The organism is Salinicoccus albus DSM 19776, assembly GCF_000385175.1.
Taxonomy (GTDB): domain Bacteria; phylum Bacillota; class Bacilli; order Staphylococcales; family Salinicoccaceae; genus Salinicoccus; species Salinicoccus albus.
On the sequence record NZ_ARQJ01000030.1, the window covers coordinates 1 to 57,671 of the forward strand.

Below are 57,671 nucleotides of genomic sequence, written 5' to 3' on the forward strand. Positions count from 1 at the left end.
ATCGACGAGGCCGAGAAAAGGGCGAGTCTCGGGCTTGAGAAATCGACGAGGCCGAGAAAAGGGCAAGTCTCGGGATTGAGAAACCGACGAGGCCGAGAAAAGGGCAAGTCTCGGGCTTGAGAAATCGACGAGACCGGGAAAAGGAGAAACCCCAGGCTTGAGAAACCGATGAAACTTTCATATGACGAAAAGAAACACTTCCAATATTTTTGAGCATATCACTCAAAGCTGGAAGTGTTTCTTTGTGGAGACTAAAGTCCTGTCCATTTTTGTGAGCCTATTGTTTTTGGCTGTCTTTTCTTGGTAACGGGTAGAATCCCTTATTGAGCTGCTGCCATAGCGGGTCAGGAAGTTCGTGTTTATCCGTCCTGTCTGGATCGAATGTGTTGATGATTTCATCTGTTTTTCCGTCTTTGATCTTATTGATGAAATTATGGTCCAGCAGCAGCGCCCGCCCCAGCGCCAGCAGTTCGATATTTCCGGATTCGATTCCTTCGAGTGCCTCGTCGGGGGTGAATATCGAGCCGATGCCGACAAGCGGCATACGGCCGTCAATCCATTTGTGCAGCAATTCGATGCGTTCAATGCCCTGATATTTTCCGATACGTGTCTCAGAGTGCAGTTGTCCTAAAGAGGCGTGTAAATAATCGAGCGGATGCTCGGTTAATTTACCGAGAAATTCTTCAGTGATTTCCATGTTAATTCCTGGGTTCTGCGGCTCATCGGGTGAAAAACGATAACCGATGATAAAATTCTCATCAGCATAATGTGCAGCTGTCCGAACCACTTCATCAACGATTTCCATTGCGAAAAGATAGCGGTCTTCGCCCCATTGATCCGTTCGCTGGTTGAAATGCGGGGAGACGAACTGGTGGATAATATAATGGTTGGCGCCATGAATTTCAACGCCGTCAAATCCTGCTTCAATCGCCCGTCGCGTTGCTTCGCCGAAGGCTTTGATCGTTTCCTGGATTTCATCTTCGGAAATTTCGCGTGCATTATGTGCTTCTGTTTCATCGAAACTTTGAATGGTCATCGGGCTTGGTCCCGCAGAATCTCCATTGGGTGTCAGCCGCGGCAACGCCTGGACACCGCCATGATGAATCTGGAGTATGGCCTTCGCACCGTTTTTCTTAAGGGCATGAGCCACTCTTCTCTGACTTTCAATATCTGACTCATGGGCGATGGACGGCTGTCCGGGAAAAGATTTACCCAAGTCTGTGACATTCGTTGCTGCGGATAACGCCAGTCCGGCATCTTGCGCGCGCTTTTCCAAATATTCAACTTCTGCATCTGAAGCTGTGCCGTCATCGTTAGAAGTCACATGCGTCAAAGGGGCCAGTACAAATCTATTTCTTAATTCAGCGCCGTTCGGCAGTGGAACGGTTTCAAACAATGGTTCGTATTCCTTATCCATGATAAAGGTCCTCCTTGGCTTGTCTGATTGATTCAGCAATACATACTATAACAGTCGAATTTCCCAGTTTTCAATTTTATGGCTTGTACCATACGTGAATAATATGACAGACAAAATGAAATTGCCGGGCTGCTCTTCACATTCAGCCCGGCAATTTCGGAGACTCAGTCTATTTTTTGTTATCAGAACAATCGATACAGATTATCACTGGCCTTCGCCCCGGCAATGTCTTTTTCAGTCAGGTCTTTCTTGGAAAATGTCGTCCAGGACACAGTAACCGTTGTATGATCAATCTTAATCCCCGGGTGATGCTGGACACTTTCAGCGTAGACACCGACTTTTTCTACGAAATTAATGCCGTCCAGATACCTATCAAATTTAAATTTCTTGCTGATTGTTTCACCTTCCTGTGTCCAATCTTCCAATTTTCCCAGCTGTTCTTGTATATCTGCCATTATGAAACCTCCTTACAGTTTTATATATATTTATTCTACCCTGTATTGACAGATGCAAATCAGTGTCACGGTATTCAATCGTTGTTATTATTAAAGGGAACAGATATTCAGAGTCAGGAGATTATAAATGGAAACAGAAGTGCTTATAGAAAATGAATGGTATGAGATACCTGCTGTGCTCAATTGAACAGAAAAAGCTATGAAAACAGTGATGAATTGCTTCCCTTGATTGCTTATATGGAGAAAAGAATACTGGAAGGTATGTCCCATCGATAAAATCCCCCTCAAAAGCCGATCCGCTCTTGAGGGGGGATTGATTTCAATCGTTTCTATTTGGTTTCCTGACTGATCTCATTAACAGCGAGAATGGCTGTGGCTACACCTTCCGGTGTGATCTTGTCATCCAGATTGGAGAAGGTGTCGCCGGGATCTGTGGCCAGTTCGCCGACTTTCACCAGATCCTCATAACTCGTATCTTCCAGATGCATATCTTTTAGAGTGGTCGGCATGCCAATTTTTTGGTAGAAATCAATATATTTGTGCATGGTGTCGTCTGCGGAGTTTTCGAGTACCAGCTGCACGAGTGTGCCGTAAGCCACTTTTTCACCGTGTGAAAGGTGATGGATATCTCCGGACAGGGAGGTGAAACCATTGTGGATGGCATGGGCAGCGGCCAGGCCGCCGTTCTCGAAACCAAGCCCGGATAACAGGGTGTTCGCTTCTATCACAGAATCGACCTGAGGGGTAACGAATCCTTTGGCTGCTGCTTTATACGCTGCCTCCCCATGGTTGAACAGTGTTTCCTCACATTTTTCAGCGATTGCGACCGATGCCAGCGTTGGCTGGCCGTCCACCATATTTTCACCTTTTCTTTTGAGTGTGGCTCTGGCTTCAACGAGTGTGGCCATGGCATCACTCATGCCGGCAGCGAAAAGTTTAAGGGGTGCGTTAACGACGATGCCGGAATCGATAAGAATCAGGTCCGGGTTTCTGTTGTAAAACCTGTATCCGGTAAATTCACCTTCATCAGAATAGATGACTGACAGCGAACTGGTCGGCGCATCCGTAGATGCTGTAGTCGGTACGATGATGGCCCTTGTCTTCAGGTTATCCGCGATGGCTTTGGCAGTATCCAGTGTCTTACCGCCGCCGACACCGATGATGATATCAACATCGTTATCCTGACCTGATGTGGTTAATCTGTCAATTTCATTTTCAGAAGCTTCGCCGTTGAATTCTTCATATACGAAATCTATGTCCGTATTTTCGAAGCTGTCCGTGACCGTTTCCCCAGTGATTGACCATACCATTTCATCGGAGATGACCAGAGGATTATGCGCCAGTTTTTCTGTTTCTTCACCCAGGCGCTTAAGCGTTCCTGTCCCTTGGATGTATCTGCCAGGTGACTGGAAAACATATTGTGCCAATATAAAAACCTCCAACGTTAAATTTCTTTCATCCATTGTCTATCCGAATTTCTGCTTTTCAAACATTACATATTGCCTGTATTCCATAAAAGGTGCGCCTCGAAGCGGGCTGAAAATGGTATGATATGAATAACGCAGACACCTTACGCTGCTGTCGATATATTTTAAACTTTAAGGCGGAGGGATACATATGAAAATAAACTATCGATTTGCCACGGTAATTTTAGCCAGCACAGTTTTTCTCGGTGCATGCAGCAATCCGCTTGATACACTGGCTGACGATATCAATAATTTCTTTACTGATGATGCGTCTTCGTCTGAAGAACAATCGATGGAAGAAACGGAAGCGGATACAGCGGAAGAGGCAGGTACGTCGGAATCATCTGCCACTGAAACAGGCGGTGATGAAGCAGAACCTGTAGATTACAGCCCGCTGATGGGCGAGGGTGAGGAAACGACGCTGAGTGAAGGAACGCATGAAGCGGGGCAGGATATCCCGACGGGCCGGTACGAACTTACAGCTGAAAACGGCTCTGGTAACGTAGCCATCTATGATGGAGAAGAACGTCTGCTCTTCAACGATGTGCTGAACGGAGACCCGGAGATGTCTGATTATGGCAGTGACAGGGCAGTGACTTTCCTGGATGAGGGATACAGCATTGAGATATCAAGCTTGGAAAACGTCCAGTTTACTCCGTATGAAACAACAGAAGTGACTGAACTGTTTCCCGGTCAGTGGATCGCGGGCGAAGACTTCCCCGCCGGAGTGTATGATGTGAGTCTGGAGGAGACCGAAGCATTCGGCAGTCTGGAAGTCTATGCCCACCCGGAGTATCCGAAAACCCGCCACACACTCGGCAGTGAATCATATGGCGGCATGACATCGTTCGCCACATCGTTTGAAGAAGGGGACATCGTCGAGCTGACCCGGATTCCAACCGTCACGCTGACGGAAAGATAGGGTTGTCGTCTAGCGGGTGCTGTTATTTACTGAGAAACGCATGCAGCTGTTCGAACTGTGCCTGTGCATCATGCCAGCCCAGCTCGTAAAGGTCTTCCAGCCGTTTTTTGCTGCGTTCGGCACGGCCGATCTGCAGCGTTTTGCTGGGTGCCATTATGAATGTGTTGCCCTGTTTCTCCTGGTTATATAGATATTCCAGCGTTTGATTGTAATGCCTGTAACGGACGGTTAATTTTTTGTTGATCATCGGATGTTGTTTGTACTTGATGATTTTGGAAATTCGACCGGGCTTTTTAAAATAGCCTCTCGGTTTTGTCAGGATGACCACATTCTTTTCCATCCCGTCATTCTGCGCCTTTTTGATGGGGATTGGATCTGAAATGCCGCCGTCCATCAATCTGTGGTTTTCGTATTCGACGCTGGAGGCGACAAAGGGCAGGGAACTGGATGCCCGCAGCAGTTCAGCGATGCTGTCCTGATTATCGCTCTTCTCATAGTAACGCGGTTCCCCGGTATCACAGTCCGTGGCAGTGATCAGGAATTGCTCCGGGCTGTTGATCAGTGTATCCAGGTCAAATGGCACGAGTCTGTTCGGGATTTCATCGAATATGAAGTCCATACCGAACAGCTCACGTTTCTTTATATAATTCGACAGCGAGAGATAGCGTTTATCTTCAACAAAATCCAGATTCACTTTTCGGTTTCTGCCCGGCTGCCTGGAAAGATACGACGCACCCATGCAGGCCCCCGCAGAGACGCCGATGACATATGGGAAATATAAATCCTGGCTCATGAAATACTCCAGCACTCCAGCCGTATATAATCCGCGCATGCCGCCGCCTTCCAGTACCAATCCTGTGTCTGTCATTTTCTGCACCTTCAATTCCGTTTAAGTTTGAACTGTTCAATTAATTCACCATTTTAACAGAAGCATATGAAATGTTTAAGCGTTACAATTGGTGATGCAACGCGAGTGCAGTGTATTTCGTATAATAAATAGTGCAATCAGGCGGATAAGGAGTGAACTGCAATGGATCACCAGCAAACAGGCGGCGTCATTATTTTGTTTGGCGCGACGGGAGATCTCGCTAATAGAGAATTATTTCCTGCATTGCATCAAATCTATCGAAGGGAGTTATTATCCGAAAATTTTGCAATCATTGGTGCGGGAACCACTCAGCTTTCTGACAAACAATTTAGAGATCAGGTTCAGAGATCAGTGAAAGATGGATATCATTTTTCGGACTTTGAACCGGAATTTTTAAACCACTGTTTCTATCAGCAGATGGATAATACGAAAAGGGGTGACTATGATCAACTGCTTGGGAAGATAAATGAGGTGAAAGATGCGATAGCGGTCGATTCTAATTATGTTTATTACTATTCAATCTCACCAAGTCTATTCGGCGTCACGACATCCAACCTGGAAACCGCCGGAGTGACTGGTTTGGCAGGGAACCATCGTGTCTTAGTTGAAAAACCATTTGGTAATGATTCTAAATCCGCCACTGATTATTACCAATTACTGACCGATGTTTTCAATGAAGAAGTTTATTTTATCGATCATTTTAATGCGATGGAATATGTGCAGAATATTTTAACCGCAAGATACACGAACCCAGTCATCGAGAAAATGATTCATAAAGACCATGTTGAAAACATACAAATTTCTTTGCCTGAACATTTATCAGTGGGGGACCGCGGCGCTTTCTATGACGAAAATGGCGCCTTGCTGGATATGTTCCAAAACCACCTATTACAAATGTTAACCATGATCGCTATGGAGCTGCCTGAAACATTAGATGCTGAAAGTATTCATTATAAAAAATTTGAAGTGCTTGAGAGTATTCCAGCGTTCACCGGAGACAAAGCGCTTGAAAATATTGTTCGCGGTCAATACATCGAGGATCCTGAAGGACAGTTTGCAAATTACCGGGACGAGCCGGGGGTCAGGAAAAATAGTTTGACGGAGACTTACGTGGCTTTGGAATTATCAGTCAATCTGCCTCATTTAAGCGGTGTGCCGATTTATATGCGCACAGGGAAAGCGTTGATTGAGAATCACTATGCCGTGGATGTTGTGTTCAAAGGCGGCAATCGCTTAACGTTTTATATTGAACCGGGAGCGGGTATGCAATTTGTGTTGAATCAAAAGAATACTGAAAAGGACGCCGCAAGTATCGAAACAGCACTGGGACCAGACATGGAAAGCATGGATAGGACATACACCTCCGAACCTTATGAGAATGTGTTTTATGGCGGGTTAAGCGGAGATAAAACACACTTTGTCACCTTTGATCAGATCAGAGAAGAGTGGCGGATTACAGACAGTATCGTCAGCGCATGGGAGAAATCATCAGATTCATATCTCTCAAATTATACAGCGAACACATTCGGACCCGGTGAAGCGGATGACTTACTTGAGAAAAATGGCCATCAATGGATCAAGCGGCCGACTTAGTCACACAAGTAAAAATAACTCAGCTGGATAACCAGCTGAGGTGTCTGTATCAAGCATGAGAATTCAAACTTTCTCTGTTCGATGACACATTTATCTATAGTATAATGGAATCAACTTCCAATAATGCAAAATAGTACTCATTTGCGGATTTTGTGTAGAGCAGAATCATTATAATATTTGTAAGAGGTGGACGTATGGAAGGTTTAGAAGTTAAAAATCTCCCTTTTAATAAAAAGAATATCGATCAGATCAAAGGGATGGATTATAATAACTTTCCAATAGTATATATATTACATAATGCAGGAAAAAGAAATGCGTATATCGGCCAGTCGGTTCAGATGAAAAACAGGATGAAATCTCACTTGAAGGACCCTGCAAAGACAGGGTTGGACAGGATGCTCATTATCGGGCATGAAATGTTCAACCAATCGGCTACATATAATATTGAGACAAATCTCATCAATTATTTCATCGCAGATAATAAATATAAACTTAAGAATATCAGTCAGACTACTCAATCGATGTCCCATAATTATTACAATAAATATAGATATGATAATGAAATTTTTCATGAATTATGGGAAAAATTGAGAGCTGATGATTTGGCGGACAGCTCCATTGAACACTTGCAGAATAAAGATGTGTTCAAGTTATCTCCTTATAAAGAACTTTCAGAATCCCAAATAGAATTGAAAGAAGAGATGATAAAATTTTGCGAGACGCATATCAACACAGATGAAAGGGCTGTTTTCATAGTTAAAGGAGATGCCGGGACTGGCAAAAGTGTAGTGCTCAGTTCCACCTTTAATGCGATACAGGATCTGTCGAAGGAAACCGGTTCTTCATTAGATCGCACTGATAATTATCTATTGGTAAACCATAACGAAATGATTAAGACATATGAATCCATTTCAGAAAGTCTTCCCAATCTCAAAAAGAAAAATTTTAAAAAGCCGACCACCTTCATTAATCAAATGGATAAACAGGAAAAAGTTGCTGATATCACATTAGTGGATGAGGCGCATTTATTATTATCCAGACCGGATAAATACAATGATTATTCAGGTGACAATCAACTGAGGGATATCAGTTTACGCAGCAAGGTAACAATTGTTGTATTTGATGAAAAGCAATTTCTGAAACTGAAAAGTCACTGGTCAGACAGTATGTTGGAAGAGATGACCACAGGCGCTGTCACTGAAACTTTTGAACTGACTGATCAGTTCAGGATTCAGGCAGACGAGCAAATCGTTGATTGGATTGACGCATTCATAGATAAGGAAGTAAAACCGATACCGAAGACAACACAGAATTATGAATTGAAAATATTTGACCACGCATCAGATATGTATGAAGCGATCAGGAGAAAAAATGAAGATCATAAGTTATCAAGAGTAGTGGCTACTTTTGACTATGAACATAAGAAAAATGGGGAAGCGTATTACGTCGAAGAACCAGGGTTCAAAGGCATTTGGAATAAAACAGATTACAAAGAAACATGGGCGGAGCATCCGGAAACAATCCGGGAAGTAGGCTCTATATATACAATCCAGGGGTTTGACCTCAATTATGTGGGGGTGATTCTAGGCCCCTCAGTCTCTTATGACGAAGAAAAACAGGAACTCAAGATATTACCCAAATACTATCAGGATACAGAAGCATTCAGAACATCAAGAGAAGAAAAAGTTGAGTATAATGTAGAGGATAAACAGGAACAGATTATACTTAACTCTCTAAACGTACTGATGAAGCGCGGCGTTAAAGGACTTTATATTTACGCCAGTGATGAAAAACTCAAAAAAGTACTAAACGAAAAATACCTGGAGGGATGCCAAAATGGATGAGCTAGTAAATGAAATTAATAAATTCAGAGATGAAAGAAATTGGAGACAATACCATAACGCCAAAGACCTGTCACTTTCCTTGTCTCTCGAAGCATCCGAACTGCTTGAAAATTTCCAGTGGATTTCAGCAGAAGAAGGGCTGGAGAAGAACCGGAAAAATATAGAAGAAGAACTGGCTGATGTGTTCATCTATGGGTTGATGCTTGCTGATGATACAGGTATAGATATGCAAGAAGCGGTACTGAATAAGCTGGAGAAGAATAGGAGAAAGTATCCAGATTGAAAAGATTAATAACTCAGGCATATCTTTTGAGCATGACAAACCATCATATAAAAAAATAAATAGCCGTTGACAATTTTCAAATAACTGATTCAATTATGAAGTCAAAAACAAAACACAAACTATAATATAAATATAAATGAATAAATAGAAAGGATTTATTATACAAACTTAATTGAATCATCCAATGTAATAATCAAATGGTACAATAAGTATAAAGAATGGTTTCCGAACAAAGCGCCGCTTGTTCACTTTCTTTTCACTCAATTTGAAACATACAACCAGCAGTTTGAGACACGGCAGCACATTGGTTTTGACCAGGTCAGTGCCATATCAGCTTAAATGATTAGCGAGTAATGCAAGCTGCAAGAAAAGGTATACATTCATTTATACATAATTATTGACACTTCCAAAAATTGAGTTGAAAATATTATTCTAGTAGAAAAGTTACAAAATTTTAGGAGAAGAAAATATGAAGTCAAGCCAAAAAGGTAGCCATAACCTCGTAAAACAAATGAATAAAACGACTGTATTTGAAACAATAAGAAACAAAGGTCCCATATCTCGAGCACAAATTTCGAAAACATCTGGTTTAAATAAAGCGACTGTCTCAACCATGGTTTCTGAGCTTATAAATACTTTCTTTGTTTATGAAATTGGAGAAGCAAAATCCAGCGGGGGCAGAAAACCCGTTATGCTTCATTTCAATCATCATGCGGGCTATTCAATTGGTATAGATTTAGGGGTCAATTATATTTTCGGAATCCTAACTGATTTATCTGGAAATATCATAGAAAGTACATTGATAAATCTTCCTTCAACTGAGTTCAATAGAGTCATAGACCAACTAAACGACATTATTCACTCTTTGATTGATAAAGCTCCGAAGAGCCCGTACGGTATTGTTGGCATTGGGATTGGCGTGCCTGGCCAAATCGATCAAGATGGTGTCATTCTTTTTGCACCAAATTTGAATTGGTCAAAAACTAACTTGAAAAAAATTGTTGAAGATAAATTTCACATCCCCACTAAAATCGAAAATGAAGCAAATGCCGGTGCACATGGCGAACAGCTTCATGGTGTCGGAAAAGATATTTCTGATCAGATTTACCTTAGTATAGGTATAGGTATCGGAACAGGTATTATTATTAATCATCAGCTTTATAAAGGTGCTTCGGGTATCGCCGGTGAAATGGGACATATAACAATTGATGCAAACGGTCGTAAATGTTCTTGTGGAAGTCGTGGATGCTGGGAACTATATGCATCAGAAGGTGCATTATTACAGGCTGCTGCAAATGAATCAATTATACAAAAAAATCAAGCTGCTGATTTTGATTTCTTGCTCGAGCAGGCAAAAGAAGGAAATCCTGTCGTTTTGCAACTATTAAATACTCTAGGTGAAAATATAGGTATCGGCATTGTTACGATAATTAATACGTTTAACCCGGGAGTCGTCATTATAGGAAATCGAATGGCACAATTTGAAAATTGGATTACGAATCCAATAGAGCGCATACTTGAGGAGCGTCTTTCCGATAATCATAAGAGAAATACGGAACTTCGTTTTTCCATGCTGGGAAATCACTCAATCAGTTTGGGAGCCAATTCCTTTGTGATAACTGACTTTTTGGCTAGACATAAGATACAGAACGGTAATTACCATTGATATTTATTTGATATTAAGTATTTCAAAATCCTTTGTTTGTTTAAACATTAAACAAACAAAGGGTTTTTTTGGATGATAAAACATGTAATATTATTTAAATTAACAAAAAATACTGTCAATATTATTGACAACGCTTACATTAGAAACTAAACTTAGTTTAAGTAATAAATAAAGATAATGATTACTTTTATATTCTAAATTGAAGGGAGCTAGAATAATTGAATTATTTTCCTAACATCCAAAAAATTAATTATGAAGGTCCGAAATCAGCCAATCCTTACGCTTTTAAATACTATAATCCAGACGAGAAAATTGGCGGTAAACGCATGGAAGACTACTTACGTTTTGCGGTAGCGTATTGGCATACATTTACGGAAGATTTGTCAGATCCGTTTGGGGCGGGCACTGCTGTACGTCCTTGGGATAAGTTTTCTGGCATGGATTTAGCAAAAGCGCGGGTAGAGGCAGCTTTTGAATTCTTTGAAAAACTTGGTGTTCCATACTTCTGTTTTCATGATGTTGATATTGCACCAGAAGGCAACACCTTAAGGGAAACCAACCAAAACTTAGATACCATTGTTTCTATGATTAAAGATTATATGAAAGACAGCAAGACAAAATTGCTTTGGAATACAGCTAACAATTTTACGCATCCGCGTTTTATCCACGGGGCAGCATCTTCTAACAATGCAGATGTATTCGCTTATGCTGCAGCAAAAGTGAAAAAAGGTCTGGAAATAGGAAAAGAGCTGGGTGGAGAAAATTATGTCTTTTGGGGCGGTCGTGAAGGCTACGAAACACTGCTCAACACAGACATGAAATTTGAACTGGATAACCTGGGACGGTTCTTCCAGATGGCAGTGGATTACGCTAGAGAAATTGATTTTGATGGTCAATTTTTAATTGAGCCCAAACCGAAAGAACCCACAACACATCAGTATGACTTTGACGTTGCCAGTGGATATGCATTCTTACAGAATTACAATCTTCAAGACTACTTTAAATTTAACATCGAAGCCAATCATGCAACGCTTGCTGGTCACACATTTGAGCACGAACTGCATTATGCGCGTGTCAATAATATTTTAGGATCAGTTGATGCCAACCAGGGCCATCCGCTTTTAGGCTGGGATACGGATGAGTTTCCAACAGATTTGTATTCTACAACGCTTGCTATGTATGAAATTATCAAAAATGGCGGTCTTGGCCGAGGCGGGCTGAATTTTGATGCAAAAGTGCGGAGAGGTTCATTTGAAACCGAAGATCTGTTTCACGCCCATATCGCTGGCATGGATAGTTTTGCAGTCGGCTTAAAGGTTGCCCAGAAAATGTTAGATGATCAAGTGTTGGAAAATATCATCAGCGATCGTTATCAAAGTTATACAAAAGGTATTGGTTTAGAAATAGCAGAAGGAAAAACGGATCTCGGCCAACTGGAAGATCATGCACTCGATTTAACAGACATAAAACATCAATCAGGCAAATTAGAAAGAATCAAAGCAACGATCAATCAGTATTTGCTAACCGCTTATTCTGACCGTTAAAAGATGGACAACTGGAGGTTTCCGGATGAAATACGTTATTGGAGTTGATTTGGGGACGAGTGCTGTAAAGCTTTTGCTGGTTAATCAGGACGGCAAGGTTGTTACAGAAGTCTCCAAAGACCTTCATTTAATACAAGAAAAAACAGGCTATAGCGAGCAAAATCCTCAAAATTGGGTGGATCAAACGATATCAGGACTTTATGAGCTGTATAACCAATTTGAGGGGGAAGCGGAGGATATAGAAGGAATCAGTTTCTCCGGGCAAATGCACGGATTAGTATTGCTCGATAAAAATCAGGAGGTCCTTCGCAATGCAATCCTATGGAATGACACCCGTACTACAGCAGAGTGTCAGCAAATAAACGATACAGTAGGTAAAGAGAGGGTTCTTCGCATAACGAAGAATCAAGCGCTGGAAGGGTTTACCCTGCCTAAGTTATTGTGGGTAAAAAATCATGAGCCTGAGATTTATCGTAAAGCTGAAACTTTTTTGTTACCAAAGGATTACGTTCGATTTGCGTTAACGGGAAAATTGAACATGGACTATTCAGATGCTTCTGGTACATTACTGATGGATGTCAGGAAGAAAGCGTGGAGCAAAAAAATCTGTGATTTACTAGGTATAGATATCGGTTTATGTCCGCCTTTAGCAGAGTCTTACGAAGAAGTCGGAACATTGTCTTCAGAAATGGCCGATAAAACAGGCTTAAGCAAATCCACACGCATTTTTGCGGGTGGGGCGGATAATGCTTGTGGTGCAATTGGATCAGGTATCTTAACAGAAGGTAAGACTTTGGTCAGTACCGGTACATCCGGTGTGGTGTTAGCTCATGAAAACCGTGGGGATCGTAACTTTCAGGGGAAAGTTCATTATTTTAATCATGGGGCACCGGACGCTTATTATACCATGGGTGTAACACTGGCAGCTGGGCACAGTCTCACATGGTTTAAAAATATCGTTGGGAAAGAAGAAACCTTTGATCAATTTCTCGAAAATATTGATACCGTACCACCGGGGGCAAATGGCTTATTATTTACCCCATTTATTGCTGGTGAAAGAACACCATATTATGATTCATCTATTCGCGCCAGCTTTATTGGAATGGATAGTTCACATGAAAAGAAAGAATTTGTACGCGCTGTTTTGGAAGGGGTTACATTTTCATTAAATGAGTCTGTTCGTCTATTTAGAGATCAAGGTAAGAGAATTGACACCATTATTTCTATCGGCGGCGGGGCCAAAAATGAAACATGGTTACAAATGCAAGCTGATATTTTTAACGCTAAAGTTATTAAATTATCAAGTGAACAAGGGCCGGGCATGGGGGCTGCGATGTTAGCTGCCTACGGTTGCGATTGGTTTGGAACGATTCAGGAATGCTCAAATGAATTTTTGCAGGAAGAAAAATCGTATGAACCTATAGAGGAAAACGTGGCTATTTATGAAGAATTATTTAAATTATATCAGCAAATATACTCTTCGACAGCATCTCTAAACAAGAAAATAATGCAATATCGACAGTAAATTAAAAAGGTCAATTAAATTTCTATTTGAGATAGCTCTTAACTGAGTTAACCCAGTTTCAAAACGAAGGAGGGTAGGATTGGGCATCACAATAAGTGATTTATTTTAGCCCTTTACATCATATGAAAACTAAAAGTAATAATTCATATGCCGTTTCAATTGCCTTAATTGCAGCTTTAGGGGGATTGTTATTTGGCTACGATACAGCAGTAATATCTGGTGCAGAACAATCAGTAGAGAATTATTTAATTGATAGTTTAGATTTAGGTTCGCTAGTACATGGATTAACGGTTTCAAGTGCATTAATTGGCTGTATTATAGGTGGATTGATCTCAGGATTCTTTTCCAATAATTTAGGGAGAAAAAAATCCTTACTATTAGCTGCTTGTTTATTTTTAATCTCTGCTTTAGGATCAGCATATCCAGAGTTCCTATTTTTTGAATTCAACGAGCCATCAATAGAATTATTAATCATGTTTAATTTTTATAGAGTTATAGGAGGGATAGGTGTTGGTATTGCATCTGCAACTTCTCCAACTTACATTGGAGAGATTGCCCCTCAAGGAATCCGTGGGACGTTAGTTGCATGGTATCAATTCGCTGTGATTTTTGGACAATTAGTTGTTTATTTTGTTAATTGGGGGATTGCAAGCGGACAAACAACAGCATGGGTCAATGAGGTTGGATGGAGACTGATGTTTGCTTCGGAAGTTATTCCAGCATTATTATTTTTTGGTTTGTTATTTTATGTGCCAGAGACACCTAGGTATTTAGCATCTAAAAACAAGGAAGATCAAGCATTAAATATTTTATCAAAGGTAAATGGCTCTAGAGAAAAAGCTAAAGAGATTTTAAACGATATTCGCGAGTCCTTAAATTCAAAAAAATCTACCGGGAAAATATTTTCTTTTGGAAAAACAGTTATTATTGTTGGAGTCATGCTTTCTATTTTTCAACAGTTTGTTGGCATAAACGTTGCTCTTTACTATGCACCACGTATTTTTGAAAGTATGGGAGCAGGAGAGAATGCCTCAATGCTCCAAACAGTTATCATGGGAGTTGTTAACGTCGCATTTACAATTATAGCTATTCGTACCGTTGATAGATGGGGGAGAAAACCTTTACTGTTGATTGGTTCGATTGGCATGGCTTTCGGTATGTTTGGTGTTGCTTTATTAGCAGCAAATAATGTTTTTGGTATAGGGACGTTGATATTTATCATAATATACACAGCTTCCTTCATGATGTCGTGGGGGCCAATTTGCTGGGTATTACTTTCAGAAATATTTCCTAACAAAGTTCGGGGACAAGCGATGGCTATAGCAGTTGCTGCTCAATGGGCTGCCAACTTTCTTATCTCATCAACCTACCCAGCTATGATTGATATTAGTGGTGGAATGACATATGGATTTTACGGTTTAATGAGTGTTCTATCTGCTGTTTTTGTATGGAAAATGGTCCCTGAAACTAAAGGCAAATCATTAGAAGAATTAGAAAACGTATGGAAAAAAGATTTGGACGAACAGGAATCTTAGGAAAAGTAAACAAAGATACCATTAATTACAAATAATTACAAAGAAAAATAGGAAAATTTTTATCTCTTTTATTACAGATTGGAGCTGTAATAGTGCATGTTGAAAAAATAAATTTTACAGATGATTGGTCACTTTTTATTCTTAAAAATGACGGTGGGATGGAAGTGCATGTTTTAAATTTTGGAGGAATTATCACAAAAATAGTGACTGAGGATCGCTATGGTAAATTTGAAAATGTCGTTCTCGGATACCAAAATTATGAAGACTATGCGACGGATTCTAATTTTTTGGGTGCCATTATCGGACGCGTTGCCGGGCGAATTAAAGATGCTCAGTTTTCATTGAATAATGAGTCGTATGGACTGGAGTCAAATGATGGCAAAAATCATTTACACGGCGGGTCTCTTGGATTGCATAATGCTTTATGGGAAGGAAACACCTTTCAATTAAATGACAAAGTCGGTGTGGCACTCCATTATGTCAGCCAGGATGGTGAAAGTGGCTATCCTGGAAATGTGACGATTACAGTTACCTACAGTTTAACTAATGATAATGAATTAATATTAGACTACTGTGCAGATACGGATAAAACTACACCGCTTGCATTAACGAATCACTCATATTTTAATTTAACAGGCGATTTGCATGATACGATACACAATCATCACATTACAATGGCTTGCGATCGATTCGCAGAGCTCGGTGCACAATTGATGCCGACTGGAAAATTCCTTGATGTGATTGATACCCCATTTGACTTCAAGGGAGGGCGTAAACTTAAGGATGGTATTTTCTCCGGCTATAGTCAAAATAAAATTGCGGGAAACGGTTATGATCACTATTTCGAATTTAATAAAAATAAGGATGAAAAAGTTATTGTAAAAGATGATACAAGTGGACGTGTGCTCAAGGTTAGGACAAATCAGCCTGGTATGGTGATGTATACAGCTAATAATCTGGAGCCTGGGTTACCCTTATTGGAAAAAGATTCACAGAAATATTTAGGGGTCTGTTTTGAAACTCAAGCCTTACCGGCCCCTTTATATGGTAAAGAGCTCCCGGCCGAGGTGATTGTAAAAGCCGGGGAAGAGTATCAGTATTTCACCGTGTTTCGTTTTGAGGTGGAAGATTAGATTAATGGTTTACTTTGATGGGAACTTTTTGATATAGGATTTCGGGTGTTTTCCACATCCTAAATCTTTTTTTTATGAGTCAAAACAGCGCTTTTAGAAAAGGTAATGAAGTGCGAAGTCATTTATCATGGAACCAACAATATTTTACGCGGAGCATTACTTGATTATGGACAGTTTACCTTTCGAGAATGAATGGCATTAGTTTGGAAATTAATTCCTGATTTGCAATAGTAAAATTACCATTTAGTAATTTGTCAATTATTATAAAGTGTCGTATATGGTACCATATTATTAAATGAAGAAGAGAGGTGAAAAATGGCTGGAGTGGATAAGTTGGTTGGCAAAATGAAACGTCAGCCGAATAACATAAAGTTCTCTGAGGCTGAAAAAGTATTGAAAGCTTATGGTTATGAACTGAGCAGGGTGAAAGGCAGCACTATATTTTCAAGAACTCAGTGACAGGAGACAGATGGCCTTTACCTTTTCAGAAACCATTAAAATCTTATTTGATCCGAGAACTGCTCAAGCGGATAGAGGAGAACTAGTCCCCTTATTTGCTGATTTTATGCCACTTATCAGTCATGAAAATATATGAGTATAGCAGAAAAGAACGATTTAAATTACTATTTGGAACAGCCTTACAATGTTGTTATCAAACCTGTTCAGGATGAATCTGGGAGTTACTATGCTGCCAAGGTATTGGAATTCGACGGCTGCATCGCAGCCGGAGGATCCTGGGAAGAAGCACGTAACGCAATATACGAAGTGTTGGAAGGTTTCATCGAAGACATGCTGGCTGAGGGTGAAGCTATACCGGAACCAATCGGGGATGAACAATTCAGTGGGAATTTAAGGGTCCGGATGCCAAAAAGTCTGCATAGGGATCTGAGTCAGGCAGCCAAGTTGGAAGGCGTTTCGTTGAATCAGTATTTGATCAATAAGCTCAGTAAATAATTAAAATTTTGCATATTAAAACCGCCCCATCCTTCATCAGGGTGGGGCGGTTTGCTGAACTTCAGTATAATTTTAGAAATCTATCTCATCCGGATCCATGCCGGAGTAGCCGATGTTTTCCATTGCATCAATTGCCTTCATGTCTTCATCTGTGATTTCAAAATCGAATAGGTGAGTATTTTCTTCAATCCTCTCAGGTGTGACGGATTTTGGCAGCGGCAGTATATCGTTTTGTAATACATATCTGATGCACAGCTGGGCGACTGTTTTGTCGTATTTTTGTGCAATTTCTTTAAGTGACTCGTTTTCAAGGAGGCGGCCGGAGCCGATCGGACTCCACGCTTCAACCAGGATGTCATGATTTTTGGAGTAATCGACGACTTCGTCCTGGGTAAATCCGGCATGATATTCAATCTGATTCACCATCGGTTTGACTTCTGTCTGAACGAGTGATTCCAGATGATGGATTTTGAAGTTTGAGACACCGATGGCTTTAATCTTGCCTGCCTGGTACAGCTCGGTCATCGCTTTCCATGTTTCGAGATTGATCTCGTTCCAGTTGTCGTACTGGGCCGCATTTGCTGGGAAATGAATGAGATAGAGGTCCAGGTAATCGGTCCCCAGTTTTTTCACTGTCTCTTCAAATGCTGCTTTTGTCTCCTCATACCCGCGGTCTGTATTCCACAGCTTGCTGGTCAGAAACAGATCTTCCCGGTTTACGCCGGACTCTTTGATCGCCTGACCGACACTGCCTTCGTTTCCATAGTCGGCAGCTGTATCAATATGACGATAGCCGGCTTCGATTGCTTTCTTCACAGAGTTGACGGTCGTTTCGCCGCTGGGTATCTGCCATGTACCAAACCCGACACCCGGGATGCGGGCACCATTATACAATTTGAAAGTATCTGTCAATTGATTCATTATTAAACCCTCGCGTTTCTTTAATCTGGAATATACCATTCATTTTAATGGTCCTTAATGTTTGAGATCATTGATGTATACATAATTACTTGAAATTACGATGATAAATGTCAGCAGCATAGAGAAGCAGGGGATGTTACTTAACAACCATCACCGGCTTGTTCACGCGCTTGGCTATTTTATGGGTTACGTGCCCGAGCACATGTTTGATATCCCGTTTTGAACGTCTGTTACTCATGAGAACGAGGTCATAATCGTTGTCGTTGATCTCCTCAAGCAGCTCATGGATAACGCGGCCTGTCTTGAACCGTGTCGTATAGTTCAACCCCAGTTCTTCCAGCTGGCTTGTGAATGGTTTCATATCATTAATCTTATCCTGTTCAATATCAGAGAAAGATGCACCAAGATATTTTTCGGTATCTGCCTGCTCTGCCTCTGTAATCACATTAAAAATGACGATTTCGTAATCTTCGCTGGCATCTGTCAGTTTTGACAGCTGATCAGGCACATTGGTGAAAGAATTTCCAAAATCATAAGGGACTAAAATTTTCTTATACATCTTCACACATCCTTTTGCTTGTTCTGTAATTTTGCATTTGCCGCTTACGGACAGTGCCTCTTATTATCTGTCTACCCTATTTGTATAGTAACAAACTATCTATAGAATATCTTATTCATTGATTCGTATTTTTCTACATAGAATATTATATTTGATATAAAATATAAATATAAATAAGTAATGGAGAGTGGGATGATTATGGCAAGGGATTCAAAGAAAATGCTGATGCTGGAAGCGGCAGCGAATATTGTGAATGAACAGGGCAGTGATTCTCTGACACTTGATGCGGTCGCAGAACGTGCAGGGGTGAGCAAAGGCGGCCTGATCTATCATTTCAAGAATAAGGATGCACTGATCAGGGGGCTGGTTGATCATGCGAACCAGCTGTACCGTGATAATGTCGACAGCTATATCAAGCATGATGATGCTGACGGCAGATGGCTGCGGGCGTTCATAGAAGCCACGCGGCATAATCGTGTGGTCAATGGGGACATCACCTCAGGCATGATGGCCGCCCAAGGCATTAACCGTGAATTGCTGACGCCGCTGCAGGAAACATACACCGAATGGCAGGAGAACATTGTAGCCGAGGACATCGATAATGTGGATGCCACAATCATCCGCCTGGCAGTGGATGGGCTGTGGCTGTCTGAAATATTCGGCTTGGATGCGATTGATGATGAGATGCGGGAGAAGATATTGAACCGATTAAGCCAGTATACACAAAGATAAAAAAGAGAAAACTTAAGCATTGAAAAAATACCGACTAGTTGGTATACTAATTAACGTGTTAAAAATCAGTACCAGTGGAGGTCGGTCATAATGACAAAGAAAGTAATGCTTACAGCAGCCATCACAGGCGCTGGAGATACGATAGAAAAGAACGAAAATGTACCGGTAACCCCGCAGCAAATCGCGGATTCTGCCATCGCAGCCGCGAAAGCGGGAGCGACGGTCGCCCACCTGCATGTTCGTGACCCAGAAACAGGCGGTATCAGCCACGATACGGAACTCTTCCGCGAAGCGGTCAGGCTGATCCGTGATTCCGATCAGGATGTTGTGATCAATCTGACATCAGGCGGCGGCGGGGACTTTATCCCCGATTTAAGTACGCCTTACCAGGCCGGAGAAGGCTCTGATATGCAGACGCCGCAAGAACGCCATGAAGCCATCGGCACGCTGCTGCCTGAAATGTGCACCCTCGACTGCGGCACTTACAACATGGGGGACGCAGTTTACCTCAGTCCGACCGACTGGCTGCGCGAACAGGCGAAGCTCGTCAAAGATGCTGGTGTCAAGCCGGAACTTGAATGCTTTGACACTGGTCACATCAGCTTTGCCAAGCAGCTGATCAAAGAAGACCTGATTGAAGGCGACCCTCTGTTCCAGTTCTGCCTGGGGATTCCGTGGGGCGCAGAAAATGATCCAGAAACGATTGAATACCTGAAAACGCGCATACCGGAAAATGCCCGCTGGTCCGCATTCGGCATCGGCCGCATGCAGCTGCCGACGGTTGAAGAAGCGGCCAAACGCGGCGGCAATGTCCGCGTCGGACTGGAAGATAACTTGTATGTATCCAAAGGCGTAAAAGCAACAAACGAAGCATTGGTTGATAAGGCGGTGGAGATGCTTAAGGCACAGGACATCGAACCGATGACCCCTCAGGAAGCCCGCGAATTCTACAACCTCAGAAATCCAGGAGGAGGCCAATAATGAAATTTGCAATTGTGGGTACCGGCGTGATTGGTTCCGGCTGGATCACACGCATACTGGCACACGGTCATGATGTCATCGCTACTGATATGGCTGAAGGCGCCTATGAAGCCATGCTTCAGCAGGTGGGGCAGAACTGGACATATGCGGAACAGCTGGGCACAGCACCCGGCGCTTCGATCGACCGGCTGACCTTCGTGCCGGAACTGCATGAAGCAGTGAAGGATGCAGATGTCATCCAGGAAAACGTACCGGAAGTGGAATCCATCAAAGATCAGGTGCTCCGGGAGATTGACACCTATGCGCAGCCGGATGCCCTGGTCGGTTCCAGCACTTCCGGCATCATGCCGTCAGAGCTGCAGCAAAATTTAAAGCATCCGGAACGGTTTGTCGTTGCCCATCCATTCCATCCGGTGTATATCCTGCCACTGGTTGAGATCGTCCCTGGGCAGTCAACCAGTGAAGAAAATGTAAAAAGGGCGGAAGCTGTTTACGAAAGCATCGGCATGGATGTGCTGCATGTGCGTAAAGAGGTCGAAGGGCACATTGCCGACCGGCTGATGGAAGCGTTGTGGAGAGAAGCGCTGCACATCGTCAATGACGGCATCGCTACGACCGAGGAAGTGGATAAGGCATTCACCCACGGCGCCGGGCTGCGCTATGCCCAGCACGGTCCGTTCATGACCTTCCACCTTGCCGGCGGAGAAGGCGGCATGCGCCACATGCTGAAACAATTCGGCCCGGCACTCAAAAAACCATGGACGAAACTGGAAGCACCGGAACTCACCCAGGACCTGTATGACAGCGTCGTCACTGGCTGTGAGTCCGCTTCAGACGCTTATACCATGTCAGAACTTGACCAGAACCGCAACGAATTTCTCGTGAAAGTTAAACAGCTGGCCGAAGAATACTGGCCGGCAGAAACCGAAGCCATGCGTAAAAACAGAAAGGTGGCCAGTCATGACTGAAAAATCATACGAATACCAAGTTCATGTGCCAGAATCCTGGGTGGACCATAACGGCCATATGAATGATGCAGAGTACAACCGTGCTTTCAGTGATGCAGGGGCGGCCTGGATCGATCATCTGGGGCTGACCGAGACGGAAATCAAGTCTTCGTCCTATACGATATTCACACTGGAAAGCCATATTGTTTATCTGAAAGAAGTGTTTGCCGGGGAAAATATAACGATTCAGGTGTACTTATACGATTATGATGCCAAACGAGTGCACATTTTCATGAACCTGTTTAATGAAGCCGGTGACCGTTGTGCGGCAAATGAAGTCATGCTGATGGGCATGAGTACCGATTCCGGGCGTCCGGCACCGTTCCCCGAATTTTTGGCTGAAGCAGTCCAGACCTATTATGACACTCAGGATAATGAAGTTGAGCTGAAAGAGCTGGGGCGTACCATCGGCATACGGAGATAGTGAATCATCAGTCCCTCAGAGCGGAAATGAACCAGCTTAAGGCATTACCGCCATAACGTTTCGAAAATAAATCATAATAAAATGTTAGGAGTTATAAAGTGAAGAAAATACTTTTTATGCTAGGAATCTTTGTTATGTCAGTCGTCATGTACGCCTGTTCATCAAATGATGAATCAGAAAATACAGCTGAGGGGAACAATGAGGACAAACCAACATTAAATTTGGGTGTCACCAATTGGACAAGCACCGTTCCGCCAACGAAAATAGCTGGGAAAATCCTAGAAGATATGGGTTATAACATCGAAGAAACAAATGCCGATGCCGGCAGTATTTATACAGGGATGTCAGAAGGCGATGTCGATGTATTTATGGATTCATGGTTTCCGGCACAAAGGCAATATATCGAGGAGTATTCTGATTCAATAGAAAGTATTTCTGTCAGTTACGATAATGCAAATTCCGGAATGGTTGTTCCAGCGTATATGGAAGATATCAACGATGTTGAAGATTTACAAGGCAACGAAGATTTAGTCAATAATGAAATGTTTGCAATTGGTGAAGGCGATCCGGCAATGCAGGACATGGAACAAGTGATCGATTTTTATGATCTGGACATTGAAATGGTCAATTCCTCAGAAGGTGCGATGCTGGCAGCTGCTGAAGCAGAAATGGAAGAGGAAAATCCAGTGTTGTTTTACGGATGGCGCCCGCATTCAATGTTTGAGAATTACGATTTAAAAATACTGTCAAATGAAGCAGCTACAGAAGCAGAAGGACTGTTTGATTCCAGTTCGATTAATGTGATAGCCAACAAGGGATTGGAAGAAAAGGCACCCGAAGCATTCCAGTTTTTAAGCAACTGGAGTATATCCGTGGAAGAGATGGAAAAAATGATAGCAGAAATTGACGGTGGCGCAGATCCTGATGAAATTGCAGAAGAATGGATTGCTAACAACCAGGATAAGATTGAGGAAATGAAAAATTAGGTGACTGTCACCCCGTGAATAAAGCATATTTTATCGATCATCCCATCATTAAACGTTTCAGTTCAGACCGAGAGGCAGAGAGGACCATGAAATTATGAAAATAGCTGACCACCAAGTCCTGTGGAGAGAACTTACCGAGGGGACGGCAGCCAAAGGCTTAACAGCGAATGATCAATTCGCTGCCCCCGAGAACGCTCAAGCACCTTCAACAGGATTTGAGGGTACGTTGAATCTTGAGGGTACACAAATGGGTATGAACCCAAAACCCGATACGACCAGCGTACATGGTAAAGATATCACCTTTTTCCCAGACGTGGCTTTAGAGTTTTTCACGGTAGATGACAAATATCTCGTTCCTGCCACTCAGGAAGTCATTCCAAATGGCACGTTGAAGGATACACGGAGCTATTGGGATATCATTGTGCAGCCCGGACGTGTATGGCGTAATGCTGACCAGGATAATGGCTGGAATCGTGCGTCTTTTCCATTTTCGCTCGTCAATCGTTTAGAAGGCGAAACACATATTGGAATCGCTATGTTTCTTTACCAAGAAGATCGTGTCTCACATGTTCGATTTCAGATCGTTGCCCAGACAGGCCCTTTTGATGTATCGGGCTACTTCAACGCCTGGGGGGTTACAAAGGCATCATATACGCCCGGTGGAATCGAGGATGTGGAAAATCATAAAAATGTTTATCGCCGTCACCTCGACAATCGCTTTCCAACCGCACCGCTCAACGATTTAAAGCAAAAGGTCGGGGCACACCATTTAGCGGCGTTTAACGGGGCTGCAGATATAACGGAAGAAAAGAATGTGCTCCAGACCGGTCTGCTTTATGAAGGGGTGCTCTATCGATCGCCCTGTCATTTCGCTGGCGGCCCCTTTCCCTATAGCGATAACATTCGTTATGGCGTTTGGTCAGTGACAAAAACAGCGATGATGAACGCTGCAATGTTACGTTTAGCTCAGAAGTATGGACGCGGCCTGCTTGATGAGAAGATTGCCGGCTATATACAATTACCGGGATCTCACTCAGAGTGGAATGATGTCACTTATCTGGATATGGCGAACATGGCTTCAGGACGCGGTGCCACCGTTGAAGATCCAACATGTTATTTGTGTGATTATCAACGGTGGTATTTAGCACGATCAAAGAATGAAAAAGTTGAGCAATCATTAGACTATCCGCGGGTATGGACGCCTGGAACGAAGTACAACTATCGTGATCAGGACGCGTTCCTCCTCGGTGTTGCGCTGGAAGCCTATCTCCAGCGTAAGGAAGGGGAGAATGCCACTTTGGGGGAGATGCTCAAGCACGAAGTGTACGAACCCATTGGTATTTACTATGCGCCGGTAAATCACACAGTTGAGACTGATGGTTCATCCGGCCATCCCAGGATGGATTTTGGTTATCATGCGACACTGGACGACTTGGCTAAACTCGCTTTACTCTATGAAAGCGGCGGTAATTGGAATGGCAGCCAGATACTGCATCGTGGTCTGGTGGAAAGCATATTGCCAAAACAAGATCCGCCCGCCCGAGCGCTTTCCAAGGAAGTGACGAATGCTTATGGGTCCAAATATTATGCAATGAACTGGCACATTGAGGCTTACCGCTTACGAGATGGAAGCAAGCGCTATCTGCCGAACATGAGAGGATATGGAGGCAACCTCGTCACACTTATGCCCGGTCATATGGTCGGATTGCGGATATCAAATGCCTTAATCACTTCGGATACAAGTGAATTTGACTCTACGGTGCCTCAGGCGAAAGTGTGGGAGCAGATTAGATAATCGGGAGATAAGCAGCAATTAGCGTGACTTTTACACCTATAATATAGGTGAGACAAGTAGTTCAAAATGACTTCACCGCCTCCCATGTCACTTATCTGGGAGGCGGTGAAGTCATTTTTGGAGTGCCTGCTTTGCTGGTATCTGTCAAAGTATATATTAAAGCCCGTTATACATTACTTTCTCAGCCACGCGATCACTGCCAGTATTATTAATGCAAAACCCAGGTAGCCCATTACCGAGTACACTTGATTGACCAGCGCCGTAAATCCGACGAGGCTGGCTACAAAGCCAATTACACCAATAATGGCAATAGCTGGCTTGAACGACCCGTGCTCAGGTGCGATGAACCTCACTGTGAAGGCGTAAAACATGCCGACGGCTGTATTATACATCATACCGAGCAGCGCAACACCTGTGAGTATGCCGACTGCCGGATGGATTTGATTGGCAAGTGCAAGTGTCGGCATATCAACGCCTGCAACGACATCTATTTTAACAAACATGGCGATATTTATCAGGATAATGAGGGCGCCAAGCATGACACCGCCCATAATACCACCCAGACCTGCGACTTTCTGATCCTTGACTGATCCGCCCATGACAATCAGCAGTGCCGCACCGGCTGTCAGGTTATACGATACATACAGAAGGGCGCCCATGATGAAGTTTGGAGATGCCGATATTTGTTCATTGGCGATTGTGTCTGCTTCACTGAATGTAATATCCATTGTGAAGATGGAAAAGACCAATATGATAAATATGATTGTGATTAAGTATGGTGTAATGGATGCGATGATACTGATGATTTTTTGAGCATTGAGCAGCAGGGTGAAGATGGTGACAATGACCATGATGATACTGCCGATTCCCGCATCAATCCCGAATAATTGCTCAAATGTTGAACCAGCCCCAGCGAACATGACGACAGCGACACCGAACAGGAAGAAGGTGATGATGACATCAAGGATGGGACCGATGTATCTGCCGCCGATGTGATAAATGACATTCTTATGGGATACGGACTGTAGTCTGCTGCCCAGCTGGGCGAATGTATATCCCAGAAAGACGAAGAGCAGGGTGGCCAGAATCCCGCCCAGCGTTCCCCAGATGCCGAAACTGGTGAAATACTGCATCACTTCCTGTCCGGAGGCGAAGCCGGCGCCAACAATGAGTCCGACAAACGCACTGCCGATTCGAAAACTTTTTTTCATATATTTTTCACCCTGCTAACTATAATCTTTTTTGGATACCGTGAAAGACTCTACAGTTTCACGATTCACGGTATAGCCGATACCTGCTGATTCGGGGACATTGATACAGCCATCGTCAGCAATGACCTCAGGTTCAATAATATCTTTTTCCCAGTAACGGCTGGAACTGGCTGTGTCCCCAGGGAGGGTGAAATTAGGTAATGACGTCAACGCAACGTTGTGAGAACGTCCGATACCTGATTCCAGCATGCCGCCGCACCATACAGGAATATCATGCTGCTGACAATAGTCATGAATCTTCTTCGCTTCAGTCAGTCCGCCCACGCGCCCAATTTTAATATTAATGATTCCGGCGCTGCCCAGTTCAACCGCTTTGCGTGTGTCCTCCAGAGAATGAATGCTTTCATCCAGACAAATCGGCGTCTGCAGTTCTTTCTGCAGCCTGGCATGATCGATAATATCGTCTGAGGCTAACGGCTGTTCAATCATCATCAGATCGAATTCATCCAGCTGTTTCAACAAGTCGATGTCTTTGAGGCGGTAAGCGGAATTGGCATCTGCCATAATTTCTGTGTCTGGGAAATTTTTACGCAGTGTCCGCATCACATCAATATCCCAGCCCGGTTTGATCTTCACTTTGATCCGTTTGTATCCTTCATTGATGAAACCGCGGGCGGTGCTGACCAATGTATCGACGGAGTCCTGTATGCCGATGCTGATTCCCACTTCAACCCTGTCGTTGGTTCCGCCCAGGGCACTGGCCAGCGACTGGTTCGTCTGTTGCGCGTAAATATCCCACACAGCTCCTTCCAGTGTTGATTTTGCCATATTGTTCTTACGTATCGCAGCAAAGATCTCATTCACCTTATTCGGATGACTGATCTCTTTATCCAAAATAAGGGGAATCAGAAATTCTTCCAGCATGTGCCAATTGGTCTGCAACGTTTCTTCGTTATACCATGGTGCATTGAAAGCCACAGATTCTCCCCAGCCGACGGTGCCATCTTCCTCTTTTGCTTCCAGCAGCAGAAAATCTTTATCTGTAAAAGTGCCGAAACTTGTTGTAAACGGGGACTTCAATTTCATCCGTAAATGTCTTATCGTAATATCAGTAATTTTCATTATTGTTTTCCTCCAAGTTCCAATGTGTCTGTTCTAACAAAAATATACTCGCCGCAATGTTCAAGCACATTCAGGCGGACCGCTGCATAACCTGCATTAAACAATTCCTGGCACACTTTGCGGGTCTTGAGCCTCCAGTCCAAAGCAATTGCATGATTCTGCTGCTTCAACCCTTGGAAATCCTTGGGGACGAGCAGTGCATAAACATCATTGCCGGATATGCTGACTTCTTTATCCGTGAACTCCGGCTGGCTGGATCCGTTCCATTGAATACCATTTAATCGGGCCGCATGTTCAGTTCCGGGCAGCTGTTTTTCCACTACATGAGGGCTTCTCAGGAACCAGTGAATTTCAAAACGGTCAGAAGGCATGTCTTTGTTCAAGCTGTCCTTCATCTCTCCATAGGTGTTCTCAACATAAGTATTACAGATACCGTTCAGTTTCGTCAGATTCAAATAAGCATTTCGTGTTTCAAGTGGATCGAAGGTCCAGTGCATTTCGTCATAGCCTTTGTCGATCGCTGTCTGACGCTGGGTCTGTTTTAATTTTTCACCAATCTTACGTGAACGGTAGCGCGGGTCAATGCCGAGCATATGGGAACATAAATAACTGTTGCCATCTCTGAAACCGGCAAAACCATAGCTGAAACCGATCAATTGACCTTCATCAAAAGCACCGAGCATTATACCGCCATTTTTAACGGCAGTCAGTGTCTGATGGGTGGGGATCGGATCCATCCCCCATATTTTACGCTCCATCTTTCCTATCTCCGCCAGTTCATCCATTGTCTTTAATTTCCGAATGTCTATCATATATATACCTCTTTTGTACACTTTAAAGCTAAACTATTAAGAAAAGATAACATAAATGTATTTAGAAAACAATAAAAGTTCTGACAAATAAGGATAGGCAGATACCAATCAAAAATAAATAAACAGCAGCGAATGCAACGGTGAAATCTGCTGTAGAAAAACTGGATGAACAGGTGATCGCAGAATGGCTGAAGCAGAATATAAAGTAATATCCCCCGGCTTGCCGGGGGATATTTAGTAACTTAAGTCTTAAAGAAGCTGTTGAAACGGCTTCTGATCTTCAGTTAAATCGTTTATGCACTGTTACCGCCATCAATCGGGATGACTGAACCGGTGATATAAGCGGCATTCTTACTCAGCAGGAAAGCCACGATTTCAGCAATTTCTGCCGGTTCACCCTGACGTTTCATCGGGATTCCTGCTTCAATCTGTTTTTGTCTTTCGGGATCGATATTATCGATAATAGGTGTTTTGATGCTCCCCGGCGCAATGGCATTGATTCGGATATTCTGATCTGCATATTCCCTGGCGACACTCTTTGTGACACCAATCACACCGTGCTTGGACGCCGAGTAGGTGCTTAAGCCTTCCACACCATCCAGGCCGGAGCCTGAGGCGGTATTGACGATGACTCCGCCGCCGTTATCGAGCATCGCTTTAATGACGTACTTCAAACCATACATGACGCCTTTCAGATTGATGTCAATGGTACCGCTGATCTGTTCGATCGATTGCTCTGCGATGTTCGCCGTATCGCCGACGATTCCTGCATTATTGAAGAAAAAATCGATTTTGCCGAATCGATCCACTGCGGCATCCACATAATTTCTGACATCATCCGGAAACGTCACATCCGCTTTGATGAATATACTGTTCTGATTGTTCTGCCTGATCTGGGCAGCCGTTTCTTCACCTTTTTCCTCATTCATATCAACCACAGCAACATCAGCGCCCAAATCTGCAATTTTCAATGCTGCCGCTTTGCCCATACCGCTGGCGGCACCGGTGACAATTGCCGTCTTGCCATCGAACCTCATTGGATATCTGCTCCTTTCAGATCATTATCGCTTATATGTATGATAAGTCCTGGCTTCAGCTGACCGCAAATATTTCATACTTTCGAAGATGCCTGAAGTTTTTATATAATTACAATGATGGAAGGCTTCAGGATATAAAAAGAACCGCCGATCAACTTCGGCGGTTCTGATATTTTTCACTGTTTTACCAAGGCTGGGTGGTCGGTCCAATGGTAAATTCAGTCACATTGGTATCTTCCGGCTGATCAATAGCAAATGCAACCACATTGGCTACGCGATCCGGGCCGATTTGGTACTGGTCGTACATCTGCTGTGCGCCTTCTGAAGTCTGTTCGTCCGTAATTGTTTCAAGGAGTTCCGTCTTGATTGCTGCCGGATAGATTGTTGCTGTTCTGATATTTGTGCCTTCCTGTGCGGATTCTATACGCAGCACTTCCATCAGGTCCCGTACAGCCCATTTTGTGGCACCGTAAACGCCTCCGCCCGGATAAGCTTTTAGCCCCGCGACGGAAGAAGTCGTCACCACATGACCGGATTTTTGCGCTTTAAATTCTGGAAGTATCGCTTCTAAGCCGTTTAGCACACCTTTCAAGTTGACATCGACCATCCGGTCCCACTCGTCACTTTTTAGTTCAGAGAGTGGGGAGTTTGGCATTAGACCCGCATTTAAGAATATGACGTCTACTTTGCCGAATTCATTTTTTGCCAGTTCAACAATCTTTTTGTTATCTTCTGCATCGGTTACATCCATCACCTGGTAGACGGCTTTTCCACCTTCCTGGGAGATACTTTCTGCCAGTGTTTTCAAATTCTCCTCACGACGTGCGCCCAATACAACTTTTGCGCCTTTAGATGCTAGTAATTTGGCGGTGACTTCACCGATTCCAGACGAAGCCCCGGTAATGATAACTACTTTGTCTTGAATTGCCATAGTAGAAACACTCCTTCATCAAATAATTTTGAAGAGAATACAGTATTATCGGATTCAAATATGATTGAGACTGAAATGACAGCCCGCCGATTGAGTCCTTAACTTTTCCTCTTATAAATTTAAGTATAAATCTTAGAGTTGACTCGAGGTCAACATTTTTGATTGATTATAAGGTCACTCAAAGCGGGGATATCTCTGAGGACTTCGCCAAAAATCAATTGGGGGAAGTAAATCCCATGTCATATGAAGAAAAAGCAGTGCTCACCGAAAGATCTTATCTGGGGATTGTTACATTCGTATACTTCTGGCAGCCAGTTGTGCTGAGTTTTTAATACAGAGACAAAAAGGCTATGTCGAACTTATCGACATAGCCCTCTGTATTTAATCATGGGATTTCTTCACAGGCAGCCATATTTCACTGTAGGCGTAATCCGCTTTTTCTTCATCCATGATTGTGAATGAGAAGGAAGGTTCATCGACAATGTCATAATCGGATGACGGCAGCCATTCTGAATGGGTGCGTGCCATCGTATTCTGCATGGTGGACGGGAATTCGCCTTCGTTAGGGAAGACGGCCCAAGAATGTGCATCGACGCTGACTGTATCCAAAATCGGATTGATATCATTTTCTGTCGTCAGCACTCCGATGACATGGGTCAGGCCCCCTTCTTCCTTCAAGAAGTTTTCATCCGCGTCATATGAGACATTGATGATCTGCTTCGGTGGTATATTCTGCAGTTTGTGCATCTCGGCCTTCTGTTCGTCCGTGATGCGTTCAGCCAGATTCTCAATCGCGGGATTGACTCCTTCAAACTGCATGGGGACCCTTGCTTTGATGCCGGCAATATTGAACGCCGGCATGTCTACAATTTTGACTTCCATATTTTCTCCTCCTCTGACATCGATATAGAATGAAAGTTTTGGAAAGGAAATGAGGGTGTGTGTTTTATAAACGTCAGAGGGCAGATAACCGCTCCAAGACTTGAACGCTCTCGAAAAACCATCAATGGAATGGTAGGCGTATTTGAACGCGGTCTCCGTCACGCTGCTGCCGTTCACCAGGTCCTGATTTGCCTGCGACAGCTTCCGCTTTTTAATATATTCACTGAGCGGGATGCCAGTGATGTACAGGAATATTCTGCGGAAATGGTAATCCGATTCCCCGATATACTCAGCCACTTCATTGATTTTAAGATCATCTTCCAGATGGTCTTCGATAAATTCAATGACATCATTCAACGTTTTAAGCATCATTGCCTCCGTCCTTTCACTCACTATCTTACACGGTGTTCAGAGCCAAAACTCGATATTTTCCGGATGATTTTAGTCGGTGAAGTTAAATTCATTACTAAATCTCTCGCTTCAATATTTCACTCATACTCAGGAATATTATTATCATTGGATTTTGTTGTAGTCAGAGTCGCTGCAACCATCGTAATCATTGATATAAGCACACCCATACCCGCGGCCGCAAATGGATTTGACACATCGAGCAGGAAGGGCAGATAGATGACCCAGTATGAAATGGTGCCGGCGATTAATGAGATGACGGCTGATTTCCTATTTGCTCTTTTCCAGAGTGTGCCTATGACCAGCGGCCCGGCTGTTGCTGATACGATGCCCCCGATGCCGATCCACATGAAAATGGAGAGGAATTCTGGAGGATCCCAGGCAACAATACCTGCAAGTATGAGAAATAGGAATGTTGAGTATCGACTGATCAGCAGCTCATATTTCTCAGCTTTTTCGCTGCTGATATTTATCTTTGGTACAATGGACAGTCTGAAAATGTCATTAGCCAAAATCTGGGTCAGGGAAACCACCAGCCCGTCAGATGTGGACATCACTGCTGACAGCACTGCAACAGCAAGGAATGCAGCGATAAACGGTGGGAATATTTCAGTGAACAATGTAGGGATTACTGCATCCGCTCTGATTTCGAGCCCCGGATCCAGTACTGCAATGCCCAGCATGCCGCCTAACCCCATCAGGGGCATGATTGTAGCAAAAATAGTGGTGAACATCAGCAGTTGTTTCAGGTTTTTATTTGAGCGCACCGCCATAAATTTATTGCCCAAGTGAGGCTGGATGGCAAAAGGCAGGTGGGCGATTAACAGAAGTATAACGAGCCATAAATTACCATAGGTTTCATTTCCGGGTATAAAAAGCTGTCCGAAATGCCCTTCAGGTCTTCTGTCCGTAATCAGGCTGATCATATCTCCGAATCCGCCGTCAACACCTACGGCAAAAGTAAAGCAAATGACGACAATTAAAGAAATAATTAACATTAAACCGCCCTGGACAGCATCAGTCATTATATCAGAATGAGAGCCGCCGACGAACACATAGATGCCAATAACGACAATTGTAATAATAATGCCGGCCCGGTAATCAATGCCCATCATAATTTGGAACATTGTGGCTGCAGCTACTAATTGGGAAATGACATAGAAAATTAACAGTATGGATATTACCGCGAGGATCCCTCTTAAAAAATTGCTGTTGTACCGGTTGCCTATAAATTCAGGAATTGTCCGTGTCCCCAATCTGTCTCCATACTCTTTGATTGATTTGGCGAAAAATAACATACCAAAAACAGTTGCGACAGGGTAGAGCAGGGGATACCATAGTGACGGCGCACCCAAATCATATGCCAGGCCGGGCATCCCCATAAAGGTAGAACCGCTGGCGATTCCGGCACTGATTACTAAAGCAATCGTAATGGGACCATAGCTGGATCTTGCTGTTGCGAAGTCATCACTGGTATGTGTTTTTTTCATACCCAGGTAACCAAAAAACAGCATCATCCCGATAAATAGTATAATAAAAATCCATGACCAGATCTCTACGCTATTCATTGATCAGCCCCCCTTTTGTCATCCAAGAATGATGTCTTGAATAATATAATGTACATCGTGACCCAAGTGACCAGATTTACGGCAAGTATTATATACAGAAATGTCATCGAACTTCATCCCCTTCTCATCATTTCCAGTAATTGATCATTACTTTTTAATTTTCTTTGCTGACCGCTCGGCTCTTCGTATAATATATATTCTTTATCCTTTTGAATAATATGGTAGGGAATATATATCAAGTAATCATTAATCATGTCTATGTCCGGGAAACTCCATATTTTCTTTTTATATACATAATGATGACGCAATAAATCGTATCCTTCTTTTTCAATATCATAGTGGGTAGATACAGGCAGGGTGCGGGGATATTTTGGGATTTTATAGTCCTCATAAGAAAAATCACTAAAAGAAGTTGCTCTGTCCAGCAAACTGGTCCCCAGATAATGTTTGATTGTTCTTCTCCCTGAAAACGGAAGCGGCTTATAATTTACCATCCATTCAGATATGAGCACAGGCAGATTGAATTTAATTGTATCCATTTTAGACCGTTCCCCGTTCAAATAATTGACATGATAAGGTTTCCTGGATTTCACTGATTTTATCTTCATTAATCATACGAATTAAATGCCTGATCGCAATTTCACCTAAATTTTCATCAATGCCAATAGAAGTTAAATTGAATGCACTGTGCTGTAAAGCTTTCGTATTATCTACACCAATAATTGCAATGTCTCGTGGAACCTGCAATCCCTTACGGTTTAAGACATCTAATACGATTGAGGCAATCATATCTGTAGTGGCGAAAATGGCAGTCGGACTGTCAGGCAGGGAGATGATTCTCTCTATTTCTTTTTCTATAACTTCAGGACTTTGAACGGTGATTGAAAAATTGGCGGCATCCACAGGAATATCATGATTTTGGAGAGCATCCTTAAAACCTGTATATCTCCCATGGAACGTAGACTTCTCAAGTTCTCCGCCCATCCAATGAATGTTCGAATGTCCTTTTGAAATGAAATAGTCACCAGCCAGCCAGCCGGCTTGATAATTATCCAGCTCAACAAAATTACCGCCATTCCGGTGTTTTCTATTGAACATGATATATGGAACCCCCAAATTTTTTAGTTCATCAAAATGTAAACTATTACAATACATTGATGACAAAATAATCCCTTCTGTTTTTTGAGAGAAGACATTATTGTAAAGTGTGTCGTGTTGAAAATCTTCTTCGAAATAAACGTTAACGCTGAATCCATTATAATAGGCAATATTTATGATTCTCTGTGTGGATTCAACAAAAAAGGGGTTATTTAATGTGCCTGAAATTAAAGAAATCTGATTCGTATTATTACTCAACAGAGATCTTGCTACAGAATCAGGTCTGTAATTCAGTTCTTTCATTACTTTTTTAACCGTATCTCTTTTTTCTTTCTTAACAGCCTCCGGGTTATTGATGACCCTGGAGACAGTGGACTGAGACACGCCCGCTTTTTTTGCTATGTCTTTTGAAGATACCATGATTTACCTCTTATTTGATCTGATTATTTCCATACTTTCTCACTCTGAGCATCGCCTGTTCGGCATGGCCGGAAAAATTCTCAAGCTGACATAGTCTGGCTGCATACTCACCAATATAAGCACTTTGATCTTCTGAAGTAATCTTTTGATACGTCACTGTTTTGATAAATTTGCCGGCCCACAATCCTCCAGTATATTTTGCAGATCCCTTTGTTGGCAGTGTATGATTAGTGCCAATCACTTTATCTCCATAAGCCACGTTGGTTTCAGGCCCTAAAAAGAGTGCGCCATAATTAGTCAGATGATCCAGAAAGTAATCCGGGTTCCTGGTTAAAACTTCAACGTGTTCAAATGCTAATCTGTCTGCTTCAGATAATGCTTCTTCTTCGTTGTCGACGAGAATGATCTGGCCGTAATCCGCCCAGGATTTACCTGCGACTTCAGCAGTAGGCAGAGATTGTAACTGTCTGTCAATTTCTTCGATCGTATCATTAGCTGCTTTTTCAGAAGTTGTGATTAATGCGCCAGGGGAAGTAGGGCCATGTTCTCCCTGACCCAGCAAATCAGTTGCAATCATTTCAGGTTCGCTGGTTTCATCAGCAATTACAAGCGTTTCTGTCGGTCCGGCCAGCAGATCAATGCCGACGCGGCCAAACAGCTGTCTTTTGGCTTCAGCGACAAATGCATTCCCAGGGCCAACAATCATATCAACTGATTGAATGGTTTCCGTACCGATAGCCATCCCTGCCATGGCCTGGATACCGCCTAAAATATAGATTTCATCCGCTCCAGCCATATACATGGCATAAACTGTTGTGGCTGGGATTTCCCCGTTAATCGGAGGGGTACAGGCAGCGACTCTGTCCACTCCAGCAACTTTAGCTGTTAAAACACTCATATGGGCAGATGCAACCATCGGGTACCTGCCGCCGGGAATGTAACAGCCGACGCTATTTACAGGAATATTTTTATGGCCGAGTATTACGCCGGGCATTGTTTCCACTTCGATATCTTTTAATGCTTTCTTTTGTTCTTTTGCAAAATTTCCTATGTTACGCTGCGCAAATTTAATATCCGCTTTTGTTTGCTGTGGGATGTCACTGATGATTTCTTGAATTTCTTCATCTGATAATCTGAATGTTTCAGGGTCCCAATTATCAAATTTAACGGATAAATCCCTGAGCGCCTGATCTCCTTCTTCTTCGATCTGTTTAATCGTTTTTCGCACACTTTCTGATACTTTAGCATCATCCTGTTGAATTTCTTCAACCTTTCTGGGCGCCTTAATGTAACGGGCCATTAGAATGCTCCTTTCAAATGAATACGTATTCAAAAATAAGGTAAAAAAGAAATTATATCCATCATAGTATTACAAGCGCTTCCATTTGTCAAACTATTCTATTAATTTAAAGGATTTAAAACTGGCAGAGTGATGATTGGCACTGATCTTATGATAAGATAGGAGGACTTTAAAGGTTAGCGAGGTGAATGATCATGATTTTCATTGGCATCGATCTTGCCTGGACATATCAGAATGAGACGGGTGTATGTGTTATCGGTGAACGCGGGAAGGTAGAATACCTGGATGCACAAGTATACTCGAACGATGAGATCATTGATATCGTTAAAAGCTACGATGATAAAAAACTTTGCATCGCGATTGATGCGCCTCTGATTGTCAATAATGAAGGGGGGTCGAGAACTGCAGAAAGGGAATTGATGAAATCAAAAATTCACGGTCACCGGCTGTTTGCCTTCCAGTCCAACCGTACCTTTCTTACGAATACATTTGGTGAAATCCGCGGGGAGACATTGATGGGTATGATTCTTGATGCACTGCCGGAAGTAACGTCTGGTGAAGACCCATTCCGGTCAGGGGTGGTAGAAACATTTCCGACTGGTATCTGCTGCGGCCTTTTCCCTGAAATTTTTCCTGTGAAATATAAAAGGAAACCGAAAGTGCCGTTTGAAGAGACACTTAAAGAAATGCAGCGGCTGAGGAATCGATTTAAAGCGCTGGAGGATAAGGAAAATTTGATCAGCGGTTTCGTTTCACAAATACCGGCAGACATCATGAATATCGATCGGAAAATGCATAAACATATGGAGGATAAAATCGATGCCTTTCTATGTGCTTTCGGTATGTACAGTATTTACAATGAAATTGCACAAATGAAGAAATTTGGCAGTGATGCAGAAGGCGTCATCGTGATCCCTGTGAAAATATATCCATAAAGCCATTAAAAAATCTGCCCGATTAAACAACGGGCAGATCATGTTCATCATTAGATGGAAAATATGAATTCAGAAAAGTAATGTAACGATTGACACCAATATGAAAAAATTTCAGGTTGCATTACCGGCCATAGTATTTTAAAGTATATAGAGGATATGAAAGAGATCCCGTAGCTCAGTGGGAGAGCGCTTGCTTGACATGCAAGAGGTCGGTGGTTCGAGCCCACTCGGGATCATATGGATAGATTGAACGGGAGGCGGACGTCACACAGACGTCCGCCTCCCTTTTGTCAATCTAAGATACCATTCAGTGCATCCGTCAGACTGCTATTCATCCACAGCACTCTCCAATATACTGAAAGTTTTGTTTTCTCCGTCTATTTCAGCCTGCAGGCCGTAAGGGAGAATGAATTTCGGTTCATTATGCCCGAAACTTGCATTGTACAGAATCGGCAGGGTTTCCTGCCCGCATTCCTTCATAATCATTGTCCAGACCTTTTTATATTCATCGTAATATGCATCATCCTGCGGGCGGCCGACAATGATGCCATTTACTTTATCGAATATGCCCATGGTGGCAAAAGCCCGCAGCTGATCTTCAAGCATCCCTGGATCCATCTGTTCTTCGGATGTTTCAAGGAACAAGACAGCATTTTCAAAATGGTTCAGATCCAAAAACAGTTCTGTGCCCCTGAGATTGCCGAGCACATCGAGACAGCCCCCGATCAGATGCCCCTGCCCTTTGCCGGTGCCGTTGATGCTTTCATAACCGTGATTGTCCATCAATGGCCGCTCTTTGTCCTTATTCTCTTCATGCCACTTCAATCCGAATTTCCTGACCGTATCTGAAGTTTCTATATCCCCAATCACCTCTGCAGAGAACCAGGTGCTTTTAATGGATTCGACAGTGTAATTATCCATTGTGACATTTTCGGCAAAATCTGATAAAAGTGCAGGGCCATAGCTGGTTGAAATACCGTTCTGATAGAACATCAGATGATTTGTTGTTGTATCAGAGTACCCTGAGAAGATTTTAGGGTTCTTTTTCATACTTTCATAATCGACATAAGGGGATATCCGGACAGTTTCATTGCCGCCGATTGTACAGATAATTGCCTTCACAGACGGATCCCTGAGTGCTGCATTCAGATCTTCAGCTCTTTTCTCCGGATGATCATACACATAATCGATGCCTTTTAGCGCATGCGGCATCACTTTTACTTCCAATCCAAAAACATTTTTGAGTCTCTTGATGCCCTGTTCAGTTCTCCACTCGATATCAGATTCACCGGCGAGACCGCTGGATAAAGATACAATCGCCACCGTATCACCGGTACGAAGTTTCGCAGGTTTGATCATAAATTCACGCCCTCACTTCTCATTTTGGATAAAAATAAAGGACTGTCGTAACAGCCCGCGTATCATATCGTTTAATATATCGTTTTTTAGCTGGTGGCACCCATCCCGCCATCGACTCTGTACTGTGAACCTGTGACGAAATCGCTGTCGTCGGAAGCCAGGAACAGCACAACTTTTGAAATGTCTTCAGATTCTGCATAGCGGCCCATAGGAATGCTGTCGGTCAATGCTTCTTTGACCTCTGAGGATTCATTTTCCTGGACCGCGCTCAAGCCTTTTTCGACTGTCTCCATCATATTGCCTGTAACTGGCGCAGGGTGTATTGAGTTCACACGGACATTATACGCTGCGTTTTCCAGTGCGGCGGTCTTAGTCAGGCCGACAACCGCATGTTTGGAGGCTGAATAAGGAGACAGGTTCGGGCTGCCTCTTAAGCCATCGACCGAAGACGTGTTGATGACGGTTCCCTGTTGCTGTCGTTTCATCACTGGCAGGACGTGTTTCAACCCAAGAAATGCGCCGGTTGTATTAATGGAAAGTACCTTGTTGAAGTTGCCTAATGACTGTTCATCAATCGAACCTATTTCACCAATGATACCTGCATTGTTGAAGAAAATATCAATTTGATCAAATTCATTGACCGTCTGTTCGACATAATATCTCACATTTGATTCGTTGGTCACATCAGCTTCAATCGTGATGATGTTCTCGCTGCCCAATTCATTTCTGATTTTATCCAGCTTGAGCACATCGATATCCACCAATGCTATTTTCGCACCTTCATTTAGAAATAACTCGGCGGTCTGTCTGCCGAGGCCGCCGGCACCGCCGGTAATCAGTGCGACTTTGCCATCCAGTCGTCCCATTCTTATCTCTCCTTAATAATAGTCTTCATGTTTTGTATATACCACGTTATGGAGAGAAAAAAACAACTGCCTTGCATGTGCGGCTGCCATATTGAGCATAAAGTTTTAAATTACACCTATAATATTATATAATTTTAAAAGCAGAATTAAGGACTCGGATATATAATACTATTCTTTTGAAAAGGGGCAGGATAAGCTTTTTATGAAAAAATTTTTTAATCTTTCCTCCGTTTTAATCCTAATGATTATCATCGCTTCACTAATCTTCATTAGTTTAAATACAGCATTTGCAAAACAGTTCATCCAGGAAGCTCCGCAGGTGTCATCAGCGCCGTCAATTTCACAGGAATCAGCATCGCAAAATTCTTCCAGTCATGATTCGTCAGAAAGCTCTGATCCCACTGAACTTCATCCAAAAGTGGCTGAGAATGCAGAAAAATTGAAAGAAAAAGCTGCAGAGAAAGACATCGCCATCCAGATAACAGAAGGTTTCCGCACCGAGGAAAGGCAGGATGCGCTTTATGCCCAGGGCAGGACACAGCCCGGCAATATTGTGACCAATGCAAAAGGCGGGGAATCCTACCATAATTATGGTCTGGCGGTCGACTTTGCCGTTAAAGTTGATGGTGAAGTGACATGGGACGTCAATTATGATGGTAATGGCAACGGAAAATCGGACTGGGTTGAAGTGGCAGATATTGCGAAAGACCTGGGATTCACCTGGGGCGGTGACTGGGAAGAATTTAAAGATTACCCGCATCTTCAGATGGAATTCGGCCACTCCATCCGTGATTTACAAGACGGAGATCATCACCTATTCTAAACCTTTAGACTTTCAAGATTATAGAAAAGCTATCCCCCGCTGTCCATATGTCAAACATATGGACAGCGGGGGATTTATTATGACAATTTATTTACGCAAGAATTCTGAAATGCTTTTTTGTGATGAATTTAATATAATGATTATTATATCTGAAAATTAGCAGAAAGGGATGAATCGGATGACTGTACAGATCAATCAGGATGAAGCGCTGAAGATGCTTGAGGAACTGGTGAATATAGACAGCGGTTCCTACGTAAAAGAAGGCGTCGATCGTGTGGGGAGCTATTTGCGCGGGTTGTATGAGGCGCTGGGCTTTGAAGCGGAGGAACTGGTGAATACGGAGCACGGGAATAATATTTCATTGAAGCATAAGGATGCCAAAGATCCTGAAATTATTGCCATCGCCCACATGGATACTGTTTTTCCGGAAGGGACGGCGGCTGAAAGACCGTTCAGCATTCAGGGAGACAGAGCCTGCGGCCCGGGTGTCATCGATATGAAAGCGAGTCATGTGATGCTGTACCATGCTGTCAAAGCATTGAGTGAAGCGGGCGATGAATCATATAAAAATATTGAAATCTTACTCACCAGCGATGAAGAGATCGGGTCGGTGTCTTCCAGGCGTGTCATTGAAGCACATTCCAAAACTAAGAAATATGCATTGGTGCTGGAACCGGCACGTGCGGATGGTTCAATCGTCAGTGCCAGAAGAGGGGCCGGCAGCTATGAACTCGAAATTACAGGGAAAGCTGCACATTCCGGCATTGAACCGGACAACGGCAGCAGTGCGATTAAAGAACTTGCCCATAAAATATTTGAAATTGAAGCATTGTCCAGACCGGATGAAGGGCTCCATGTCAATGTGGTACAGGCTGGGGGCGGTGAGGCTGCAAACATGATTGCGCCCAATGCCCATGCTGTTGTGGATGTGCGTATCTCTAAAATGTCCCAGGGCGAATGGGTGGATGCACAAATCAGGAAAATTGCTGAAGCAGTGCAGGTGGACGGTACGACAGTCGAACTGAGCGGCGGTGTGAACAGACCGCCGATGGAATATACGGAAGGCACTAAAAAAATGGTTGATCTCATCACAGAGGAAGGCAGCAAGCTTGGCTTGGAGATTAAGCATACCCATACCGGCGGCGGTTCCGATGCCTCCTTCCCTGCGGCACTCGGTGTGGATACATTGGACGGCCTCGGTCCCGTCGGCGGCAAGCAGCACAGTGCGGAGGAATATTTGGAAACAGAAAGCCTTGTGGCGAGAACAGAGTTATTTATCAACTTTTTGAAGCGACTATAAAAAGGAATGAGAGGCATAAGGAACATGGAGAAAAAGAAAACAAGAAAATCCAAAATATTTACAATGCCTGATGCATTTCTCATCATTTTCGGTATCGTGGTCCTGGCTGCGATATCCACATATTTTATACCGGCGGGTTCATACGATCGTGAAGCTGCGGATGGAGTGACCACTGTGGTGCCGGACAGCTATACGACGGCTGAATCCAATCCAACTGGCATCATAGACTTGTTCACTGCGATACCGACAGGTATGGTTGAAGCGGCAAACATCATATTCCTGATATTCATCATTGGGGGTATTGTTCATATCATAGAATCCACAGGAGCGATAAACGCCGGGATTAATTCGCTGATCGATCTGACAAAAGGCAGGTATATGTTACTGATCGCCACCGTCAGCGGATTGTTTGGCGTTCTGGCTTCGATGGGTGTGGCCGCCAATGCTGTGATTGCATTCATCCCGATTGGCATCGCATTGGCCAGGTCCCTGAAGCTGGATGCGATTGTCGGTGTGGCCACTGTCTATCTGGGATACTACTCCGGCATGATTGCCGGCATCTTCGATCCTTCCATACTGGGGCTGGCCCAGACGATTGCTGAATTACCGCTGTTTTCAGGAATGTGGCTGCGTATTATACTCTTCATCATTTTGATCAGCATTGTCATTACATACGTCAATATGTACGCCAGGAGAGTGAAGAATAATCCCGAAAAATCGCTGATGGGTGATCAGCTGTTCGGTTCCCTTGCCGAGCCTGAAGATGTACCGGAGAATAACTCAAAGTTTACAAGGCTCCATGCTGCAATACTTTTAACATTTGTAGTGTTCATCAGCTTCTTCATTTATGGCGCGTTCAATTTCGGCTGGTCATTGAATGAACTCTCTGCCATATTCCTGATCATGGGGGTTGTGATCGCGATCATCGCGAGGATCACACCAAATGATTTCATCAGGAAATTCATAGACGGCGCAAAATCCATCACTTACGGCGCTTTGGTTGTCGGTCTGGCAAGAGCTGTAATTGTCATACTGGAAGACGGTGCCATCATCGATACGATTGTTCATTATGCACTGGTTCCTCTGGAATCTCTGCCGACAATGCTCGGTGCCCAGATGCTCTTCCTTTTCAACCTGACGTTCAACCTGCTGGTCACCTCCGGCTCCGGACAGGCAGCTATTATTATGCCGTTAATGGTGCCCATTGTTGATCTGCTGGGCATCACAAGGCAGACGGGCACGCTGATCCTGATGCTCGGTGACGGCTTTACGAATATCATCACACCAACATCAGGCGTATTGATGGCAGTACTGGCTGTCGGCGGTGTCAGCTGGGTGAAATGGTTCAAATTCGCATTGCCGCTGCTGCTGGTATGGATAGTGGTCGGTATCGCTGCAGTAAGCTTTGCAGTGTTCGTCAATTACGGACCCTTCTGATCACGGATGATTTTCTGTTCCATAGTGCTATTGAATTTTGAAAATTTAATTAATATGGTATTATTAAGAGAAAGGGAAGCTGTCTGTATAACCACTATTTGAAAGATGTGATTCTTTGAAAAAGCCGAATTTAATCAGACTGGATGCTGAGGAAGATATTGAAGTATTCTATAGATCTGTCATGAAAAATACCGATTATTTTACGGATTACCAGAAGGCACTCCCGACATTGGACGAGGTTAAGCAGGAGTTTTTCCATGATATCCCGCCGTATGTCTACCTTGAAAATAAAGAAGTCTACGGTATATATATCGACCGGAAAATTTCAGGCTTTGTCGATCTCCTATACCGTTATCCTGACCAGGATACATGTATGATCGGATACTTGGTGATCGATTGGGATCAGAGGCGGACAGGCGTCGGTCAGAAGGTATATGATGAGGTCAGGGAATATATGAAACGCAGAAACATCAAAAAGATACGGGTTGGTGTGCTTGAAGATAACGTACCGGCTGTGAGTTTCTGGATCAAGCAGGGGTTCCAGGAAGTGGAGCAGATTGATACGGAATACGGGACGCAGATTACCATGGAGTATGAGTTATAGGCTGAGATAAGCGATGAGGTGATGATGTGATTACTGACCAGGACCGGAAATATTTAAAGCGCTGTGTGGCGCTGGCTGAAGAAGGTTTGAATAAGGGCAATGCGCCGTTCGGTTCATTACTTGTCTCTGACGGCAGAATTCTTTTTGAAGATCACAACAGGAACGCTGCCGGTGATGACACGAGGCATCCGGAATTTGAAATTGCCCGATGGGCAGCGAATCATCTGAATGAAACAGAACGGAGTACCTCTGTCGTATATACCTCAGGCGAGCATTGTTCCATGTGCGCTTCGGCACATGGGCTCGCGGGTCTCGGCCGCATCGTCTATGCCAGCTCCACTGAACAGTTGAACGCATGGCATAAAGACCTGGGTGTTGCACCCGGCAACCTAAAAGGGCACAGGGTTCATGAAATAATTGTCGATGCAGAAGTTGACGGACCGGATGAAAAACTGTCCGAAGAAGTGAGACAGCTCCAGTATGAATATCACTCCGGATGACAGTTTTTCACCCCTTCAGATTGCAATCTGAGGGGGTGTTTTAAAATGGAATGATTGGGGCAGGGGCCATTACCGGACCAGTATATAATAGATCACATAGAACCAGCTGAAAATACCATGAATGATCGCCCAGATGATCGATTGGTTCACGCTCCATGAAATGGTTACAGCCAGCACGGTACCGAATCCGACACCGGTTTTCACAACATTTTTTGTTCCATCCATTACGTCACTTCCTGTTCTTTCATATTATGCACATTTAAACCTATCATCTTATATATTTTCTATCTTCCATTCCCTTAGACAGTTTAGGACTCTCGGCAAGTTCATGTATATTCAAAGTGTATTATAACATGTTATAAATTGAATTAAACGTATTATTGTTGCATGATTATATAAAAGAGACGAAGGGGTGGGACTTGATAAACACTGAGCACGCGAGACGAATGGGGATGACAAAGCAATTGAATATCACAGAGGGGGATACTTATGAAATTACTTGCGGTAACAGCATGTCCGGTTGGGGTCGCCCATACGTTTATGGCAGCTGAAAATATTCAGCAGGCAGCTGACGAGATGGATATTGACATGAAGGTTGAAACACAGGGATCGATTGGTGTGGAGGATGCGCTGACAGATCAGGACATCCAAGCGGCGGACGGAATCATCATTGCGAGCGACAAAGACGTGTCCAAAGAACGGTTCCGAGGGAAGAAACTGCTTGTGGTCGGTGTGCAGGAAGGGATCAGAAATCCTAAAGCACTGATCGAACAGTTTGAAAATGATAAGGTTCCGGTATATAAAGCGGGTGCTGAGGCCAGTGATGAGGATAAAAGCGAAAAGAAAAAGGGTGAGAATCCGATATACCGCCATCTGATGAATGGTGTCTCCTACATGATTCCATTTATCGTGGTTGGCGGGCTGCTCATTGCGATTGCGCTGACCATCGGGGGAGAGCAGACCCCTGAAGGGATCGTCATTCCGGAAGATTCATTTTGGGCGCAGGTGGAAGCGATCGGGAATGCTTCATTTTCATTCATGGTGCCAATATTAGCAGGGTACATCGCTTACAGTATCGCTGACAGACCTGGGCTTGCCCCGGGGATTGTCGGCGGATTCATCGCTGCGAACGATAGCTTTTACGCAGCGGAAACCAATGCCGGTTTCCTCGGCGGCATTATTGCCGGCTTCCTGGCAGGATATATCGTACTTGCACTCAAACAGATAAAGGTGCCAAAAGCGATGGAGCCGGTCATGCCAATTATATTTCTGCCGATTATCGGCACGATTATTGTCGGTTTACTGTTCATCTATGTGATTGGCGCACCGGTGGCCACCCTGTTCGACGCCTTGACAACATGGCTGGAAGGCATGCAAGGGGCAAGTTCAGTATTATTGGCAATCATACTCGGCGGTATGATCGCAGTAGATATGGGCGGTCCATTCAATAAGGTGGCCTTCCTTTTCGGCGTCGGTATGATTGCTGAAGGTAATTATGGAATTATGGGTGCGATTGCGGTTGCAATCTGTATCCCGCCGCTCGGAATGGGTCTCGCGACCTTCCTCAACAAGAGGAAATATAATGAAAACGAACATGAAGCGGGAAAAGCGTCATTTACAATGGGTTTCTTCGGCATTACTGAAGGTGCCATACCGTTCGCTGCCCAGGATCCGTTAAGGGTGATTCCAAGTATTGTGACAGGTTCAATGGTCGGGGCGGTCATCGCGATGCTGAGCGGCGTCGGCGACCATGTGGCACATGGCGGTCCCATTGTCGCCATCCTTGGAGCTGTCGACAATGTGCTGATGTTCTTTGTCGCAGCGATTATCGGTGTCCTGGTAACGGCATTCCTCGTCAATGCGCTGAAAAAAGATCTCAGTGTGGCAGCAGCCGGCGGGGGGACAATTTCTGAAAGTGAGTTGGACGCTGAAGAAAAAGATGTTTCAGACTCAGCCCCGTCAACAGAAGCGGACAGTGCTGATGAAAAGATTGAAATGAACCAACTGACGGACATCCTTGATAAAAACTTGATCAAGGTCGAACTGGAAGCGGATAAACAGGATGCAGTCATCGATGAGATGATTCAGGTGCTGGATCAATCAGATGTGATTGTATCCGGTGCGGACTTTAAAAAAGACATTTTAGAAAGAGAATCTGAAGGGACCACCGGACTCGGTATGAACATTGCAATTCCGCATGCCAAGTCTGAAGCGGTAAAGAGACCGGCTGTGGTATATGGCAGGAACACCGGGGGCGTCGATTGGAACAGTGTCGATGAAACAGACGCCAAGCTGATTTTTATGATTGCAGTGCCGACTGAAGCAGCCGGAGATGATCATCTCAGAATACTTCAGATGCTCTCCCGACGGCTCATGGATGAGGACTTCAGGCAGCAGCTGCTCGCAGCGGACACGGTTGATGAAGCGTATGCATTGCTCGATGATATAAAATAGCACTGTAAAAGGAGAGTGAAGGCATGGCAGAGACCTCCGTTTATCTGCGGCATAATCTTGAAAATATCCCTTTTTATCCTCTGCCTGACGGTTTTGAATTTGCATCCTATAAAAAGGGGGATGAAGCTCAATGGTCGGACATCTTAGCTGCAACCGGAGAATTTATTGACAAAGCGGCGGCATTGGACAGATTTCATCAGGAAATGGGGCCGGCAGAAGATCTCGATGAAAGGATGATATTCATACGGAATCAAAATCTCGAATTGATCGGCACTGTAACTGCATGGTATGGGACGGTTAGTGATGTAGAGATGGGGAGACTGCATTGGGTTGAAATCATGCCGGATTATCAGGGTCTGGGTCTGGGCAGACCGTTGATATCAAAAGGCATGCAGATACTAAAAGAAAAGCATGGGCGCGCTTATTTAAAGACACAGAAAAGCAGCAGGGCGGCCATTCATCTTTACAGAAAGCTGGGCTGGTCCCCCATCAAGGTCAATCAGCCGCATGCCTAATTATATGACTGATGAACAGGAGGTATTTATGAAAAGTGAACCGATATTTTTGGAACCTGTAATGCAGGAAAGAATTTGGGGCGGGGTGAAGCTGCGTGAAAAATTCGGCTATGACATCCCGTCTGAAACGACCGGTGAAGCCTGGGTCATATCGGCCCACCAGAATGGTCCGTCCAGAGTGATTAACGGCCAGTATGAAGGCAAAACTCTGGATGAGCTGTGGGCAGCCCATGGGGAACTCTTTAATAAAAAAGAAGCCGGAGCGGAGTATCCGCTGCTCGTTAAAATATTGGATGCGGCCGATGATCTGTCCGTCCAGGTCCACCCGGATGATGCGTATGCCGCCAGGATGGAGAATGTCCCTTATGGGAAAACCGAGTGCTGGTATGTATTGGAAGCAGCGGAAGGGGCAAACATTATTTTAGGCCATACCGCTTCTGATAAAGAGACATTTGATCAGATGATTGATCGTAATGCGTGGGAACAGCTCTTTAGCTATGTGGACGTAACCGAAGGGGATTTCATCTATGTGCCGAGCGGCACCATTCATGCGATCGGCCGGGGGATCACGATTCTGGAAGTCCAGCAGAGTTCGGATGTCACCTACAGGGTTTATGACTATGACAGAACCGATAGTCAGGGGCAGAAAAGAGCGCTGCATCTGGATAAGGTGCGGGAAGCTGTCAATATTCCGCATGCTGCCCCCCAATTAGACTTTTCTGAAACAGGGGATGCCGAACACAGACAGACCCGGCTGGTGGAAGCGGAGTATTTCACAGTGGAAAAATGGGAAGTCGCCGGAGCGTCTGAATTCGAATGGGAAGCGGACTTCCTGCAAGTCAATGTCATAGAAGGCAAAGGGCGGATGAAAGCCGGGGATAAAGAATATAAGTTAATGAAAGGGATGAATTTTATCCTTCCACACGGCATTGATTCTGTGAACATTGACGGGGAGATTGAACTGATTGTTTCCCATCCTTAAAGGATACAAGTGAAAAACAAGAAAGACTTACTGGAAACAAACATGCCCATGTCTGTTTCCAGTAAGTCTCTTTCTATGCGATGATTTCTTTAGCGATCACAGCTGCGCCCAGTATGCCCTGATCATCATTTAGCTCAGGCGGGACGATAAACTGGTCGATATCGTCGATTTTAATATATCCATTCATCAGTGCTGTAAACGATTCTTTGATTAATGGATACAGCTGCATTTGTTTCATGACTCCACCGCCGATGACAATCTTTGCCGGGGAAAGGACCAGTGTGTAGTTCACAAGTGCCTGGGCAATATAGTATGCAATGGTTTCCCACAACGGATCATTGGCGCTTATTGTTACAGCCTTTTGTTTCATGCGTTTTTCAATGGCAGGCCCGGAGACCAGGCCTTCGAGACATGATCCATGGGAAGGACAGATGCCGATGAAGCCATCGTCATTCATTTGATTGATAAAAACATGTCCCATTTCCGGGTGGTTCTGACCGATATAACTGTCCCCATTTTTGACAAACCCGCCGCCAATCCCAGTACCGACAGTGATATACAGACAGCTGTCCTGTCTTTTGGCACTGCCGAAATGATATTCGCCTAACGACGCCGTATTGACATCGGTGTCTATGGCAACAGGGCGTTTCATTGCCTTCTGCACCTCATTTAACAATGGGTAGTACTGCCACTCCAGTTTAGGCGTATTTTGGATCATCCCGTAATTTGCACTGTTTCTATCGAGATTGATGGGGCCGAAAGCGCCGATTCCCACGGCCTCAACATCATATTTTTCAAAGAATTGATATACAGCGTTCATTGTGGTTTCCGGTTCAGCGGTCGGAATCGTCACTCTGTCGAGCACGCTGTTGTCATCCAGAACGGCACAGACGAATTTAGTGCCGCCGGCTTCAATTGCTCCGATCATCGCAGACTCACTCTCCTTATGCTCTATACTAACAGTTGACTCCTGAAATGACAGTTTAAAAGCAGCCGCAGAGTAACCGGGTATGATTCTTACTCATTAAATACGTCAACCAGGAAAGTCGAAAGTTCAGGGAAGAAAATCAGTAAAAGCATAACAACCACAATCGGAATCAGGAAGGGAAGCACCCCTTTATACATGGTACTCATAGGAATATTACCCACCCGTGATACTACAAATAAGGCCATGCCCATGGGGGGTGTTAAAATGCCAATCATTAAATTTAGAATGACAAAAGCACCGAAAAAGACGGGATCGATGCCAACACTTGTGGCCACTGGAATCAGAACTGGAACAACAAGCACGAGCAGCGCCAGCGCCTCAATGAATGTCCCCAGGAGTATCAGCAGCAGACTCATCAGCATAAGCAGAAAAACAGGGTTCTCAGTAATGCCTAAGAAGGCATCAGCTATTTTAATCGCCACCTGTTCTCTGGCTATGAACTGTCCAAAAAATTCTATGGCAGCGAGCATGAGTACTACTACGCCGGTTAATTTAAAGGATTCTATGATATTGTTGTACACTTTTTTAAACGTTAATTCCCGATAGACAAAAAACCCAAGAAACAGCGCATACACAGTACTGACAACGGCCGCTTCCGTAGGTGTGAAAAATCCGGAAAAAATGCCAGCAATGATAATAACAGGTGTCAGCAGTGCCCAAAATGCCTTCAGGAAATTTTGACCAGCTGTTTTTAAATTTGGCCGTTCAAGCACTTGGTAATTGCGGGTTTTCGCAAGGATGAACGTCATGGCAAAAAGAGCTAATGCGATAAGGATTCCTGGAACCGCTCCGGCAATAAACATCGATGCTACAGACACATTGGCAAGGGCAGCGTAAATAATCATATTTAGACTGGGCGGTATAATACCGCTTAGAATTGAAGTCGCTGCCGTCAATCCACCATTAAAATCATCATGATAGCCTGCCTTGCGCATCGTTCTGATCTCCAGCTGGCCCAAGCCGCCGGCATCTGCCAATGACGAACCAGACATGCCGGAGAACATTAAACTGGCTGTTATGTTTACATGACCAACACCGCCAGGTACATGCCCGACCAAAGACATGGCAAAATTGAAAATACGGTCCGTAATTCCAGAAGCATTCATCAACGTACCTGTTAATATAAAGAATGGAATAGCCAGCAGGGTGAAATTATCAATCCCGCTGATCAACTGTTCCCCTGATGCAAAAATCAGGTTCCAATCCCCCATTATAAAGTACAAAAGACCGGCAATGAGTAACGTGAATCCGACAGGGATACCTAAAAAGAGTAGAACTATCCATGCGATGAAAATAAAAGCAATCTCCATCTACCTCACCTCCGCAGCTTTGTCTTTACGCCATTCCCGGAGGATCCGTTCAATCAACCGATAAATCATAAGCAGTGTTAAGATTGGAAGCGCTGCATACATATAAGATTGCGAAATTTTCAAGGTGACGAGATTCGAATTCATCTGATTCTGCACAATGGGGATACTGATGATAAACAGTATAATCAGTGCGCTAAGAATCAATAATTGGTTAAATATATAAACCCATTTTTGTGCCTTGGCTGGCAGTTTTTTTATGAATACATCAATGGAAACATGGCTGTCATCTTTAATACAGGCTGCTATTCCCAGATAACCAGCATAAATAAATAAGAGTTTACTTAATTCCTCTGTCCACACCAAGGGGGTCCCCAACCCTTGGCGTGTCAGAGTTTGTACGACTAATACAATCAGCATAGTTACAAATAAAGAGCTGCCTATAATTTCCTCAAAGTTATAGTATATTTTCTTTAACATGAGTCATCACCTTCACGGACGCTTATTCTCTTGCTTCATCGATTACTTCCATATATTCCTCAGCACCGTCTCCGATCTGATCGTAGTATTTAGGATAAGCCTCTGAAAGCGCCTCCCTGAATCCACTCAAATCAGGTTCTGTTATCGTTACACCTTCTTCTTCAAAGAAATCAACCAATTCTTCTTCTTCTGTTTGGAACAATTCCGTATGATGTTCTGTTGCTTCTTCAATACCGTCATTCAGAATTTGCTGCAGGTCTTCAGGCAGTTCTTGCCAAGTCTGATCACTTACCATATAGGTATTATCATTCACGACATGATTCGTCAGTGCAATATAATCTTGTACTTCGTGAAAACTTTGTGCTTCAATTGCAGAAAGTGGGTTTTCCTGTCCATCAACCTGACCTGTCTGCAGGGCAAGATAAACTTCACCAAAGTTCATCGGTGTCGGATTTGCTCCTGTATATTCTGCATAATCAAGCAGTGTTTCTGCTTCTGGTGTACGCAGGCTCATGCCTTCCATATCCGATACTTCATTGATTGGGAAATTGGAGGTTGTCACCCTTGTACCGTTATATGCAGTGTCCATTACACGTAAACCATGTTCTTCGGTCAGTTCAGTCCGCAGTTCATCTCCAAACTCCGTTTCATAAATCACTCGTTCTATATGTTCAAAATCTTCGATGACGTAAGGTACCATCAATAGTTGGGCACGGGGTACCCACTGATTTAAACGACCGATTTCAGCCAATGTAATATCAAGTGAGCCGTCTTCCAGCTGTCCCAGCATGGAAAGATCATCTCCAAGTTGAGCATCCGGGTACAGGCTGATGGTCAACTGTCCGTCACTCTCTTCTTCGACATAGTCTGCCAGCACTTCAGCTGCCTCGTATTCATTTGACTGTGTATTTGGCTGCATGCCGAATTCCAGTTCATAGGTTTCACCCGTGTCAGCGCTTTCATTATTGCTGCTTTCACTACCGCTGCTTTCACTTCCGTTGCTCTCATCACTGCTGCCCTCATCACTTGAGTCAGCACTTTCCTCATTGGCACCACATGCTGTTAACACCAGAAATACTATACTGAGTAATAAAATCAGATTTTTTTTCATTTAATGCCACACCCCTTTTATTTTACATTCATTCATTTTCCTGTACATTAATGCAAAATTTCTTCCTAATGTCTCCCGGACTTCTAAGTATAACGGCCAACCAATGGAGAAAGCGCAAGTGCGAGGCCAAATTTATCCTGACTAAAGCTCAAAATCTTTTACAAGCTGCTCAACTTTGTGCCTTTTGGATGGATCAAATTTAGATAAAGGTTTTTTCGTTGTGCCTGCATCGATGCCTTTAACATTCAGAATCTCTTTCAATGTCTGATAGATGCCGAGTTCCAGTATTCTCTCAATGACGTCATTGGCTTCGTGCTGGACTTCAAATGCTTCAATAAAGTTGTTCTGTTCACACAATTCCATGATTCTTCTGGAGCGGCGACCATTGACATTGTAAGTGCTGCCGATGGCACCATCCACGCCGGACAGCATGCCGTATACCAGCATTTCATCAAAACCTGAATAGATGAGTTTATCCGGATAACGCCTGCGCAGTCTTTCGAGTGCGAAGAAGTCGTTGTCGGTATATTTTACACCGATGACTTTATCGTTGGAGAAGAGCGCATCGAACTGTTCCATTGAAATCGATACGCCGGTCAGGGCTGGAATCGCATAGATGATCATATTGTTACCGGTTTCTGCAATGATTGTTTCATAATAATCCCTGATCTCTTCAAATGAGAACGGGTAATAGAACGGCGTCACCGCAGAGAGGCTGTCATATCCGAGGCCGGTCGCATATTTACCAAGTTCTACTGCTTCCTCCAAATTGATTGAGCCGACCTGGGCGATTAATTTCACTTCATCTCCTGCTTCATCTTTCACAATGTCAAAGATGAATTTCTTCTGATCTGTCGAGAGCAGGAAGTTCTCGCCGGTGCTCCCGTTGACATATAATCCATCCACTTTCTGTACATCGATATTATTTCTGACGACCTGCCTGAGTCCTGCTTCTTTCACATCCCCCTCCTCATCGAATGGTATAAGCAAAGCTGTAAAAAGACCTTTCATGTTCAATTCCCCCTAATGGTTGATAAACCAAGTCTGAAAAAGATATAATATTGTCAGACCAATTTATATCTTCATCATAAAAGGTGCAGGCGGGTAAGTCAAGGGTTAATTGACAGCGTTTACAAATGAATTTCGCAAATGCTGTCGCAGAATGAGTCCAGGTTTTTTTATATGATATGATGTCCTTGTCAGGAGTGGAAGCAGATGTCTATAAAGAATAATTCTTTAGTCGAAATCGCAATGGAACGCATCAAACAGCATATTGCCGACAATCATATGCAGCCGGGCGACAAATTTCTGTCTGAAGGAGAATTGACCGATCAGCTGCAGGTCAGCCGGACGGTGATCAGAGAGGCGCTGCGGTCACTGGGGTCATTAGGGATCATCGAAGTCAGGAAGGGCGGGGGCGTCTATGTCTCGGCTTCGGATTTCGAATCGATCAAACGCATTTTAAGACATCATTATGAAGTGCATGGCGCGAAAATCAAAGAACTGGTTGAAATCAGGAAAATCATTGAACTGGGGGCATTACGGCTGATTATAGAAAAAGATATGGATGTTGATGCTGACCGTTTGGAAGATATCAACAAAAATTATCGTGATGCGATATCAAAGGGTGAAGATACGAAGCGCCATGACCAATTATTTCACCAGCATATTATGAAAGAGGCGGATAACCAGACTTTTTATAATTTTGCTGATGTCATTCATGATTATTTCTCTCTTGTAAAGATTAATCTGATTCAAGATACTGATGCGCTTCTGAAATCATATCAGGAGCATGACGCGCTCATCAGCGCTTTAAAAGATAAAAAGCTGGCAGAGGCACATCGGATCATGTCGGAACATTTTGAACCGATTTTCCAGTTCATCCGGCAGATGGAGGTACAGACAGATGATGGATCCAATTAATTCGCATGAAAGAAAATCCTTGAAACAGACAGTTATTCAGGAGATAAAAGACTATATTACCGATAATCAGCTGGCATTCGGAGATAAACTGCCGACTGAGCGTCGGTTCACCGAGATATTCGGTGTCAGCCGTTCGGTGGTCAGAGAAGCCCTCAGCTATTTGGAGAACACCGGTGTGATTTATATCAGGCAGGGGCAGGGGGCTTTTTTAAAGCGCTCGAACATGGAAAATCTATTGGAGAATTTCTTCTTCCTCTGGCAGATCAACGGCGGGGAACAGGAAGAAATATTGAGTCTCAGATTAATCTTTGAGGCCAGTGCCATCGATGAAATCATCCGCAATGATGATACAGCTGAGATGGAGGCGTTACATAGAAAGGCGGGGGAAGATAAAGCCTCCGTTACTGCGGATACATTCAGAGCGGCGGACCGGCAGTTCCATGAACAACTGCTGAATGCGACCGATAATCATCTATTCACTCAGATGACGGGTGTGATCACCAATTATTTCTTCCAGATTGCCCGTGATATCGATTTAACAGAAAAAGAGGCCGCATTGATGATGGCGGAACATGAAAGTATAACAGCGGCACTCATCGAAAGAGATTCAGACAAAGCAAAAGCGCTGCTGGCGGACCATATATATAATGTGAGACGAAAATAGGTGACAGTTATGATGAGTTATTTGACGATAGATATAGGCGGGACGTTCATAAAATATGCACAATTGGATGCCAGTCATCATTTATCACACACAGAAAAAGTGGAGACCATAGAGAATAAGGATAACGCGATCCTGCATCAGGTCGAGGCGATCATTCAGACATCATTGGATAATGGCAGTCCGATTAAAGGGGTCGGTATCAGTACAGCCGGAATCGTCGATCGTGAAGCCGGGGAAATCATTTATGCCGGCCCGACGATTCCCAATTATAAAGGCACACCTTTCAAGAAATATCTGTCCGATCAATTCGACATACCGGTAGTTGTGGAAAATGATGTGAATGCTGCGCTAAAAGGTGAAATGTGGAAAGGTGCGGGCAGCGGGCGCGATGATGTGTTCTGCATTACATTGGGCACCGGCATCGGCGGGGCATATTATCAGGCAGGGCTGGTCGACGGGGCTTATAATCAGGCAAATTCCGTCGGCTATCTGCTCAAAGACCCGCGAAGCGGTTTGAACTTTGAAGGACGTGCTTCCACTGCAGCGCTCAAGAGGCGGATCAAAGAAACGCACGGCGGGCGCATGGACAGCGAAACAGTTTTCAGTCTGGCAAAAGCAGGGGATCAGAACAGTCTGGATACGCTGAAGGCATGGGCGGGGGACGTGGCTGAAGGGCTTGCACAGATCATCATCCTTATCGATCCGAAATGTCTGATTATCGGCGGCGGGATCTCCGCCCAGGGCGATTTTCTGCTGGATCTGATCCAAGCGCCTCTGACAGACTATTTGCCGGCGGATTTCTTGAAGACAGAATTGAAGATTGCTGAATTGTATAATGACGCCGCTTTGTTCGGAGCGGTCCAACCATTTATCGAGGAGGAAAAATAATATGCTGAACAAAGTGAAAAACGGTTTGATTGTGTCCTGCCAGGCGTTGGAAGATGAACCGCTGCACAGTTCATTTATCATGTCGAAGATGGCCCTGGCAGCCAAAGAAGGCGGGGCAGCCGGCATACGCGCCAATTCCAAAGCAGATATCATTGAGATAAAAAAAGAAGTCGACTTGCCGGTCACCGGTATTGTAAAGAGAGATTATGAAAACAGTCCAGTGTTCATTACGGCTACGTACAAAGAAATTGATGAACTGCTTGAGAGCGGCTGCGAAATGATCGCTATGGATGCAACGCTGAGAGCGCGGCCGGAGCACCTCACGGCGGGAGCGCTTGTTGAATATGTCAGAAAGAAAGATGCCGGTGTGGAATTGATGGCGGACATCGCTGATCTTGAAGATGCAAAAGCAGCAGAAAGTGCAGGGTTCGACTGTATTTCCACAACACTTCACGGATATACTGAAGAGACCAAAGATAAAAAATTATATCACGATGACTTCGCTTTCCTCAAAGAAGTATTGTCAGCAGTCGATATCCCCGTCATTGCCGAAGGCAATGTCATCACACCGGAAATGTATAAAAGATGTATGGCACTCGGTGCTTATGCAAGCGTCGTCGGCGGGGCCATTACGAGACCGAAGGATATCACGAAACGGTTTGTTGATGGGCAGTAAAATTAGTGGGCATGGATCATATATATTCTGCAAAAAAACTTCCTGCTTAAGTTGAGCAGACTGCAAGCAGGAAGTGCTTATTTTCGTCAGGGGCACTTATATCCACCGTATCCATTTCATCAGTCATAATTCTCGAAGAAATCTTTGAGTATCAGTGCAGCGTCCCTGATATCACTGATATGAGAGAATTCAGCGGGGTTATGGCTGATTCCGCCGATACTTCTGACGAACAGCATTGTCATCGGATGGGCTCTGGCGATATTCATCGCATCATGCCCGGCACCGCTGGGCAGATGAACCGGCAGGTGCGCATTGCGTTTAAATGATGTTTCCATTTTAGAGATGATTTCCGGTGCTGCTGGAATGGGTTTCACTCTTGTCATCATGTCGGTCTCTACGGATACTGATGATTGTTCGGCAATGTTTTCCGCATGCTTCCTAACCGCTTGGATCAGCTGACCCTGCTGTGTTTCATCAATATCCCGCGCATCTACGATCAGCTCAACTTTACCCGGGATCACATTCACACCGTTTGGCGTGACCTCGATTTTACCGACTGTAGCCACGGCTGAATCACTGATGCTTTTAGGCACTCCGGGCAGTGTGCTGATAAACTCGGATGCGGCGACGAGTGCATCACTTCTGCCGGTCATTGGCGTGCTGCCGGCGTGGCCGGCTGTCCCGGTAAAGACGACATGCGTTCTTGTGGTCCCGGCGATGCCGTTGACGATACCTGTTGAGAGGCCTTTCTGTTCAAGCTGTTTTCCCTGTTCGATATGGATTTCGCCGTACACTCTGATTGGGTAATCCGGCCCTTCGCCGTTCAGGAACTCCTCCCGGGTCGATTCGATGTTTTCAAAAACCTGATCAGCCGTGAGGCCGTCGGGATCCCGGAATTTATCCAGTTCCGCATCTTCTATCAGCCGCATGAAACTCCGGCTGCCGGTCAGGCTGCTGCCGAAACGGCTGCCTTCCTCATCGGTGAAGATGACGACTTCATAGGAATACTCAGGGATGTACGCCTCCTCATACCACAGTTCCGCGATTTCAAGGGCGGTAAGAACACCGGCCACCCCATCAAAATGACCGCCGTTTGGCACCGTATCCACGTGGGAACCGGCCATGTATACTTTTGAGTCGTCTTTCCCTCTGTATCTGCCGAATACATTACCGGCTCCGTCTACTCTCACAGACATGCCGATCGCTTTCATCCATTTGACCACTTTATCCTTCGCCTTCAGTTCAAGGTCAGCATAGCCCATGCGGTTTGCGCCGTCATCTTTAGTGCGGCCGATTTCCGAAATTTCCAGGAGGCGGCTGTGCAGCCGTTGAGTCGTTTTGTCCTCAAGCACCTCTTCATTCATCTTATCCGTGAAGCTGTGTGTCATATGTCCACTCCTAATATGTGCCTTTTCCCCAATATACAACAAGGACGTCTTCTGAGACTAATGATACACACCGAGATCACATCAAATTTCGATATTGAGAGAATAGTTTTAATTTTAATCATTTTGGCTATAATGAGGATAAGATGTATATAGGAGGGGTGATGAATTGGAGATCGAAGAGTTTTCTGAAAATGCATTGACAATATACATGGGTGAAGATGTGGATGAAAAGATGAACCGCCGGCTTGTTTCCCTTAAAAATGAAATTGAGGGTATGGAAATTTCCGGCATTGAAGAGATTGTCATTTCCTATACGAGTCTTATCATCTACTACGATCTTTTTAATGCTGATGTTTCCGCAATCGAAGCGGCGGTAAAAAGTATAGATACGGATGCCCTGCTGCAGGGGGAGTTCGAATATAAGATTGTAGAAATCCCCGTATGCTACGGGGGGGAGTATGGCCCGGACATCAATGCCTTCTCTGAGGATGGACTCAGTGCAGATGATGTCGTTGAAATGCACAGCAACACGGAATATATCGTCTACATGCTTGGATTTATGCCGGGGTTCCCGTATCTCGGCGGCCTGGACGAACGGCTGCATAAAGCGAGGCTTTCCACACCGCGGATGAGGATTCCGGCTGGATCTGTCGGTATCGGCGGCAGACAGACCGGTATGTATCCATTTGAATCCCCCGGCGGATGGAATCTGCTCGGGCGGACGCCCGTGCATTTATTCGATGAACGGCGGGAAACGCCGATTCTGTATCAGGCCGGTGACAGGATTGTATACCGTTCCATCAGCGAAGATGAGTATAAGGAAATTAAAGCGCTGGCCGAACAGGGCGAATACGAAGTGAAATCACAGGTAAGGAGTGAGGGTTGATGGCGTTAAAGGTTAGAACCCCAGGCGTCTTTACCACGGTACAGGATTTGGGCAGGACCGGGCACCAGTCCTCCGGTTTTTCACCGGCCGGTGCGATGGATTACCGGGCGTGTATGCTTGCCAACTTCCTTTTGGGCAATGATGACAACGCTGCTGTTTTGGAGATGACGTATCAGGGCGGTACAT

General features: G+C 44.1%; 58 protein-coding genes and 1 tRNA gene (1 of these 59 running past the window's edge). 34 read left to right on the forward strand and 25 right to left on the reverse strand.

From position 1 onward, the window contains the following. Nucleotides 1-277: 277 nt before the first annotated feature. The 3 genes from G343_RS0109425 to G343_RS0109435 all read right to left on the reverse strand — a co-directional run bounded on the left by G343_RS0109425 (nucleotide 278) and on the right by G343_RS0109435 (nucleotide 3,299). The gene (locus tag G343_RS0109425; RefSeq protein WP_020007891.1) at nucleotides 278-1,417 is read right to left on the reverse strand and encodes an NADH-dependent flavin oxidoreductase; all 1,140 of its coding nucleotides are present in this window, start codon (nucleotides 1,415-1,417) and stop codon (nucleotides 278-280) included. Between the two features lie 182 nt (nucleotides 1,418-1,599). Then, nucleotides 1,600-1,872 carry a 4a-hydroxytetrahydrobiopterin dehydratase gene (locus G343_RS0109430; protein ID WP_020007892.1) on the reverse strand — a complete coding sequence of 91 codons (273 nt, stop codon included), beginning with the start codon at nucleotides 1,870-1,872 and terminating at the stop codon, nucleotides 1,600-1,602. Nucleotides 1,873-2,201: 329 nt separating this feature from the next. Next, nucleotides 2,202-3,299 (reverse strand): glycerol dehydrogenase, encoded by a 1,098-nt coding sequence (locus tag G343_RS0109435; RefSeq protein ID WP_020007893.1) that lies wholly within the window; start codon nucleotides 3,297-3,299, stop codon nucleotides 2,202-2,204. 190 nt (nucleotides 3,300-3,489) lie between these two features. Here G343_RS0109435 and G343_RS0109440 point away from each other — a divergent pair, with 190 nt between their 5' ends. Beyond that, the gene (locus tag G343_RS0109440) at nucleotides 3,490-4,260 is read left to right on the forward strand and encodes a hypothetical protein (RefSeq protein ID WP_020007894.1); all 771 of its coding nucleotides are present in this window, start codon (nucleotides 3,490-3,492) and stop codon (nucleotides 4,258-4,260) included. Nucleotides 4,261-4,282: 22 nt separating this feature from the next. Here the strand turns inward: G343_RS0109440 and G343_RS0109445 are convergent, their stop codons facing one another. Next, complete coding sequence (locus tag G343_RS0109445) at nucleotides 4,283-5,128, reverse strand: patatin-like phospholipase family protein (RefSeq protein ID WP_020007895.1); 846 nt, start codon at nucleotides 5,126-5,128, stop codon at nucleotides 4,283-4,285. A gap of 162 nt (nucleotides 5,129-5,290) precedes the next feature. Here G343_RS0109445 and G343_RS0109450 point away from each other — a divergent pair, with 162 nt between their 5' ends. The 10 genes from G343_RS0109450 (at nucleotide 5,291) to G343_RS0109495 (ending at nucleotide 17,205) form a co-directional block, all read left to right on the forward strand. After that, nucleotides 5,291-6,721 (forward strand): glucose-6-phosphate dehydrogenase, encoded by a 1,431-nt coding sequence (locus G343_RS0109450; RefSeq protein ID WP_020007896.1) that lies wholly within the window; start codon nucleotides 5,291-5,293, stop codon nucleotides 6,719-6,721. 194 nt (nucleotides 6,722-6,915) lie between these two features. Further along, nucleotides 6,916-8,565, forward strand: a complete 1,650-nt coding sequence (locus G343_RS0109455; protein ID WP_020007897.1) for a DUF2075 domain-containing protein — start codon at nucleotides 6,916-6,918, stop codon at nucleotides 8,563-8,565. After that, a complete protein-coding gene (locus G343_RS0109460) occupies nucleotides 8,558-8,848 on the forward strand; it encodes a MazG-like family protein (RefSeq protein WP_020007898.1) in 291 nt (96 codons plus the stop codon). The genes G343_RS0109455 and G343_RS0109460 overlap by 8 nt, the downstream gene beginning before the upstream one ends. A 469-nt stretch (nucleotides 8,849-9,317) precedes the next feature. Further along, a complete protein-coding gene (locus G343_RS0109465; RefSeq protein WP_020007899.1) occupies nucleotides 9,318-10,514 on the forward strand; it encodes an ROK family protein in 1,197 nt (398 codons plus the stop codon). 218 nt (nucleotides 10,515-10,732) lie between these two features. Beyond that, entirely contained in the window at nucleotides 10,733-12,058 is a 1,326-nt protein-coding gene (xylA, locus tag G343_RS0109470; RefSeq protein WP_020007900.1) for a xylose isomerase, read from the forward strand. Between the two features lie 25 nt (nucleotides 12,059-12,083). Then, entirely contained in the window at nucleotides 12,084-13,583 is a 1,500-nt protein-coding gene (xylB, locus tag G343_RS0109475; protein WP_020007901.1) for a xylulokinase, read from the forward strand. 122 nt (nucleotides 13,584-13,705) lie between these two features. After that, a complete protein-coding gene (xylE, locus tag G343_RS0109480) occupies nucleotides 13,706-15,118 on the forward strand; it encodes a D-xylose transporter XylE (RefSeq protein WP_026366351.1) in 1,413 nt (470 codons plus the stop codon). 92 nt (nucleotides 15,119-15,210) lie between these two features. Continuing rightward, nucleotides 15,211-16,251: an aldose epimerase family protein gene (locus G343_RS0109485; RefSeq protein WP_020007903.1), complete on the forward strand. Its 1,041-nt coding sequence runs from the start codon at nucleotides 15,211-15,213 to the stop codon at nucleotides 16,249-16,251. Nucleotides 16,252-16,566: 315 nt separating this feature from the next. Next, nucleotides 16,567-16,710, forward strand: a complete 144-nt coding sequence (locus G343_RS15425; RefSeq protein WP_020007904.1) for a type II toxin-antitoxin system HicA family toxin — start codon at nucleotides 16,567-16,569, stop codon at nucleotides 16,708-16,710. 132 nt (nucleotides 16,711-16,842) lie between these two features. Then, complete coding sequence (locus G343_RS0109495; RefSeq protein ID WP_020007906.1) at nucleotides 16,843-17,205, forward strand: toxin-antitoxin system HicB family antitoxin; 363 nt, start codon at nucleotides 16,843-16,845, stop codon at nucleotides 17,203-17,205. A gap of 72 nt (nucleotides 17,206-17,277) precedes the next feature. Here the strand turns inward: G343_RS0109495 and G343_RS0109500 are convergent, their stop codons facing one another. Together G343_RS0109500 and G343_RS0109505 are read right to left on the reverse strand one after the other, a co-directional pair. Continuing rightward, nucleotides 17,278-18,126: an aldo/keto reductase gene (locus G343_RS0109500; RefSeq protein WP_020007907.1), complete on the reverse strand. Its 849-nt coding sequence runs from the start codon at nucleotides 18,124-18,126 to the stop codon at nucleotides 17,278-17,280. Nucleotides 18,127-18,262: 136 nt separating this feature from the next. Next, complete coding sequence (locus G343_RS0109505; protein WP_020007908.1) at nucleotides 18,263-18,685, reverse strand: universal stress protein; 423 nt, start codon at nucleotides 18,683-18,685, stop codon at nucleotides 18,263-18,265. A 198-nt stretch (nucleotides 18,686-18,883) separates the two neighbouring features. On the opposite strand from G343_RS0109505, the gene G343_RS0109510 reads away from it, so the two are divergent. The 6 genes from G343_RS0109510 to G343_RS0109535 all read left to right on the forward strand — a co-directional run bounded on the left by G343_RS0109510 (nucleotide 18,884) and on the right by G343_RS0109535 (nucleotide 24,610). Continuing rightward, on the forward strand, nucleotides 18,884-19,417 hold the full coding sequence (locus G343_RS0109510) for a TetR/AcrR family transcriptional regulator (protein ID WP_026366355.1): 534 nt from the start codon (nucleotides 18,884-18,886) through the stop codon (nucleotides 19,415-19,417). Between the two features lie 90 nt (nucleotides 19,418-19,507). Continuing rightward, entirely contained in the window at nucleotides 19,508-20,398 is an 891-nt protein-coding gene (locus G343_RS0109515) for a beta-keto acid cleavage family enzyme (protein ID WP_020007910.1), read from the forward strand. Then, entirely contained in the window at nucleotides 20,398-21,366 is a 969-nt protein-coding gene (locus G343_RS0109520; RefSeq protein ID WP_020007911.1) for a 3-hydroxyacyl-CoA dehydrogenase NAD-binding domain-containing protein, read from the forward strand. The genes G343_RS0109515 and G343_RS0109520 overlap by 1 nt, the downstream gene beginning before the upstream one ends. Next, on the forward strand, nucleotides 21,359-21,829 hold the full coding sequence (locus G343_RS0109525; protein ID WP_020007912.1) for a thioesterase family protein: 471 nt from the start codon (nucleotides 21,359-21,361) through the stop codon (nucleotides 21,827-21,829). Before G343_RS0109520 ends, G343_RS0109525 begins: the two co-directional genes overlap by 8 nt. Nucleotides 21,830-21,927: 98 nt before the next feature. Further along, complete coding sequence (locus tag G343_RS0109530) at nucleotides 21,928-22,815, forward strand: glycine betaine ABC transporter substrate-binding protein (RefSeq protein WP_026366356.1); 888 nt, start codon at nucleotides 21,928-21,930, stop codon at nucleotides 22,813-22,815. Between the two features lie 388 nt (nucleotides 22,816-23,203). Next, complete coding sequence (locus G343_RS0109535) at nucleotides 23,204-24,610, forward strand: serine hydrolase (RefSeq protein ID WP_169336676.1); 1,407 nt, start codon at nucleotides 23,204-23,206, stop codon at nucleotides 24,608-24,610. A gap of 173 nt (nucleotides 24,611-24,783) precedes the next feature. Here G343_RS0109535 and G343_RS0109540 read toward each other — a convergent pair whose 3' ends face one another. From G343_RS0109540 to G343_RS0109560, 5 genes are all read right to left on the reverse strand, one after another. Continuing rightward, on the reverse strand, nucleotides 24,784-25,821 hold the full coding sequence (locus G343_RS0109540; RefSeq protein ID WP_020007915.1) for a YkvI family membrane protein: 1,038 nt from the start codon (nucleotides 25,819-25,821) through the stop codon (nucleotides 24,784-24,786). Nucleotides 25,822-25,836: 15 nt separating this feature from the next. After that, nucleotides 25,837-26,943 (reverse strand): o-succinylbenzoate synthase, encoded by a 1,107-nt coding sequence (gene menC, locus G343_RS0109545; RefSeq protein WP_020007916.1) that lies wholly within the window; start codon nucleotides 26,941-26,943, stop codon nucleotides 25,837-25,839. After that, nucleotides 26,943-27,755, reverse strand: coding sequence for a GNAT family N-acetyltransferase (locus G343_RS0109550; RefSeq protein ID WP_020007917.1), 813 nt, complete (start codon nucleotides 27,753-27,755; stop codon nucleotides 26,943-26,945). The genes menC and G343_RS0109550 overlap by 1 nt, the downstream gene beginning before the upstream one ends. 293 nt (nucleotides 27,756-28,048) lie before the next feature. Further along, nucleotides 28,049-28,792 carry an SDR family NAD(P)-dependent oxidoreductase gene (locus G343_RS0109555; RefSeq protein ID WP_020007918.1) on the reverse strand — a complete coding sequence of 248 codons (744 nt, stop codon included), beginning with the start codon at nucleotides 28,790-28,792 and terminating at the stop codon, nucleotides 28,049-28,051. Nucleotides 28,793-28,976: 184 nt separating this feature from the next. Continuing rightward, complete coding sequence (locus G343_RS0109560) at nucleotides 28,977-29,723, reverse strand: SDR family oxidoreductase (protein ID WP_020007919.1); 747 nt, start codon at nucleotides 29,721-29,723, stop codon at nucleotides 28,977-28,979. Nucleotides 29,724-29,881: 158 nt separating this feature from the next. Here G343_RS0109560 and G343_RS15430 point away from each other — a divergent pair, with 158 nt between their 5' ends. Further along, nucleotides 29,882-30,055: a hypothetical protein gene (locus G343_RS15430; protein WP_020007920.1), complete on the forward strand. Its 174-nt coding sequence runs from the start codon at nucleotides 29,882-29,884 to the stop codon at nucleotides 30,053-30,055. 49 nt (nucleotides 30,056-30,104) lie between these two features. On the opposite strand, the gene G343_RS0109570 is transcribed toward G343_RS15430, so the two are convergent. The 5 genes from G343_RS0109570 to hisD all read right to left on the reverse strand — a co-directional run bounded on the left by G343_RS0109570 (nucleotide 30,105) and on the right by hisD (nucleotide 35,399). Then, entirely contained in the window at nucleotides 30,105-30,974 is an 870-nt protein-coding gene (locus tag G343_RS0109570; RefSeq protein WP_020007921.1) for an AraC family transcriptional regulator, read from the reverse strand. A 119-nt stretch (nucleotides 30,975-31,093) separates the two neighbouring features. Beyond that, a complete protein-coding gene (locus tag G343_RS0109575; protein WP_020007922.1) occupies nucleotides 31,094-32,581 on the reverse strand; it encodes a sodium:solute symporter family protein in 1,488 nt (495 codons plus the stop codon). Nucleotides 32,582-32,694: 113 nt separating this feature from the next. Next, nucleotides 32,695-33,120, reverse strand: coding sequence for a hypothetical protein (locus G343_RS0109585; RefSeq protein WP_020007924.1), 426 nt, complete (start codon nucleotides 33,118-33,120; stop codon nucleotides 32,695-32,697). Between the two features lies 1 nt (nucleotide 33,121). Then, nucleotides 33,122-34,099 carry a LacI family DNA-binding transcriptional regulator gene (locus G343_RS0109590; protein ID WP_020007925.1) on the reverse strand — a complete coding sequence of 326 codons (978 nt, stop codon included), beginning with the start codon at nucleotides 34,097-34,099 and terminating at the stop codon, nucleotides 33,122-33,124. A gap of 10 nt (nucleotides 34,100-34,109) precedes the next feature. Continuing rightward, nucleotides 34,110-35,399: a histidinol dehydrogenase gene (gene hisD, locus G343_RS0109595; protein ID WP_020007926.1), complete on the reverse strand. Its 1,290-nt coding sequence runs from the start codon at nucleotides 35,397-35,399 to the stop codon at nucleotides 34,110-34,112. 194 nt (nucleotides 35,400-35,593) lie between these two features. Here hisD and G343_RS0109600 point away from each other — a divergent pair, with 194 nt between their 5' ends. Beyond that, complete coding sequence (locus G343_RS0109600) at nucleotides 35,594-36,334, forward strand: DUF429 domain-containing protein (protein ID WP_033426591.1); 741 nt, start codon at nucleotides 35,594-35,596, stop codon at nucleotides 36,332-36,334. A 164-nt stretch (nucleotides 36,335-36,498) separates the two neighbouring features. Beyond that, nucleotides 36,499-36,570, forward strand: a tRNA-Val gene (locus tag G343_RS0109605). Between the two features lie 91 nt (nucleotides 36,571-36,661). On the opposite strand, the gene G343_RS0109610 is transcribed toward G343_RS0109605, so the two are convergent. Both G343_RS0109610 and G343_RS0109615 read right to left on the reverse strand, forming a co-directional pair. Continuing rightward, the gene (locus tag G343_RS0109610) at nucleotides 36,662-37,693 is read right to left on the reverse strand and encodes a S66 family peptidase (RefSeq protein ID WP_020007928.1); all 1,032 of its coding nucleotides are present in this window, start codon (nucleotides 37,691-37,693) and stop codon (nucleotides 36,662-36,664) included. An 86-nt stretch (nucleotides 37,694-37,779) separates the two neighbouring features. After that, entirely contained in the window at nucleotides 37,780-38,559 is a 780-nt protein-coding gene (locus G343_RS0109615; RefSeq protein WP_020007929.1) for an SDR family NAD(P)-dependent oxidoreductase, read from the reverse strand. Nucleotides 38,560-38,761: 202 nt separating this feature from the next. Between G343_RS0109615 and G343_RS0109620 the strand changes: the two genes are divergently transcribed. The 5 genes from G343_RS0109620 to G343_RS0109640 all read left to right on the forward strand — a co-directional run bounded on the left by G343_RS0109620 (nucleotide 38,762) and on the right by G343_RS0109640 (nucleotide 43,223). Next, nucleotides 38,762-39,382 carry a M15 family metallopeptidase gene (locus tag G343_RS0109620; RefSeq protein WP_020007930.1) on the forward strand — a complete coding sequence of 207 codons (621 nt, stop codon included), beginning with the start codon at nucleotides 38,762-38,764 and terminating at the stop codon, nucleotides 39,380-39,382. A gap of 178 nt (nucleotides 39,383-39,560) precedes the next feature. Further along, nucleotides 39,561-40,682, forward strand: coding sequence for a M20 family metallopeptidase (locus G343_RS0109625; protein WP_020007931.1), 1,122 nt, complete (start codon nucleotides 39,561-39,563; stop codon nucleotides 40,680-40,682). A gap of 24 nt (nucleotides 40,683-40,706) precedes the next feature. Further along, nucleotides 40,707-42,119: a YfcC family protein gene (locus tag G343_RS0109630; protein WP_020007932.1), complete on the forward strand. Its 1,413-nt coding sequence runs from the start codon at nucleotides 40,707-40,709 to the stop codon at nucleotides 42,117-42,119. A 115-nt stretch (nucleotides 42,120-42,234) separates the two neighbouring features. Further along, nucleotides 42,235-42,723 carry a GNAT family N-acetyltransferase gene (locus G343_RS0109635; protein WP_020007933.1) on the forward strand — a complete coding sequence of 163 codons (489 nt, stop codon included), beginning with the start codon at nucleotides 42,235-42,237 and terminating at the stop codon, nucleotides 42,721-42,723. Between the two features lie 26 nt (nucleotides 42,724-42,749). Then, on the forward strand, nucleotides 42,750-43,223 hold the full coding sequence (locus G343_RS0109640; RefSeq protein WP_020007934.1) for a nucleoside deaminase: 474 nt from the start codon (nucleotides 42,750-42,752) through the stop codon (nucleotides 43,221-43,223). A 69-nt stretch (nucleotides 43,224-43,292) separates the two neighbouring features. On the opposite strand, the gene G343_RS15585 is transcribed toward G343_RS0109640, so the two are convergent. Beyond that, nucleotides 43,293-43,448 carry a hypothetical protein gene (locus G343_RS15585; RefSeq protein WP_020007935.1) on the reverse strand — a complete coding sequence of 52 codons (156 nt, stop codon included), beginning with the start codon at nucleotides 43,446-43,448 and terminating at the stop codon, nucleotides 43,293-43,295. Nucleotides 43,449-43,712: 264 nt separating this feature from the next. On the opposite strand from G343_RS15585, the gene G343_RS0109650 reads away from it, so the two are divergent. From G343_RS0109650 to manA, 3 genes are read left to right on the forward strand one after another with little or no spacing between them, the layout of a single operon-like run. Next, nucleotides 43,713-45,677: a fructose-specific PTS transporter subunit EIIC gene (locus G343_RS0109650; RefSeq protein WP_020007936.1), complete on the forward strand. Its 1,965-nt coding sequence runs from the start codon at nucleotides 43,713-43,715 to the stop codon at nucleotides 45,675-45,677. Nucleotides 45,678-45,700: 23 nt separating this feature from the next. Next, on the forward strand, nucleotides 45,701-46,192 hold the full coding sequence (locus tag G343_RS0109655) for a GNAT family N-acetyltransferase (protein ID WP_020007937.1): 492 nt from the start codon (nucleotides 45,701-45,703) through the stop codon (nucleotides 46,190-46,192). A gap of 28 nt (nucleotides 46,193-46,220) precedes the next feature. Continuing rightward, the gene (manA, locus tag G343_RS0109660) at nucleotides 46,221-47,174 is read left to right on the forward strand and encodes a mannose-6-phosphate isomerase, class I (RefSeq protein WP_020007938.1); all 954 of its coding nucleotides are present in this window, start codon (nucleotides 46,221-46,223) and stop codon (nucleotides 47,172-47,174) included. Nucleotides 47,175-47,247: 73 nt separating this feature from the next. Here the strand turns inward: manA and G343_RS0109665 are convergent, their stop codons facing one another. From G343_RS0109665 to G343_RS0109685, 5 genes are all read right to left on the reverse strand, one after another. Then, a complete protein-coding gene (locus G343_RS0109665) occupies nucleotides 47,248-48,102 on the reverse strand; it encodes an ROK family protein (RefSeq protein ID WP_020007939.1) in 855 nt (284 codons plus the stop codon). A gap of 89 nt (nucleotides 48,103-48,191) precedes the next feature. Beyond that, the gene (locus G343_RS0109670) at nucleotides 48,192-49,472 is read right to left on the reverse strand and encodes a TRAP transporter large permease (RefSeq protein WP_020007940.1); all 1,281 of its coding nucleotides are present in this window, start codon (nucleotides 49,470-49,472) and stop codon (nucleotides 48,192-48,194) included. Beyond that, the gene (locus G343_RS0109675; RefSeq protein ID WP_020007941.1) at nucleotides 49,473-49,949 is read right to left on the reverse strand and encodes a TRAP transporter small permease; all 477 of its coding nucleotides are present in this window, start codon (nucleotides 49,947-49,949) and stop codon (nucleotides 49,473-49,475) included. 22 nt (nucleotides 49,950-49,971) lie between these two features. Then, nucleotides 49,972-51,060 carry a sialic acid TRAP transporter substrate-binding protein SiaP gene (locus G343_RS0109680; RefSeq protein WP_020007942.1) on the reverse strand — a complete coding sequence of 363 codons (1,089 nt, stop codon included), beginning with the start codon at nucleotides 51,058-51,060 and terminating at the stop codon, nucleotides 49,972-49,974. A 141-nt stretch (nucleotides 51,061-51,201) separates the two neighbouring features. Beyond that, complete coding sequence (locus G343_RS0109685; RefSeq protein WP_020007943.1) at nucleotides 51,202-52,071, reverse strand: N-acetylneuraminate lyase; 870 nt, start codon at nucleotides 52,069-52,071, stop codon at nucleotides 51,202-51,204. A gap of 204 nt (nucleotides 52,072-52,275) precedes the next feature. On the opposite strand from G343_RS0109685, the gene G343_RS0109690 reads away from it, so the two are divergent. Genes G343_RS0109690 through G343_RS0109705 form a run of 4 tightly spaced genes read left to right on the forward strand, consistent with a single transcriptional unit; the run spans nucleotide 52,276 to nucleotide 55,211 of the window. Further along, nucleotides 52,276-52,983 carry a FadR/GntR family transcriptional regulator gene (locus G343_RS0109690; protein ID WP_020007944.1) on the forward strand — a complete coding sequence of 236 codons (708 nt, stop codon included), beginning with the start codon at nucleotides 52,276-52,278 and terminating at the stop codon, nucleotides 52,981-52,983. Further along, on the forward strand, nucleotides 52,967-53,647 hold the full coding sequence (locus G343_RS0109695) for a FadR/GntR family transcriptional regulator (protein WP_020007945.1): 681 nt from the start codon (nucleotides 52,967-52,969) through the stop codon (nucleotides 53,645-53,647). The genes G343_RS0109690 and G343_RS0109695 overlap by 17 nt, the downstream gene beginning before the upstream one ends. 12 nt (nucleotides 53,648-53,659) lie before the next feature. After that, nucleotides 53,660-54,535: an ROK family protein gene (locus G343_RS0109700; RefSeq protein WP_020007946.1), complete on the forward strand. Its 876-nt coding sequence runs from the start codon at nucleotides 53,660-53,662 to the stop codon at nucleotides 54,533-54,535. A 1-nt stretch (nucleotide 54,536) separates the two neighbouring features. Next, nucleotides 54,537-55,211, forward strand: a complete 675-nt coding sequence (locus tag G343_RS0109705) for an N-acetylmannosamine-6-phosphate 2-epimerase (RefSeq protein WP_020007947.1) — start codon at nucleotides 54,537-54,539, stop codon at nucleotides 55,209-55,211. A gap of 119 nt (nucleotides 55,212-55,330) precedes the next feature. Here the strand turns inward: G343_RS0109705 and G343_RS0109710 are convergent, their stop codons facing one another. Continuing rightward, nucleotides 55,331-56,599: a M20 family metallo-hydrolase gene (locus tag G343_RS0109710; protein WP_020007948.1), complete on the reverse strand. Its 1,269-nt coding sequence runs from the start codon at nucleotides 56,597-56,599 to the stop codon at nucleotides 55,331-55,333. A gap of 166 nt (nucleotides 56,600-56,765) precedes the next feature. Here G343_RS0109710 and pxpB point away from each other — a divergent pair, with 166 nt between their 5' ends. Both pxpB and G343_RS0109720 read left to right on the forward strand, forming a co-directional pair. Continuing rightward, nucleotides 56,766-57,485, forward strand: a complete 720-nt coding sequence (gene pxpB / locus G343_RS0109715; RefSeq protein ID WP_020007949.1) for a 5-oxoprolinase subunit PxpB — start codon at nucleotides 56,766-56,768, stop codon at nucleotides 57,483-57,485. Beyond that, nucleotides 57,485-57,671 carry the beginning of a 5-oxoprolinase subunit C family protein gene (locus G343_RS0109720; RefSeq protein WP_020007950.1) on the forward strand. The gene runs 797 nt beyond the window's last position, so the window shows 187 of its 984 coding nt (coding positions 1-187); it begins with the start codon at nucleotides 57,485-57,487; its stop codon lies beyond the right edge, outside the window. Before pxpB ends, G343_RS0109720 begins: the two co-directional genes overlap by 1 nt.

Coding starts and splice junctions, on each gene's coding strand:
- G343_RS0109425 (WP_020007891.1), bottom strand. CDS start 1,417: ATGGATAAGGAATACGAACCATTGTTTGAAACCGTTCCACTGCCGAAC.
- G343_RS0109430 (WP_020007892.1), bottom strand. CDS start 1,872: ATGGCAGATATACAAGAACAGCTGGGAAAATTGGAAGATTGGACACAG.
- G343_RS0109440 (WP_020007894.1), top strand. CDS start 3,490: ATGAAAATAAACTATCGATTTGCCACGGTAATTTTAGCCAGCACAGTT.
- G343_RS0109445 (WP_020007895.1), bottom strand. CDS start 5,128: ATGACAGACACAGGATTGGTACTGGAAGGCGGCGGCATGCGCGGATTA.
- G343_RS0109450 (WP_020007896.1), top strand. CDS start 5,291: ATGGATCACCAGCAAACAGGCGGCGTCATTATTTTGTTTGGCGCGACG.
- G343_RS0109455 (WP_020007897.1), top strand. CDS start 6,916: ATGGAAGGTTTAGAAGTTAAAAATCTCCCTTTTAATAAAAAGAATATC.
- G343_RS0109460 (WP_020007898.1), top strand. CDS start 8,558: ATGGATGAGCTAGTAAATGAAATTAATAAATTCAGAGATGAAAGAAAT.
- G343_RS0109465 (WP_020007899.1), top strand. CDS start 9,318: ATGAAGTCAAGCCAAAAAGGTAGCCATAACCTCGTAAAACAAATGAAT.
- xylB (WP_020007901.1), top strand. CDS start 12,084: ATGAAATACGTTATTGGAGTTGATTTGGGGACGAGTGCTGTAAAGCTT.
- xylE (WP_026366351.1), top strand. CDS start 13,706: ATGAAAACTAAAAGTAATAATTCATATGCCGTTTCAATTGCCTTAATT.
- G343_RS15425 (WP_020007904.1), top strand. CDS start 16,567: ATGGCTGGAGTGGATAAGTTGGTTGGCAAAATGAAACGTCAGCCGAAT.
- G343_RS0109495 (WP_020007906.1), top strand. CDS start 16,843: ATGAGTATAGCAGAAAAGAACGATTTAAATTACTATTTGGAACAGCCT.
- G343_RS0109500 (WP_020007907.1), bottom strand. CDS start 18,126: ATGAATCAATTGACAGATACTTTCAAATTGTATAATGGTGCCCGCATC.
- G343_RS0109505 (WP_020007908.1), bottom strand. CDS start 18,685: ATGTATAAGAAAATTTTAGTCCCTTATGATTTTGGAAATTCTTTCACC.
- G343_RS0109510 (WP_026366355.1), top strand. CDS start 18,884: ATGGCAAGGGATTCAAAGAAAATGCTGATGCTGGAAGCGGCAGCGAAT.
- G343_RS0109515 (WP_020007910.1), top strand. CDS start 19,508: ATGACAAAGAAAGTAATGCTTACAGCAGCCATCACAGGCGCTGGAGAT.
- G343_RS0109520 (WP_020007911.1), top strand. CDS start 20,398: ATGAAATTTGCAATTGTGGGTACCGGCGTGATTGGTTCCGGCTGGATC.
- G343_RS0109525 (WP_020007912.1), top strand. CDS start 21,359: ATGACTGAAAAATCATACGAATACCAAGTTCATGTGCCAGAATCCTGG.
- G343_RS0109540 (WP_020007915.1), bottom strand. CDS start 25,821: ATGAAAAAAAGTTTTCGAATCGGCAGTGCGTTTGTCGGACTCATTGTT.
- menC (WP_020007916.1), bottom strand. CDS start 26,943: ATGAAAATTACTGATATTACGATAAGACATTTACGGATGAAATTGAAG.
- G343_RS0109550 (WP_020007917.1), bottom strand. CDS start 27,755: ATGATAGACATTCGGAAATTAAAGACAATGGATGAACTGGCGGAGATA.
- G343_RS0109555 (WP_020007918.1), bottom strand. CDS start 28,792: ATGAGGTTCGATGGCAAGACGGCAATTGTCACCGGTGCCGCCAGCGGT.
- G343_RS0109560 (WP_020007919.1), bottom strand. CDS start 29,723: ATGGCAATTCAAGACAAAGTAGTTATCATTACCGGGGCTTCGTCTGGA.
- G343_RS0109570 (WP_020007921.1), bottom strand. CDS start 30,974: ATGCTTAAAACGTTGAATGATGTCATTGAATTTATCGAAGACCATCTG.
- G343_RS0109575 (WP_020007922.1), bottom strand. CDS start 32,581: ATGAATAGCGTAGAGATCTGGTCATGGATTTTTATTATACTATTTATC.
- G343_RS0109585 (WP_020007924.1), bottom strand. CDS start 33,120: ATGGATACAATTAAATTCAATCTGCCTGTGCTCATATCTGAATGGATG.
- G343_RS0109590 (WP_020007925.1), bottom strand. CDS start 34,099: ATGGTATCTTCAAAAGACATAGCAAAAAAAGCGGGCGTGTCTCAGTCC.
- hisD (WP_020007926.1), bottom strand. CDS start 35,399: ATGGCCCGTTACATTAAGGCGCCCAGAAAGGTTGAAGAAATTCAACAG.
- G343_RS0109600 (WP_033426591.1), top strand. CDS start 35,594: ATGATTTTCATTGGCATCGATCTTGCCTGGACATATCAGAATGAGACG.
- G343_RS0109610 (WP_020007928.1), bottom strand. CDS start 37,693: ATGATCAAACCTGCGAAACTTCGTACCGGTGATACGGTGGCGATTGTA.
- G343_RS0109615 (WP_020007929.1), bottom strand. CDS start 38,559: ATGGGACGACTGGATGGCAAAGTCGCACTGATTACCGGCGGTGCCGGC.
- G343_RS0109620 (WP_020007930.1), top strand. CDS start 38,762: ATGAAAAAATTTTTTAATCTTTCCTCCGTTTTAATCCTAATGATTATC.
- G343_RS0109625 (WP_020007931.1), top strand. CDS start 39,561: ATGACTGTACAGATCAATCAGGATGAAGCGCTGAAGATGCTTGAGGAA.
- G343_RS0109630 (WP_020007932.1), top strand. CDS start 40,707: ATGGAGAAAAAGAAAACAAGAAAATCCAAAATATTTACAATGCCTGAT.
- G343_RS15585 (WP_020007935.1), bottom strand. CDS start 43,448: ATGGATGGAACAAAAAATGTTGTGAAAACCGGTGTCGGATTCGGTACC.
- G343_RS0109650 (WP_020007936.1), top strand. CDS start 43,713: ATGAAATTACTTGCGGTAACAGCATGTCCGGTTGGGGTCGCCCATACG.
- G343_RS0109655 (WP_020007937.1), top strand. CDS start 45,701: ATGGCAGAGACCTCCGTTTATCTGCGGCATAATCTTGAAAATATCCCT.
- manA (WP_020007938.1), top strand. CDS start 46,221: ATGAAAAGTGAACCGATATTTTTGGAACCTGTAATGCAGGAAAGAATT.
- G343_RS0109665 (WP_020007939.1), bottom strand. CDS start 48,102: ATGATCGGAGCAATTGAAGCCGGCGGCACTAAATTCGTCTGTGCCGTT.
- G343_RS0109670 (WP_020007940.1), bottom strand. CDS start 49,472: ATGGAGATTGCTTTTATTTTCATCGCATGGATAGTTCTACTCTTTTTA.
- G343_RS0109675 (WP_020007941.1), bottom strand. CDS start 49,949: ATGTTAAAGAAAATATACTATAACTTTGAGGAAATTATAGGCAGCTCT.
- G343_RS0109680 (WP_020007942.1), bottom strand. CDS start 51,060: ATGAAAAAAAATCTGATTTTATTACTCAGTATAGTATTTCTGGTGTTA.
- G343_RS0109685 (WP_020007943.1), bottom strand. CDS start 52,071: ATGAAAGGTCTTTTTACAGCTTTGCTTATACCATTCGATGAGGAGGGG.
- G343_RS0109690 (WP_020007944.1), top strand. CDS start 52,276: ATGTCTATAAAGAATAATTCTTTAGTCGAAATCGCAATGGAACGCATC.
- G343_RS0109695 (WP_020007945.1), top strand. CDS start 52,967: ATGATGGATCCAATTAATTCGCATGAAAGAAAATCCTTGAAACAGACA.
- G343_RS0109700 (WP_020007946.1), top strand. CDS start 53,660: ATGAGTTATTTGACGATAGATATAGGCGGGACGTTCATAAAATATGCA.
- G343_RS0109705 (WP_020007947.1), top strand. CDS start 54,537: ATGCTGAACAAAGTGAAAAACGGTTTGATTGTGTCCTGCCAGGCGTTG.
- G343_RS0109710 (WP_020007948.1), bottom strand. CDS start 56,599: ATGACACACAGCTTCACGGATAAGATGAATGAAGAGGTGCTTGAGGAC.